The sequence below is a fragment of the Salinicoccus luteus DSM 17002 genome (assembly GCF_000712035.1).
GTDB classification, from domain to species: Bacteria; Bacillota; Bacilli; order Staphylococcales; family Salinicoccaceae; genus Salinicoccus; species Salinicoccus luteus.
This window is the reverse complement of the sequence record NZ_JONV01000008.1, coordinates 57,672-114,107: the sequence shown is the minus strand read 5'-3', so window position 1 is coordinate 114,107 and position 56,436 is coordinate 57,672. Positions and strand designations below refer to the sequence as shown.

60 protein-coding genes and 1 pseudogene (2 of these 61 running past the window's edge) are annotated in these 56,436 nt (G+C 49.3%); 24 read left to right on the top strand and 37 right to left on the bottom strand.

Annotated elements, in window-relative coordinates; translation table 11 throughout:
• Positions 1 to 552, bottom strand: partial view of an SDR family NAD(P)-dependent oxidoreductase gene (locus BO53_RS0105350; protein WP_031546283.1) — the 5' portion only. The gene continues 183 nt to the left of window position 1, outside the view; only the first 552 of its 735 coding nucleotides appear in the window; the start codon lies at positions 550 to 552; its stop codon lies beyond the left edge, outside the window.
• Between the two features lie 116 nt (positions 553 to 668).
• On the opposite strand from BO53_RS0105350, the gene BO53_RS13555 reads away from it, so the two are divergent.
• Positions 669 to 1,298: a TetR/AcrR family transcriptional regulator gene (locus BO53_RS13555; protein WP_051683020.1), complete on the top strand. Its 630-nt coding sequence runs from the start codon at positions 669 to 671 to the stop codon at positions 1,296 to 1,298.
• Positions 1,299 to 1,303: 5 nt separating this feature from the next.
• On the opposite strand, the gene arr is transcribed toward BO53_RS13555, so the two are convergent.
• The 3 genes from arr to BO53_RS13550 form a co-directional block, all read right to left on the bottom strand.
• Positions 1,304 to 1,714 (bottom strand): NAD(+)--rifampin ADP-ribosyltransferase, encoded by a 411-nt coding sequence (arr, locus tag BO53_RS0105340; RefSeq protein WP_031546278.1) that lies wholly within the window; start codon positions 1,712 to 1,714, stop codon positions 1,304 to 1,306.
• Positions 1,715 to 1,955: 241 nt separating this feature from the next.
• Positions 1,956 to 2,345: a DUF3021 family protein gene (locus tag BO53_RS0105335; protein ID WP_031546275.1), complete on the bottom strand. Its 390-nt coding sequence runs from the start codon at positions 2,343 to 2,345 to the stop codon at positions 1,956 to 1,958.
• An 11-nt stretch (positions 2,346 to 2,356) separates the two neighbouring features.
• A complete protein-coding gene (locus BO53_RS13550; protein ID WP_051683019.1) occupies positions 2,357 to 2,812 on the bottom strand; it encodes a LytTR family DNA-binding domain-containing protein in 456 nt (151 codons plus the stop codon).
• A gap of 348 nt (positions 2,813 to 3,160) precedes the next feature.
• Here BO53_RS13550 and BO53_RS0105325 point away from each other — a divergent pair, with 348 nt between their 5' ends.
• Entirely contained in the window at positions 3,161 to 4,897 is a 1,737-nt protein-coding gene (locus tag BO53_RS0105325; RefSeq protein WP_031546270.1) for a DUF2207 domain-containing protein, read from the top strand.
• A gap of 118 nt (positions 4,898 to 5,015) precedes the next feature.
• Here BO53_RS0105325 and BO53_RS0105320 read toward each other — a convergent pair whose 3' ends face one another.
• Positions 5,016 to 5,291: a hypothetical protein gene (locus BO53_RS0105320; RefSeq protein ID WP_031546267.1), complete on the bottom strand. Its 276-nt coding sequence runs from the start codon at positions 5,289 to 5,291 to the stop codon at positions 5,016 to 5,018.
• Positions 5,292 to 5,604: 313 nt separating this feature from the next.
• Here BO53_RS0105320 and BO53_RS0105315 point away from each other — a divergent pair, with 313 nt between their 5' ends.
• The 3 genes from BO53_RS0105315 to BO53_RS13865 all read left to right on the top strand — a co-directional run bounded on the left by BO53_RS0105315 (position 5,605) and on the right by BO53_RS13865 (position 8,365).
• The gene (locus tag BO53_RS0105315; RefSeq protein WP_031546264.1) at positions 5,605 to 7,278 is read left to right on the top strand and encodes an alpha-amylase family glycosyl hydrolase; all 1,674 of its coding nucleotides are present in this window, start codon (positions 5,605 to 5,607) and stop codon (positions 7,276 to 7,278) included.
• Between the two features lie 193 nt (positions 7,279 to 7,471).
• The gene (locus BO53_RS0105310) at positions 7,472 to 7,912 is read left to right on the top strand and encodes a hypothetical protein (protein WP_031546262.1); all 441 of its coding nucleotides are present in this window, start codon (positions 7,472 to 7,474) and stop codon (positions 7,910 to 7,912) included.
• A 279-nt stretch (positions 7,913 to 8,191) separates the two neighbouring features.
• Positions 8,192 to 8,365 carry a hypothetical protein gene (locus BO53_RS13865; RefSeq protein WP_156956095.1) on the top strand — a complete coding sequence of 58 codons (174 nt, stop codon included), beginning with the start codon at positions 8,192 to 8,194 and terminating at the stop codon, positions 8,363 to 8,365.
• Positions 8,366 to 8,448: 83 nt separating this feature from the next.
• On the opposite strand, the gene BO53_RS0105300 is transcribed toward BO53_RS13865, so the two are convergent.
• From BO53_RS0105300 to BO53_RS0105285, 4 genes are all read right to left on the bottom strand, one after another.
• Positions 8,449 to 9,348 carry a glycine betaine ABC transporter substrate-binding protein gene (locus BO53_RS0105300; RefSeq protein ID WP_245608198.1) on the bottom strand — a complete coding sequence of 300 codons (900 nt, stop codon included), beginning with the start codon at positions 9,346 to 9,348 and terminating at the stop codon, positions 8,449 to 8,451.
• A gap of 47 nt (positions 9,349 to 9,395) precedes the next feature.
• Positions 9,396 to 10,232, bottom strand: a complete 837-nt coding sequence (locus BO53_RS0105295; RefSeq protein WP_037341875.1) for an ABC transporter permease — start codon at positions 10,230 to 10,232, stop codon at positions 9,396 to 9,398.
• Positions 10,228 to 11,241 (bottom strand): quaternary amine ABC transporter ATP-binding protein, encoded by a 1,014-nt coding sequence (locus BO53_RS13345; RefSeq protein ID WP_245608197.1) that lies wholly within the window; start codon positions 11,239 to 11,241, stop codon positions 10,228 to 10,230. Before BO53_RS13345 ends, BO53_RS0105295 begins: the two co-directional genes overlap by 5 nt.
• A gap of 271 nt (positions 11,242 to 11,512) precedes the next feature.
• Positions 11,513 to 12,421: a glycine betaine ABC transporter substrate-binding protein gene (locus BO53_RS0105285; protein WP_211250559.1), complete on the bottom strand. Its 909-nt coding sequence runs from the start codon at positions 12,419 to 12,421 to the stop codon at positions 11,513 to 11,515.
• A 222-nt stretch (positions 12,422 to 12,643) separates the two neighbouring features.
• On the opposite strand from BO53_RS0105285, the gene BO53_RS0105280 reads away from it, so the two are divergent.
• From BO53_RS0105280 to BO53_RS13335, 6 genes are all read left to right on the top strand, one after another.
• Positions 12,644 to 12,862 carry a heavy-metal-associated domain-containing protein gene (locus BO53_RS0105280; protein WP_175288520.1) on the top strand — a complete coding sequence of 73 codons (219 nt, stop codon included), beginning with the start codon at positions 12,644 to 12,646 and terminating at the stop codon, positions 12,860 to 12,862.
• 150 nt (positions 12,863 to 13,012) lie between these two features.
• Positions 13,013 to 13,969, top strand: a complete 957-nt coding sequence (locus BO53_RS0105275) for a zinc-binding dehydrogenase (protein WP_031546248.1) — start codon at positions 13,013 to 13,015, stop codon at positions 13,967 to 13,969.
• Between the two features lie 164 nt (positions 13,970 to 14,133).
• Positions 14,134 to 14,556, top strand: coding sequence for a hypothetical protein (locus tag BO53_RS0105270; RefSeq protein ID WP_031546247.1), 423 nt, complete (start codon positions 14,134 to 14,136; stop codon positions 14,554 to 14,556).
• Between the two features lie 384 nt (positions 14,557 to 14,940).
• Entirely contained in the window at positions 14,941 to 15,450 is a 510-nt protein-coding gene (locus BO53_RS14230) for a helix-turn-helix domain-containing protein (RefSeq protein WP_483826407.1), read from the top strand.
• Between the two features lie 5 nt (positions 15,451 to 15,455).
• The gene (locus tag BO53_RS14225; protein ID WP_483826406.1) at positions 15,456 to 15,821 is read left to right on the top strand and encodes a hypothetical protein; all 366 of its coding nucleotides are present in this window, start codon (positions 15,456 to 15,458) and stop codon (positions 15,819 to 15,821) included.
• Between the two features lie 558 nt (positions 15,822 to 16,379).
• Positions 16,380 to 17,594, top strand: a complete 1,215-nt coding sequence (locus tag BO53_RS13335; protein ID WP_037341815.1) for a coiled-coil domain-containing protein — start codon at positions 16,380 to 16,382, stop codon at positions 17,592 to 17,594.
• 218 nt (positions 17,595 to 17,812) lie between these two features.
• Here the strand turns inward: BO53_RS13335 and BO53_RS0105250 are convergent, their stop codons facing one another.
• From BO53_RS0105250 to BO53_RS13860, 6 genes are all read right to left on the bottom strand, one after another.
• On the bottom strand, positions 17,813 to 19,708 hold the full coding sequence (locus BO53_RS0105250) for a heavy metal translocating P-type ATPase (protein ID WP_031546244.1): 1,896 nt from the start codon (positions 19,706 to 19,708) through the stop codon (positions 17,813 to 17,815).
• 197 nt (positions 19,709 to 19,905) lie between these two features.
• Positions 19,906 to 20,130 (bottom strand): hexameric tyrosine-coordinated heme protein, encoded by a 225-nt coding sequence (locus BO53_RS0105245; RefSeq protein ID WP_031546240.1) that lies wholly within the window; start codon positions 20,128 to 20,130, stop codon positions 19,906 to 19,908.
• Positions 20,131 to 20,349: 219 nt separating this feature from the next.
• Positions 20,350 to 20,844, bottom strand: a complete 495-nt coding sequence (locus BO53_RS0105240) for an SRPBCC family protein (RefSeq protein ID WP_031546238.1) — start codon at positions 20,842 to 20,844, stop codon at positions 20,350 to 20,352.
• A gap of 87 nt (positions 20,845 to 20,931) precedes the next feature.
• Complete coding sequence (locus BO53_RS0105235; protein WP_031546236.1) at positions 20,932 to 21,666, bottom strand: SDR family oxidoreductase; 735 nt, start codon at positions 21,664 to 21,666, stop codon at positions 20,932 to 20,934.
• Between the two features lie 174 nt (positions 21,667 to 21,840).
• Positions 21,841 to 22,179 carry a TM2 domain-containing protein gene (locus BO53_RS0105230; RefSeq protein WP_031546234.1) on the bottom strand — a complete coding sequence of 113 codons (339 nt, stop codon included), beginning with the start codon at positions 22,177 to 22,179 and terminating at the stop codon, positions 21,841 to 21,843.
• Between the two features lie 238 nt (positions 22,180 to 22,417).
• Positions 22,418 to 22,636: a hypothetical protein gene (locus BO53_RS13860; protein ID WP_156956094.1), complete on the bottom strand. Its 219-nt coding sequence runs from the start codon at positions 22,634 to 22,636 to the stop codon at positions 22,418 to 22,420.
• Positions 22,637 to 22,763: 127 nt separating this feature from the next.
• On the opposite strand from BO53_RS13860, the gene BO53_RS0105220 reads away from it, so the two are divergent.
• Positions 22,764 to 23,642, top strand: a complete 879-nt coding sequence (locus tag BO53_RS0105220) for an alpha/beta fold hydrolase (protein WP_031546232.1) — start codon at positions 22,764 to 22,766, stop codon at positions 23,640 to 23,642.
• Positions 23,643 to 23,851: 209 nt separating this feature from the next.
• Here BO53_RS0105220 and BO53_RS0105215 read toward each other — a convergent pair whose 3' ends face one another.
• On the bottom strand, positions 23,852 to 24,634 hold the full coding sequence (locus BO53_RS0105215; protein WP_031546230.1) for a CHAD domain-containing protein: 783 nt from the start codon (positions 24,632 to 24,634) through the stop codon (positions 23,852 to 23,854).
• Between the two features lie 338 nt (positions 24,635 to 24,972).
• Here BO53_RS0105215 and ggt point away from each other — a divergent pair, with 338 nt between their 5' ends.
• Positions 24,973 to 26,688 (top strand): gamma-glutamyltransferase, encoded by a 1,716-nt coding sequence (gene ggt / locus BO53_RS0105210; protein ID WP_425414479.1) that lies wholly within the window; start codon positions 24,973 to 24,975, stop codon positions 26,686 to 26,688.
• Positions 26,689 to 26,758: 70 nt separating this feature from the next.
• On the opposite strand, the gene BO53_RS0105205 is transcribed toward ggt, so the two are convergent.
• The gene (locus BO53_RS0105205; protein WP_031546226.1) at positions 26,759 to 28,348 is read right to left on the bottom strand and encodes a glutathione ABC transporter substrate-binding protein; all 1,590 of its coding nucleotides are present in this window, start codon (positions 28,346 to 28,348) and stop codon (positions 26,759 to 26,761) included.
• 87 nt (positions 28,349 to 28,435) lie between these two features.
• Positions 28,436 to 28,915, bottom strand: coding sequence for a hypothetical protein (locus BO53_RS0105200; RefSeq protein WP_031546224.1), 480 nt, complete (start codon positions 28,913 to 28,915; stop codon positions 28,436 to 28,438).
• A gap of 152 nt (positions 28,916 to 29,067) precedes the next feature.
• Here BO53_RS0105200 and BO53_RS0105195 point away from each other — a divergent pair, with 152 nt between their 5' ends.
• Positions 29,068 to 30,198, top strand: a complete 1,131-nt coding sequence (locus tag BO53_RS0105195; RefSeq protein WP_031546223.1) for an NADH-dependent flavin oxidoreductase — start codon at positions 29,068 to 29,070, stop codon at positions 30,196 to 30,198.
• A 43-nt stretch (positions 30,199 to 30,241) separates the two neighbouring features.
• Here BO53_RS0105195 and BO53_RS0105190 read toward each other — a convergent pair whose 3' ends face one another.
• The 8 genes from BO53_RS0105190 to BO53_RS0105155 all read right to left on the bottom strand — a co-directional run bounded on the left by BO53_RS0105190 (position 30,242) and on the right by BO53_RS0105155 (position 37,485).
• A complete protein-coding gene (locus tag BO53_RS0105190) occupies positions 30,242 to 30,733 on the bottom strand; it encodes a dihydrofolate reductase (protein ID WP_031546221.1) in 492 nt (163 codons plus the stop codon).
• A gap of 12 nt (positions 30,734 to 30,745) precedes the next feature.
• Complete coding sequence (locus BO53_RS0105185; protein ID WP_031546218.1) at positions 30,746 to 31,165, bottom strand: pyridoxamine 5'-phosphate oxidase family protein; 420 nt, start codon at positions 31,163 to 31,165, stop codon at positions 30,746 to 30,748.
• Between the two features lie 365 nt (positions 31,166 to 31,530).
• A complete protein-coding gene (locus BO53_RS0105180; RefSeq protein ID WP_031546216.1) occupies positions 31,531 to 32,283 on the bottom strand; it encodes a TspO/MBR family protein in 753 nt (250 codons plus the stop codon).
• A gap of 385 nt (positions 32,284 to 32,668) precedes the next feature.
• Positions 32,669 to 33,484, bottom strand: coding sequence for a carbon-nitrogen family hydrolase (locus BO53_RS0105175; protein ID WP_245608196.1), 816 nt, complete (start codon positions 33,482 to 33,484; stop codon positions 32,669 to 32,671).
• Positions 33,481 to 34,203, bottom strand: coding sequence for a hypothetical protein (locus BO53_RS0105170; protein ID WP_031546211.1), 723 nt, complete (start codon positions 34,201 to 34,203; stop codon positions 33,481 to 33,483). The genes BO53_RS0105175 and BO53_RS0105170 overlap by 4 nt, the downstream gene beginning before the upstream one ends.
• Positions 34,200 to 35,096 carry an ABC transporter ATP-binding protein gene (locus BO53_RS14030; RefSeq protein ID WP_031546208.1) on the bottom strand — a complete coding sequence of 299 codons (897 nt, stop codon included), beginning with the start codon at positions 35,094 to 35,096 and terminating at the stop codon, positions 34,200 to 34,202. The genes BO53_RS0105170 and BO53_RS14030 overlap by 4 nt, the downstream gene beginning before the upstream one ends.
• Positions 35,096 to 36,271, bottom strand: a complete 1,176-nt coding sequence (locus tag BO53_RS14025; RefSeq protein ID WP_031546206.1) for an ABC transporter permease — start codon at positions 36,269 to 36,271, stop codon at positions 35,096 to 35,098. Before BO53_RS14025 ends, BO53_RS14030 begins: the two co-directional genes overlap by 1 nt.
• Positions 36,271 to 37,485 (bottom strand): ABC transporter permease, encoded by a 1,215-nt coding sequence (locus BO53_RS0105155; protein ID WP_031546203.1) that lies wholly within the window; start codon positions 37,483 to 37,485, stop codon positions 36,271 to 36,273. Before BO53_RS0105155 ends, BO53_RS14025 begins: the two co-directional genes overlap by 1 nt.
• Positions 37,486 to 37,617: 132 nt before the next feature.
• Between BO53_RS0105155 and BO53_RS13330 the strand changes: the two genes are divergently transcribed.
• On the top strand, positions 37,618 to 38,037 hold the full coding sequence (locus BO53_RS13330) for a GNAT family N-acetyltransferase (RefSeq protein WP_031546201.1): 420 nt from the start codon (positions 37,618 to 37,620) through the stop codon (positions 38,035 to 38,037).
• 29 nt (positions 38,038 to 38,066) lie between these two features.
• Here BO53_RS13330 and BO53_RS0105145 read toward each other — a convergent pair whose 3' ends face one another.
• From BO53_RS0105145 to BO53_RS0105115, 7 genes and pseudogenes are all read right to left on the bottom strand, one after another.
• The gene (locus BO53_RS0105145; RefSeq protein ID WP_156956093.1) at positions 38,067 to 38,960 is read right to left on the bottom strand and encodes a YitT family protein; all 894 of its coding nucleotides are present in this window, start codon (positions 38,958 to 38,960) and stop codon (positions 38,067 to 38,069) included.
• 85 nt (positions 38,961 to 39,045) lie between these two features.
• Positions 39,046 to 39,939, bottom strand: a complete 894-nt coding sequence (locus BO53_RS0105140; RefSeq protein WP_031546195.1) for a diacylglycerol/lipid kinase family protein — start codon at positions 39,937 to 39,939, stop codon at positions 39,046 to 39,048.
• A 424-nt stretch (positions 39,940 to 40,363) separates the two neighbouring features.
• Positions 40,364 to 40,561: pseudogene (locus tag BO53_RS0105135) on the bottom strand (DUF378 domain-containing protein); the annotation flags it as partial.
• 117 nt (positions 40,562 to 40,678) lie between these two features.
• Positions 40,679 to 41,914: a metal-dependent hydrolase family protein gene (locus tag BO53_RS0105130; RefSeq protein ID WP_031546190.1), complete on the bottom strand. Its 1,236-nt coding sequence runs from the start codon at positions 41,912 to 41,914 to the stop codon at positions 40,679 to 40,681.
• A gap of 29 nt (positions 41,915 to 41,943) precedes the next feature.
• Positions 41,944 to 43,095: a hypothetical protein gene (locus BO53_RS0105125; protein ID WP_031546188.1), complete on the bottom strand. Its 1,152-nt coding sequence runs from the start codon at positions 43,093 to 43,095 to the stop codon at positions 41,944 to 41,946.
• Between the two features lie 147 nt (positions 43,096 to 43,242).
• The gene (locus tag BO53_RS0105120) at positions 43,243 to 44,748 is read right to left on the bottom strand and encodes a pyruvate kinase (protein ID WP_051683018.1); all 1,506 of its coding nucleotides are present in this window, start codon (positions 44,746 to 44,748) and stop codon (positions 43,243 to 43,245) included.
• Positions 44,749 to 44,867: 119 nt separating this feature from the next.
• Positions 44,868 to 45,263 carry a hypothetical protein gene (locus BO53_RS0105115; protein WP_245608195.1) on the bottom strand — a complete coding sequence of 132 codons (396 nt, stop codon included), beginning with the start codon at positions 45,261 to 45,263 and terminating at the stop codon, positions 44,868 to 44,870.
• 150 nt (positions 45,264 to 45,413) lie between these two features.
• Here BO53_RS0105115 and BO53_RS0105110 point away from each other — a divergent pair, with 150 nt between their 5' ends.
• From BO53_RS0105110 to BO53_RS0105085, 6 genes are all read left to right on the top strand, one after another.
• A complete protein-coding gene (locus BO53_RS0105110) occupies positions 45,414 to 47,486 on the top strand; it encodes a HelD family protein (RefSeq protein ID WP_031546181.1) in 2,073 nt (690 codons plus the stop codon).
• A gap of 83 nt (positions 47,487 to 47,569) precedes the next feature.
• On the top strand, positions 47,570 to 48,961 hold the full coding sequence (locus tag BO53_RS0105105; RefSeq protein ID WP_031546179.1) for an L-cystine transporter: 1,392 nt from the start codon (positions 47,570 to 47,572) through the stop codon (positions 48,959 to 48,961).
• Between the two features lie 374 nt (positions 48,962 to 49,335).
• On the top strand, positions 49,336 to 50,691 hold the full coding sequence (locus BO53_RS0105100) for an ABC transporter substrate-binding protein (protein WP_031546177.1): 1,356 nt from the start codon (positions 49,336 to 49,338) through the stop codon (positions 50,689 to 50,691).
• Positions 50,692 to 50,699: 8 nt separating this feature from the next.
• The gene (locus tag BO53_RS0105095) at positions 50,700 to 51,587 is read left to right on the top strand and encodes a carbohydrate ABC transporter permease (protein ID WP_031546175.1); all 888 of its coding nucleotides are present in this window, start codon (positions 50,700 to 50,702) and stop codon (positions 51,585 to 51,587) included.
• 4 nt (positions 51,588 to 51,591) lie between these two features.
• Positions 51,592 to 52,434 carry a carbohydrate ABC transporter permease gene (locus tag BO53_RS0105090; protein ID WP_031546173.1) on the top strand — a complete coding sequence of 281 codons (843 nt, stop codon included), beginning with the start codon at positions 51,592 to 51,594 and terminating at the stop codon, positions 52,432 to 52,434.
• A 57-nt stretch (positions 52,435 to 52,491) separates the two neighbouring features.
• On the top strand, positions 52,492 to 52,884 hold the full coding sequence (locus BO53_RS0105085) for a VOC family protein (protein WP_031546170.1): 393 nt from the start codon (positions 52,492 to 52,494) through the stop codon (positions 52,882 to 52,884).
• A 52-nt stretch (positions 52,885 to 52,936) separates the two neighbouring features.
• On the opposite strand, the gene BO53_RS13855 is transcribed toward BO53_RS0105085, so the two are convergent.
• The gene (locus BO53_RS13855; protein WP_156956092.1) at positions 52,937 to 53,086 is read right to left on the bottom strand and encodes a hypothetical protein; all 150 of its coding nucleotides are present in this window, start codon (positions 53,084 to 53,086) and stop codon (positions 52,937 to 52,939) included.
• A 316-nt stretch (positions 53,087 to 53,402) separates the two neighbouring features.
• Here BO53_RS13855 and BO53_RS0105075 point away from each other — a divergent pair, with 316 nt between their 5' ends.
• Together BO53_RS0105075 and BO53_RS0105070 are read left to right on the top strand one after the other, a co-directional pair.
• Positions 53,403 to 53,600, top strand: coding sequence for a hypothetical protein (locus tag BO53_RS0105075; protein ID WP_031546168.1), 198 nt, complete (start codon positions 53,403 to 53,405; stop codon positions 53,598 to 53,600).
• Positions 53,601 to 53,675: 75 nt separating this feature from the next.
• Positions 53,676 to 53,945, top strand: coding sequence for a hypothetical protein (locus BO53_RS0105070; RefSeq protein WP_031546165.1), 270 nt, complete (start codon positions 53,676 to 53,678; stop codon positions 53,943 to 53,945).
• Positions 53,946 to 53,954: 9 nt separating this feature from the next.
• Here BO53_RS0105070 and BO53_RS0105065 read toward each other — a convergent pair whose 3' ends face one another.
• The 3 genes from BO53_RS0105065 to BO53_RS0105055 form a co-directional block, all read right to left on the bottom strand.
• Positions 53,955 to 54,386, bottom strand: a complete 432-nt coding sequence (locus BO53_RS0105065) for a GNAT family N-acetyltransferase (RefSeq protein ID WP_084184892.1) — start codon at positions 54,384 to 54,386, stop codon at positions 53,955 to 53,957.
• Positions 54,387 to 54,463: 77 nt separating this feature from the next.
• Entirely contained in the window at positions 54,464 to 55,102 is a 639-nt protein-coding gene (locus BO53_RS0105060) for an FMN-dependent NADH-azoreductase (protein WP_031546159.1), read from the bottom strand.
• A 127-nt stretch (positions 55,103 to 55,229) separates the two neighbouring features.
• Entirely contained in the window at positions 55,230 to 56,030 is an 801-nt protein-coding gene (locus tag BO53_RS0105055) for a class I SAM-dependent methyltransferase (RefSeq protein WP_031546156.1), read from the bottom strand.
• Positions 56,031 to 56,153: 123 nt separating this feature from the next.
• Here BO53_RS0105055 and BO53_RS0105050 point away from each other — a divergent pair, with 123 nt between their 5' ends.
• A protein-coding gene (locus BO53_RS0105050) for a type 1 glutamine amidotransferase domain-containing protein (RefSeq protein WP_031546154.1) crosses the window boundary here: on the top strand, positions 56,154 to 56,436 show its start. 383 nt of this gene lie beyond the right edge of the window; only the first 283 of its 666 coding nucleotides appear in the window; its start codon is at positions 56,154 to 56,156; its stop codon lies beyond the right edge, outside the window.

Genomic DNA, 56,436 nt, shown 5'->3' with positions numbered 1-56,436 from the left:
TTCGATGACGCCGGGATGAACCGAATTGACCCGGATGCCGAGTCCTCCGAGCTGGATGGCTGCGGCTTTCGTCAGTCCCCTGACTGCGAATTTTGAGTCGGTATAGCCCGGCGCACCGCCGACGATGCCATTCATGGACGAGATGTTCACGATGGATCCACCTTCCGCCTTCTGCATGGAAGGAAGAACAGCCTTTATTCCAAGGAAGACGGAGACCTGGTTGATGTCGATGATCTTCCTGTATTCTTCTTCCGTCATTTCAAAGATCGACTTGCTCATGCTGATGCCTGCGTTATTGACCAGCACATTGACTGGTCCGAAGGCAGACTCGGCCTGAGCGACGACCGCCTTCCAGCCATCTGCGTCCGTCACATCGTGCTCGACGAATACCGCATTTCCGCCAAGTTCTTCAGCAAGCGCCTCCCCGGCTGAGGTATTGATGTCCGTAAATACCACTTTTGCACCTTCTTCGATGAACCTGCGGACGTGGGATTCCCCCATGCCCCGTGCACCACCTGTAATGATGGCGACTTTCTCTGATAATCCTCTCATGATAACCCTCCTCTAAAAATGATAGTTCAACTATCATTTTTATTATACTACTTTCTTCAGGGATGGGCTATCAATTGCACATGTATTATAATGGTTACAATACAGGAGGGAATGTCATGTCCAAACAGCAGATCAACAGGGAGAAGCGGTATCGGGCCATCATCGACTCGGCAGAACAGCTGTTCACAAAAAACAGCTGGGAGACGGTGCAGATGCAGCACATTGCTGATAAGGCAGGTATTGGTGTCGCCACACTCTTCAGGTACTATCCGAAGAAGGAGCTCATCATCATCGCAGTTGCGGAACAGCTCCTCTTACGCGAACTCAGATTCTTCCATGATATACAGACGAAAACACTGTCCGGCCTCAAAAAGATTGAGGCAATTTTTCATCAATATAACCGTCTGAAGACACCCGCAGCTATAGATGAAGCAAAGTTCATCGACAGATTCGATGCCAACATCAGTGACATCGAGGATTATGGGACTGCCGCCGCCAAATATTTTGAAATCCGCAAAGAGATCGCCGTCATCGTCAAAAATATCGTACAGGAAGGCCAAGCAGACGGTTCACTTCCACAAGGGGCATCCGTGACGGATGAGGTCATGACCATGATCAACAATTTCGGCCTGTTTGCGAGAAAGCTTGCATTGATGAGGGACATCCTGGAACTTGAGACCACCCCTGATGCGAAGCAGCAGCTGACGATCATGCATGACATGTACATGGCACGCCTCAGGGGGTAATGCCATCAGTCTTCAATGATATCCTCCCCCGCTTCACGTAGTTTCGCAAGTCCTTCATGCATCCGGTCGATCTCCTCATCCGTATGCCGCTCCCAACGGCCCAGCTCCGCCACAACCTTAAGCGGCGACTTCGAGCGGTAGGACCGGGTGGGATTCCCGGGGAAGCGTTTGTCCGTAAGGTTGGGATCATTCTCATACGGGCCGGTCGGTTCGACGATATATATCCTTTCCGCACCCTCGCCCTGTGCAAGTTCTGCGCCCCACTTGGCGGCATCCAGTGTGGCAGTGAAATAGACATGGTTCAGCCCCCTGCGCCTGAAGTTCGATTCAAACCCCGGACTCAGCATGTCTCCGAGGGCCAGCTCACCTTTTGTACCATGGAAGAACGGTCCCTCATCCAGCATTTTTTCCATCATCTTCAACACTCCCAACAATAGTATTTTAAATCTGCCAATAGTATATACCGATTTCCATTACAAGTGCAGTCTGTAATTTACTTTTTACATGATGTATAATGAAGGTGGAAGGAACGATAATAAAATCAAAACACATGTCCACTCGAATAAAAATATTTATATGCCACATATAAAGCGCATCCGGTCAAAACCGGGTGCGCTTTACACTTAAATCATGAATGTCCAAAATGCCAACTCTGAATCACTCGCTCCGGTCCAGCCTCTCATTGATCTTCTTCGAATCAAGGATTGCAAAGACATATTGAACCCCGATGATGATCATCATCAGAACAAATGTCATCAAAGCAAATCCGATCATTTCACCCGTCGACATTCCGATCCATCCATTGAAGACCGCCGCTGCTGTAAATCCGATCAGCCCGACTGCCACCTGTGCCGATACGCAAATCATTTCAGGAACATTCAATGTGTAGAGCACTGAGACTGCGCCGATCGCAGCTGAAGCGACCCACACGCTGATTACTTCTGCACTACCTTGTGATGCGTGACCGAAAGCGATATTGACGCTGTACATGAAACTTCCGATCATGAGCGCCCGCATGATAAACCTCATGAGATTTATAGTTATCATCATTTCCCCTCCTATATTCCAAGCATGTTTTTCAACTGGGGTACGTATCTCCTTGAGATGCTCACCTTCATACCATTTGCCATCCTTGCAACCAGGTTCCCGGAAAAAGAAGGCTCGACCCGCTGGATCATCTCCATGTTCAACACCGAGGATTTGGATACTTGCACGAACTTTTCTTTCGATAGTTCCCCCATCAGTGAAGAGAGGGTTTTCGAGGTTTTCAGTGCTTCCTCCTGCGTGTACAATGTCAGCTCTTTCCCATACACTTCAGCAAATATGATCTCCGATTTTTGTACCATCACATACTCCTCCGCCTGTTTCACCACTAATCTCCTCCTGTCACTGGCCAAACTGTTCAGGTGCGACAATATCCTTGCGCCGAGCGTTTGGGACCGGCATTGAATGACGATGTGATTCTCATCCAGCTCTTCATCCAACGTCAACTCGACCCTGTAGTCCTCACTCATTCCCATCTCTCCTTCTTGGTGAATGCTCATAGACCTTTTCATCTTCCACTGCTGCTTCATGTCTTAAGTATAAAAGGAAATGCCGTTCCCATGTGGATTTTTTCCATGACCGGTATCATATACTTCCCAACCGGATATTTCCGTTCTACCCCCGATTCCATAATCACCCCGCATTACACCTTTTATTTTAAATTCTTTAAGCGGCTCTGATTGGTTCACTATAAATAAGCCGGAACAGAAAATGCAATCGCGTAAACTCCATGTGATAGCATTTCATTTTTTCAGCATAAAGTGGAATAATGATAACAAGAATATTTAATTACGTTTTAACGATGAAAGGGGTAGAACATGAAATATATTATGGGGGTAATGGTTACTTTCGCAGCCGTCCTGATGCTCAGTATGGACGCTGAGGCGAACGAAATCACCAATATGCATATGGAAGTGGAGATCAATCCGGACGGTTCGGTGACGGTGACGGAGACGCGGGAGGCCGATATGACGGAGGGCACGGAAAATTATATGGTGTTCGATGATGATGATATGAACGGCGTCGAAGTCACCGATTTCTCTGTCGAAGGCTTTACGGAAGAAGAGAACTGGGATATGGATGCAGGCCTCGAAGAGAAGGCGGGCCGGTACGGTATGATCGATACCGATGACGGGACAGAGCTCGTCTGGGGGATCGGCGACTACGGTGAACAGACGTATGTCGTGAACTACACCCTGGAGAATGCGGTGCGCAATCTGAAGGATGGCCAATCCCTGTACTGGAACTTCGATACATTCACCGAGCTGCCGACGGATAATTTCATAATGGATGTGACATCGGATGTCCCGCTCAATGATGAAGACATCCGTTATTGGGGATTCGGCTTTGAAGGCGATATCGTTGCGGTCGAAGATGGCATCCGCTGGACTGCCGGGGAGACATTGACGAGCGGCAATGATGTCGTGCTGCTGATGCATTTTCCTGAAGGAACGTTCAATACGGACGCAACAGATGACGGGACACTCGAAGAGGAGGCGGCAGCGGCCATGGACGGCTCAATCTACGATGACGGCAGCCTCAGCGGCGGGACCATCACCGCAATCGTCGGTGCGTTCGGTGCTGCTATCGCAGCCATCGTCACCTTCTTCACAAAGTACTCCAGAAGACAGACGAAGGGCGGACATGTGGATTCAGCCCACCACATCAAGCGGAGGAATAAAGGGCGTGAAACCAAAAGGCCGCCTGAGATCGAGGATTACGCAGCCCTCTCCTATGTATTCAAGCATCTGCAAATGAGCTACTTTGAAGATATATTCCAGGCATACTTGATGAAGTGGATGGATGAAGGAAGGATCACGATTGAAATCGATCGGAAGGACGGCCAGAAGCTTGATGAAGGGAAGCCGCAAATCATCATACATGACTATCAGAAACTGATAAAAGGGTACTCCTACTCCTTCAAGGAAGTGAGTGAACAACTGAAGGACAATGATCTGGAAGGCAGCTATGAACCGCTGTTATGGAGGATGATGCTTGATACTGCGGATGAAGGTGTCATCGGGGAAAAGGCATTGAGGAAATGGTCGAAGCAGCATGCGAAGGAAGTCGGCACGGTCGCCGATGAAATCGTGGAGTATTCAAAGCGCTGGCTCGAGGCGCATGGCTATTTCAAGTTTGAAAAAGATAAAGTGTGGGGGATTACGGTACCGATAGAGGCGCCGACTGAAAAAGGCGAGCATCTGCTCGATCAGCTCTCCCAGTATAAAAATTATCTGAAGGAGGATTACCGCCGGATTTATGAAGATGATGACACCTACAGGACCCATATCATCTGGAGCCTGCTTGTCGGCGAAGGCGATGACGTCAGGAAGCACCTGTCCAAGCTCACTCCGAATGAGCAAATTCAGACAGCATATCCAGTGATGATCCATTACTACTTCGGTTCGCATCTGACAGCGCAAAGCTGGTCGAAGGGCCTCGGCCAGGGCGGATTCAGTTCCGTCAACTCTTCCGCCGCGTCAGGCAGCGGAGGATCGACCGGGATGGGCGGCGGCGCTGGTGCCGGCGGCGGTGGCGGTGGCGGTGCCCGCTAGATAATGAAGAAATAGAAAATGGCCCAGCTTGCTTCGCAGTGCTGGGCCTGATTTTTAGGGGCTCTACTCAGAGTGATTTCTATGAGAATGAGGTCCTATATCACGCAGCCTGGACGAATCAGCTTTTCAGGCTGTCCACATACTGCTTGCCTTCAATGAGTGAGAGGCCGAGGGCTTCCCTGGCCCGCTTGATCGCCTGGGTTTCCTTCCCCTCATTAATGAGACGACGCAGTTCATCATTGACCGGATTTTCAGGCATGTCATACTGCGCTGCAATCTGCTCCAGCATCTGCTGCGTATTCCTAATGCGTCCTTCCAGCCTGTCTATTTTGCTCATCAGTATAAACACCGTGAACAATAGAATGGCCACTACGCTCAAAAGCATGGTTTGCATATCCTTCCCTCCCCTGGGATCAATCAGGATTGAAGCTATCATAGTGAATCCCGGCACCATTTTATCACTAATACCCGACGCCTTGAATAAATTCCCTTTTTCTTTCAGGAAAGGGCTGGATTAAAACCCGGTGATTCCACGATATCATTGGTCCCCTCACTTAGGCACCGGCTCGCTTGGCCGGTCTGTCCTCCCGTCATGCTGAACATAGCCGGACACTCTTTAAGCCATTGTGCTATCAATGATTGTCCTTTGATTATATTGAATGATTTTGGGGAAGATGTAGATAAACAAAAAATTGGAAGGTGACATGATGGGCCACAGAAAATGGTGGGAAGACGCAATCATCTACCAGATCTATCCGAGAAGTTTCAGGGATACGGATGGAGACGGGATCGGAGACATCAACGGCATATTGGAAAAACTGGACTATATTGAATCACTGGGTGTGAACACGGTGTGGATCAATCCGATGATCCTGTCCAACCAGGAGGACAATGGATATGATGTCATCAGCTATACAGAAGTTGATCCCCTCTTCGGTTCGGAAGCGGACGGGGAGCGGCTGATCCGGGCACTGAAGGACAGGGGCATGAGGATCATATTCGATTTCCCCCTGAACCATACATCCGACCAGCACCCCTGGTTCCAGGAAGCATTGAAAGGTCCAAAGAACCCCTACCGCGACTATTACGTATGGACGGACGGCAAGGACAACCGGCCATATCCGAATAACTGGACGGCCGCTTTCGGCGGCTCCGCCTGGAGCAGGGAGCTCAACGGCAACCAGTACTATCTGCATCTCTTTAAGCAGTCCATGCCGGATGTAAACTGGGATCATCCGCCTTTACGGAAAGAGATGGCCGAAGTGCTGAAGTATTGGATCAAAAAAGGAATTGATGGTTTCCGGCTGGATGCGTTCATCTATATCGATGTCGACAAGGACTTTCCGGAACACCCTGAGGAGATGGGCCCGGGACAGGACCTCAATGAAAACGGCGGGAATATCCCATACTATTTAAGTAAAATGAATGAATCGATCAAAGAAGCGGGAGAGGATGTCTTCCTTGTCGGAGAGGCTACAAGCGCAGATGCCGAACTGGCACAATGGTACACGGACCCCGAGAACAACATGGTGGATAAAATCATCACGATGCAGTACTTTCCGGAAAAAGAGGATGAGAAGGATGACGCCGTGCCGGGGGACAAACAGCATGCCCCACTCGATCTGAAGGCATTCAAGGAAGTCCAGAAGGCATTCCAGGCGCAGGAAGACAAGGGCGGTCCGGTCCTATTCTGGACGAACCATGATATGCCGCGCTCCCTCCATAAATTCGCCAGCGCGGACCCGGAATTCCGGGACAATGCGGCCAAGATGATGGCTGCGCTGCTGTATCTGCAGAAGGGAATCCCCATCATCTATAACGGGGAAGAGATCGGCATGAAGAACACCGCCTTTGATGATCCGGGCAACATACCGGATGCCGGGGTGATGGACTTCTACCAGGAAGCGTCCAAGGCCGGCTGGGACCATAAGAAAATCATGCGTCATCTGAACCTCACCGCCCGGGATGTCAGCCGGGGCATCATGCAGTGGGATGACAGTGAAAAAGTCGGATTCACAGACGGACTTCCGTGGACGCTGTATAACCGTGAATCCAAATATAATGTGGAAGACCAGGAGAAGGATGAAAACAGCATCCTCCACTTCTACAGGAAACTGATCGAATTGAAGAAAACTGAGCTGTTCCAAAAAGGCGCCTATGAAATGCTCGAGACGAAGGACACCCTCTATGTCTACAGAAGGACTTTGGATGAGAAGGAAGCCCTCGTCTGCTGCAACTTTTCAGAAGAAGCGGACACAATCGAAATCGCAGAAGAATGGAAATCAGATCACATAGTCCTTGAAAATGACGGCAACAGTCTGGAAGACGGCAGATTGCACCTCTCCCCATATGGAGCCGCCGTATTTATTAAAGATGAATAGACCAAGCGAGATAGTCCCCTTTTATAGGGGGCTGTTTTTTTATTTGCATTCCCCAGAATATGATGCCCAAGTTAATTTGATGCAGAATTATTGTATGGTAGTCTATACAATATATGGATAATTGAATATTGTTCTCTTCTTATAATGTATATTGGGAGAAGAAAAAGTCTATATGAGATGGAGGCATAACACTATGGAAATTACCGTAAAACGCCGCACTTGGCTACTCGGGATACTTATGTCAGTGAGTCTGAAATTCAACGGAGAACCCGTGGCTTCCCTCTCTGGGTTTCAGGAAAAAACAATAAGCATTCCTGAGCCGGAGGGCCAGTTGGAGTATATACAACCCATGGACCGCAGTCACCAGGTTCATGTCAAGGACGGGGACATCATTACACTCAAGGAGACCCCTTTAAATAAAACTTTGAATATCCTCTTTTTCACCACCCTCCTCTACAACATATTTGCCAACAGTTACGTTTTGTATACCGGTAATTTTTTTGATCATCGGCTGTCGGGAATGCTGGCAATCGCTTCTTTCATTGTATTTATTGCAGTTGGAGTGATTTCCCTTTTCTTCAATTCCTATAGACTCGTTGTCGAGAATAAATCTGAGCTGGCACAAGCAGAATAAATTAATACATCACATTTAAGGAGCGTAAACCATGGGGCAAAAAACTATATTATTTCCTATTGATAATTTTAGCTCTCAACGCCCTGCGCTATGGAATATACTTAATAGAAGACGGAGTTGAACCCTATTCTTTAACGATGTTCATTATCAATCTCATTTCATTAATCATAATGCTATTCTATAAAAACAAACCATCATCCAATAATGATGATTTCATACGTAATAGTCCTGAATGAAAGTTGAAAATATTACCTTACCACAAAGCCCTTCTAGCTGATATTGGCGAAGGAAGCCCTCGTCTGCTACAACTTTTCAGAAGAAGCGGACACGATCGAAATCGCAGAAGAATGGAAATCAGATCACATAGTCCTTGAAAATGACGGCAACAGCCTGGAAGGTGGAAGACTGCACCTCTCCCCATATGGAGCCGCCGTGTTTATCAAAGATGAATGACCCTGATGCCCCCTCCTCTTTTGTGTTTGATATAAAACAAGGAAGCCTGGTCTTATCGACCAGGCTTCCTTGTTTTTTCTTACTTATTCACTTGCCTGCAGCCACTCATCGATTGTGTCCTGATTCTCATCAATCCAACTTTGGGCAGCATCTGATGGATCAGCACCATCTTCTATTTCTAGCATTACTTCTTCCATATCTCCAGTTTCCCAATAGAAATTATTCAAAATTTCATAGGCGCGTGGTGCATCTTCTTCTAGGCCTTCACGTGCCAGCGTGTTGATTGTTTCAGCTTCCCCGAATACACCTTCTGGGTCTTCAAGATACTTGAGGTCATATGTCTGGAACTTCCAGTGTGGCGTCCATCCAGTTACGATGATTTCTTCACCGTTGTCAATTGCTTGACCCAGTTCAGTTGCCATCGCTCCTGAAGAGGAAGTCTGGACTTCCCATCCTTCGAGGTTATCGTATGTTTCCACTGCGTCTTCTGCTGCCTGTACGACGCCGGCTCCCGGTTCGATGCCAGTGACCTGCTGCCCGGCTTCATCGGACAGGTCTGCGATGGAATCTACAGGGAAATCTTCAGGAACGACAAGGCCAATCTTTGCACCTTCAAGGTTTGGACCCAGATCGTCCAGGCTTGACTCATGCTCATCGTACAAATCTCCATGAGTCAGGGGCACCCACGCTGAAACCATTGCATCAGTATCTCCTGATGCGACGGACTGCCACATTACTGCGTTATCCAGCGGAGTGATCTCCACGTCGTATCCTTCAGTTTCGAGGACCTTTTGGATTACGTGCGTTGATGCGATTTCGGAATCCCACTCCACATAAGGGATTTCGATGGTTTCCTGTCCGAGTTCAGTGCCGCCTTCACCGTTGTCGGCTTCTTCGGTCTGCTCTTCTTCGCCGCCTCCGCCACATGCAGCAAGTACAATTGCCGTCATTGAAGCGAGGAGCAATAAATAGATTTTCTTCATGAACCATACCTCCATATAAATTTATTTTAAAAAAATTGTTACTGAAGTCATTTGGCACTTCGTGCCTGGGTGAAACGGTCAATGATGATGGCCAGGATGACGATGCTGAGCCCGGCAACGAATCCGGTTCCGACGTCTGCACGCTGAAGTGCACTCAATACATCCCTTCCAAGTCCTGGAGCCCCGATCATGGAGGCAATGACCACCATGGATAATGCGAGCATGATCGTCTGGTTTATCCCCTGCATTATGGAAGGCTGGGCAAGCGGCATTTGAACTTTCAACAGTTTTTGCATGGTCGTCGTTCCGAATGCATCACTTGCTTCAGTCAATTCAGGGTCAATCTGCCGGATGCCCAAGTTCGTCAGTCTGATTGTCGGCGGTGCAGAGAAAATGAATGAAGCGAACACGCCCGGCACCATGCCGATGCCGAAGAATGCGACTGCAGGTATCAGATAGACGAATGCAGGCATCGTCTGCATGAAATCCAGAATAGGCTTCATAACCGCTTCAAAACGATCGCTCCGGGACATCAATATGCCGAGCGGAACTCCCAGCACCACTGAAATCAGCGCACTGATCAGAACAAGCGTCAATGTACTCAGCATGTTGGACCAAAGTCCCTGATCATATATGAATAAAAGGCCGAGCGCGACAAGTATGGGTGCAGTAATCGTACGCTTCATGAAGAGGAAGGTAAGCACCATTACAGCGAGTATGAATATGACAGGAGGGATCGCCGTCAGTATGTCGATGATGAAATTCATCACGGAACTGAGTGCAATCTCGATCGGATCGAATATGAACTGGAAAGTATCCGTCAGCCAGGAAACAAAATCCGAAACCCAATCGTCCACCGGGAAATTAGGCATGAGATTCTCAATCATCAGACTCCACCCCACTTCCTTCAGCCAATACTTTGTAGACGGCACGGGAACTTAAAGTGCCGACGACCTTATCATTCTCTTTAACTGCAATGACTTCTGCACCCTCTTTAAAGTAATTGAAGGATTCAGTAAGCAGTTCATGGGATTCTATCGCATCGTCCAGGCTGTATGCAGCAGCATCGTCCGTCGTATCCATCAGATGCTTGATCCGCAATACTTTCGCATGGTTGATGTCCTTAACGAAGGACTTGACATAATCATCCGCCGGCGATGTGATAATATCCACCGGTGTACCGATCTGGGCGATTTCCCCATCCTTCATCAGAGCGATTTTGTCCCCGATGTTGAGTGCTTCATCCAGGTCGTGGGTGATGAAGATGATTGTCTTCTTCATATCCTTCTGTATATGTACGAGCTCCTGCTGCATTTCTTTCCTGATCAGGGGATCCAATGCTGAGAAAGCTTCATCCATCAAGAGGATGTCCGTGTCATTCGCAAGCGCCCGGGCAAGACCGACACGCTGCTGCATCCCCCCTGATAATTGTGCCGGATACTGATGCTCGTATCCGTCGAGACCGACCAGTGACAGGGCCGACTGTGCTTTTTCAAGACGTTCCGATTTCGGAACTTCCTTGACTTCCAGACCGAATGCCGCATTTTCCAGTACAGTCTTGAAAGGAAAGAGCGCGAAATTCTGGAAGACCATGCTGAAATTCTTTCTCCTGAATTCCCTCAATTCATCCTTGTTCATTTCCGACACATTCTCGCCTTGTACGGTAATCGTTCCTGTGGAAGGTTCTATCAAACGGTTGATCAATCTGATGAGCGTGGATTTACCACTCCCGGAGAGTCCCATTACGACGAAGACCTCCCCTTCATCGATTGAGAAATCCACTGATTTTACAGCCACCGTCGAGCCTGTTTCAGATAAAATATCCGCTTTGGATTTCCCTTGTTCCAGCAGGTTTTTTACTTTATTATCATATTTCCCAAATACTTTGGTCATATTTGATATTTCAATTACACTCAAAAGATCTCCCTGCTTTCTCTTTATTAATCTGTTTCTTGAAGCTATGTATTCCATAATTGAAAAATTATGGTTCGAAGCGACTTCAACTATATAAGCCTATCATTTACTTCATAAGGATGTCAAAGTTACTTCCAATATGAAAGTTGTAAACCTATTGTAATCATGTACTTTTTGAACCTCTCCCCCTTGGATAATTCCAATGGAAAAGCTAAAATCTCCATCAATATTGATGGAGATTGCTTCATCCCTATTCCTTCGGTTCCAGATCTTCAATGGAATCGATATCCATGTACTCAGGCACTACAAATCCGTTCTGGGCACCGACCAGATTTTCACCCAGGTCGACAAATTCACCTTCGTATTCCTCATAAAGGTGACCTTGTGTTGAAGGGAGCCATGGTGAAATCGTGGCATCTGCGCTGCCGCTTGCGATGCTTTCAAACAGTATTGCAGGGTCGACTTCCGTTATCGCAATATCGTACCCCAGGTCGATGAATACTTGTTCGATGACCGCTGCTGCAGCCTTTTCTGATTCCCAGGGCATTGATGCGAGCTCGATTTCCTTGCCATCCACTTCCTCGACGCCTTCAGTCCACTCCTCTACCATATCCTGGTTATCCTCCAGCCATGAAGCCGCTGCAGTTTCAAAGTCCGATTCTTCTGCGTCAAACATGACCTGTTCCAGATCTTCAATTTCCCAGTTGAAGTTATCAAGCAGCTGATATGCATTCGGCATGTCCTCCTCAAGACCGAGGCGCGTGAGCGTATGTACTGATTCCACTTCCCCCATTTCGGCCTTCGGATCATCCAGCATCTTCAGGTCGTACTGGATGAATTTATGGTGCGGTGTCCATCCTGTCACAACAATCGGATCCTCGTTTTCGATGGCATCCTGAAGCTCCGCCATCATCCCGGCAGTCGAGCTTTCCTGAAGTTCCCATCCTTCCAGATTATCGTATGACTCCAATGTGTTATAGGCTGACTCCGTTATCCCTGCTCCCGGCTCAATCCCAGTAATGGTGTACTCCATTTCTTCACTGTAATTTCCACTTTCCCCATTCCCTGCCGACTCATCCTCAGCTCCATCATTGCCGCATGCAGCAAGGAAGACAATCGACGAAATGCCGACCGTCATCAGGCTCTTCAATAATTTCACAAATCACAACACCTTTCCTGAAATAATAAAATTTTATTAAAAATTGACATTAGTAAAGGTTAACATAGACGGAGGATAATTCAAGATGGCCTGGAAAGCCAATATTATTAAGTCTTCCATAATATCTTCGCCATAATTGACGTGCGTCAATTTTTATTTCCCTCTTTTGCCTCATAATAGTAAGTGAGATAGGAAGACACTACTAAGGAGAGGAAGAACATTATGAAGACGAATCTTAAGACGGAAACATTCACCTGCCCAAGCTGCATCAAGAAGATTGAAGGCACATTGAACAAGAGTGATGGTGTGGACACAGCGAAGGTGCTGTTCAACTCCAGCAAAGTCAAAGTGGAACACGACGAGAACAAAATCAGTCCTGATGAAATCAGGGGACTCATCGAAAAGCTCGGCTACGAAGTCGAAAGCGTCAAATCAAGCTAATAATCCATATCAACTAAGTGAATGGGAGTGTAGAAACTCCCTTTTCCTTTTTGGCTCGATGTGCATTCTGGTTTAGGAAGAAGAAGCAAGGGAAAATTATAAGTAGTAGAGTCCTTCATCAGGACAGATCATAAAAAAGGAGTGTTCTAAATGAAAGGTTGGCAATTCACAAAAACGCATGAACCGTTGGAATTGGTCGAAAAGGAAAACCCGAAAGCTGAGAAAGACCATGTAGTCATCAAAACAGGGGCTGTAGGCCTCTGCCACTCTGATGTGGGAACGATGGAAGATGAGGGCTGGATGGCTCTAATGAACGCCCCGGTCATCATGGGGCACGAGAACGCAGGGACCATCATCGAAGTTGGTGAAGGTGTCACGGATTTCAAGGAAGGCGACCGTGTAGCCATTTGTCCGACCGGCCCATCAGGTCTGGCCCCCGGTTACGCATATGACGGTGGCTTCGGTACCCATATCCATGCCCCTGCTTCAGACCTGGTGCCGGTCCCTGATGAATTATCCATCAAAGAAGCGGCTTCAGCCACAGATGCCGGAATGACTTCTTACCATGCACTCTTCAACAGAGGCAAGGCGGAAAAGGGTATGAAAATTGCACTGATCGGTATCGGGGGACTTAGCCAATTTGCCCTGCAGGCAGCTGTCGCTAAAGGCATCGAAGACATCTATGCAGTCGACACTTCTGAAAAGGCACAGGAACTGGCCAAGAAAATCGGCGCCAAAGAAGTGGTTTCCGATATCTCAGAACTGGCCGATAAGGAACTCGACCTTGTAGTGGATTATGCCGGATTTGACGTCACCACTTCCAAAGCTTTGGAGACGGTAAGACCCGGTGGTACAGTCATACTCGTCGGCATGGGTAAACTCCAGACGACGATCAATGTAACAGACTTCATCGTGAACAGGAAACAACTGCTGTCATCAGTTGGCGGAGACAAGGAAGATATCGCAGCCATCTATGAACTGATGGCAACAGGCGGTCTCTCCCCTAAACTCTCTGAAATCACCTTCGATGAAATTCCTGAAGGAATCAATAGACTTCACCACGGTGAAGTTCAAGGGCGCCTGGTCGCCGTATACGATGAATCTTAATCACATGCTTGAAACCGGACAGGTCGTCCGGTTTCTTTTTTATATACTTCTTTTGATTGAAGTCTCCTAAAAAACAGCAAAAATACGCTTTCGCGATTCTTCCACTGTTGATTTAAAGCTTAATTTTTGTGTGGTAACCTGTACGGTAAAGGAGTGGATACCTTATGGAGATTACCGTAAAGAGAAGGACTGGGATACTCGGTGCCCTCACACCCATCCCTCTGGAGTTTAATGGAGATATGATAACTTCGCTTTCTGGTTTTCAAGAGAAAGTCGTATCAATCCCGGTGTCAGAAGGAACTTTGAAATATGTGGAGTCGCTGAATCGAAGTGGCCAGGTTCGTGTGAGACAAGGGGATGTCATTACGATAAGGAGGACCACTTTGAGCAAGGTGACACATTTGCTTTTTGTCATCACACTCCTTTATTTCCTTTCAGCCAATATTTATATCCTCGTCACTGGTGCACCATATGACCATGAATGGGCAGGGCTACTGGGGTTGTTGCTGGCCATTGCCTTCATTGTTGTTGGAATCACTTCTCTCTCCTTCAATACTTATAGGCTGGTTGTCGAGAAAAGATCATAGCCGGTAAATGCATAGAAAAGTACTGTCTCATCAGTAAGGCGACTAAATCATGAATAAGAACCTATACTATTTCTTATTAATCATTTTAAGCCTCAGTATCTTACGTTAGGGAACGCACTCTATAGAAAATGACCCCAACTTTCATTCTTCAATATGGTTCAGTGCAGATCGGCTTTCACTGTCTACAATGCTTTTTATGAGTTCAAAATCTCAATAGTAAGGAATTTACAGATAAGAGTCTTTCATGAAAACTTGAAAAGCTTACACCCATCGAAACTGTTTTACCTAATTTTCACAAATAATTAATTTATGATATAGACAGCAAGATTTATCAAAAAATACACTTCTCAACTTGTTATGATTAATACATAGAGGAGTGACATGATGGTAAACAATCTACTCATACAAGAATTAATAAAGTTTATCGAAGATAATCTTGATATGGAGCTCTCACAATCCGTTCTGGAAGAAAAATCAGGGTACTCCAAATATCATCTGCACAGGATTTTTAAATCTGAAGTAGGGATGTCACCATCGAAATACATCAGAAACAGGAGAATGGCTACCTCATCTGTGCTATTACTTTACACAGAAGTTGATATTCTTGATATTGCTTTGGGCTTTCAGTTTAATTCACAGGAAGCATTTAGTCGTGCGTTTAAAAACGTATATAGTCTATCACCTGGAAAGTACAGGAAACTAATGTCCAAAATGATTATTAAAAAAGGAGCGTCAGAGATGGAAAAAGAAAGTAATATAAAGGGATGGATGCTAAGTGGGACGCATCCACATAATTACGAAATGGGATCGATAAGAAAGTATTCCACCAAGGTCAATCAGCTGGCTATTTACAATCCAAAACTGCTGCAAATGAAAATGAATTCGCAACGATGATGCAAATGTTTAAAGCTGACCAGTTTAAAGGAAAAAGACTGAAACTATCAAGCTTCATCAAAGCCGAAAACGTAGAAAACTACTGTGGAATGTGGATGCGTGTTGATGATTCTTTAGGAGATGTACTTCAATTCGATAATATGAGCGACAGACCCATTACTTCTACAACTGATTGGAACTACTATTCGATAGTACTGGATGTTCCTGAAAGCAGTGGCTCCGTTTCTTTTGGAATTTTACTAGCGGGAAAAGGAAAAGTCTGGGCAGATGAGTTTCAATTTTCCATCGTTGATGTCTCTACCCCAACTACGAATATGGATTTAAGTCATACAATATTAGAAGAACCGACTAATTTATCTTTTGAAGATTAGGAGGCAAAAAGTTGTTAAAAAAATTTATGGTATTGACTCTATCCATCATGAACACACTTACGATCTTATTAGGGTTAGGCCCTGTGTTTGGAGAAGATGAAAACAAATAGCTTGGATTATTGTAGAACTATGTGAATTTAACAAATCAATTCTGTTAAGAAAATTGAAATCGAAAAACTCGGCTACGAAGTTGAAAGCGTCAAATTAAGCTAGAAACTCACGTCAGAGACCGGACAGGATGTCCGGTTTTTTTGTTTACCACTAACTTAAGACCAATTTTTGATTCATATAAATAAGATAGACTCTATCACACATATATACATTAAATAGCCCTAGACATTTGTTATGCATAATTCATAGACTTTCATAGTATAATTTCTGTTTAACTTCGGTCTAGGGGCTCTGCAGTTGAGAAGACCAAGGAAAGTATCAATTACTTCTAAATTAACCCAGTATAATTATTTTAAAATTAATCCCAATATTTTCTAAAATTAGAGTATACTATATGTAACTATACACACAATATGAAAGTAGGTTATGTTATTGAAGAGACTTTTGATGCTAGTGATGATCTCCCTGTTCCTCGTTGCGTGTGGAAATGAAGAAGTAACCACGGAAGATGTGGGCGATGCTAATGCCAGTGAAACTTCTGAAGAAACAGCAAAACTTAAAGAAGAAAACGAAGAGCTAAAACGTAAAAAATTAGAAAAGGAAAATGAAGAGTTACGTAAAGAACTTGAAGAACAGAAAGAATCGGAGGGTGAAGAAAACGATAAGGAAGATAGATCAAACTCCTCCAAAGATGCACAAGAATCTGAAACCGCTTCAAAAGATTCAGATGACAATCCTTCGTTAAGTGAAAATAGAGCAGCCCTTGATTTCGATATCAACTCCTCCGAGGTGAAATCCCAGCTAATCGGAACCACTACTGGTAATGCGGATGGGACGTTTGCACAAGATGCAATTATCCCAGGAATGTCACAAACAGAAGTGGAAGAAAAATATGGCCCTTACGATTTTACACTCTATACTAGCGGGGCTTCTCCTGCATTCTATGGAAACTTGGCAGTAGTATATGAACACCTTGTTCCATTCGGGCCAGGTAATGATGGGTCAGATAATACGATTGATCCAGACTATAATTATGTAGATTCTGTTTACTATTATGCAGGCATCCCAGAAGAGGACCTGTATAAAGCATTAGGGGAACCAGAAGGTTACGATGATGGGTCTAAGACACATAATGGGCTTCCGTACTACAATTATGAAGGAGAGGGCGAGGATGGCCGATATTATATTACAGGAGCTACTACTATTGGTACGCCCAACGGTAAAGTAATCGGTACAGTTAAACGCAGTCTATTTGATGAAAATCCTCATGCTGAAGATGAGGAATCTGAAGAAATTAGTGCTGATGACTTTATAACATATGAAACCCTCATCAATGAGTATCTATATCGACTGGCCGCCTACTACAATTACACTTTAAATGATGAGGAAGATGATATTTTCTATTACCTTAGAGAAGGAACCCCGGCTTATGATAAAATCACCTCAAATAAATCAAGTGGAGATTATAAAGACCATACGACCTATGAGGTAACTTTAAATGATGTCAATGATTTGGGAGATGGCACAGTAGAATTAGACGTATCTAGAGTTTACTCACATGCCAATTCAAACGGCAAAAGAGTTTCAAATGTCAATTACATTATGAATAAGGAAACCTTTGCAATCATTGACTACGCACAAGTAAGTGACACTAGCTATTAAGTGCATATACAGGAGCAAGACCAGCCCTGTTGAAATCAGTGGATTCATCGAAAAACTCGGCTACGAAGTCGAAAGCATCAAATCAAGCTAGGAATGAATACTAGAAACTGGACCTGCCGTCCGGTTTCTTTTTATTCCACCAACTTATCCTTTTCAACTATAAAACGCAGGAGAACACTGCCCCGGAATTCTGGGACAGTGCTCTTAATCCATCAATTCTAACTGTAGCGTTCCTGCAATTTCTTTTCCTTCGGTAGGCGTTCCTTGATCTTTCTGAGCCGCATTGCGTTCAGGATGACGAGCAGGATGCTCACTTCATGGATCAGCATGCCGCTGGCGAGATGGATATAGCCGTACAGTACGCCACCAAGCAGGAGGCCAACAGTGAGCAGTGCAATGGCTGTGTTCTGCAGCATGACCCTGTAGGTCATTTTGGATATTGTGAACCCGTGTGCCAGCTGTTCCATCCTGGAGCCCATGAGCACGACGTCCGCAGTTTCCATTGCGATGTCCGTGCCGCCATGTCCCATGGCGATTCCTACGTCTGCGAATGCAAGTGCAGGCGCATCGTTGATGCCGTCGCCGACCATCATCACCTTACGGCCGCGCTCCTTCTCATCTTCGATATACTTCATCTTGTCGTCAGGCATGAGTTCTGCGTGGAAGCCGTCCAGTCCAAGGATGTCGCTGACCTTCTTCGCCGAGTGGTAGTTGTCCCCCGTCAGCATGACGAGTGAACCGACGCCCTTGTCCCTGAGTGTCTGGATGGCAGTGAAGGCATCCTGCCTGATCTTGTCCATGATGGAGACGATGCCGACGATCCGGTTGTCCCGAGCGACGAATATTGCGGTGTTGCCTGCCTTCTGCCGGCCGATATATTTTGCTTCAGTATCCTTATTGAGCTCAATATTATAGTCTTCCATCAGCTTTTTGTTGCCGATGATATATTCCGCACCTTCGAATATGCCGCTTACGCCTTTACCCTTGATGGCTTCCGCGTCTTCGACAGTGCTCTTTTCGACAGGGATGGATTTCGATTTCGCTTCCTTGACGATGGTCTGCCCAAGGTGATGCTCACTGACCATCTCAACATTTGCGACCTGTCTCAGGAAGGACTCTTCTTCCGTCCCATCGAAAATTATGATGTCCGTGACAGTCGGCCTGCCTTCCGTCAGTGTGCCGGTCTTATCAAAGATAACCGTATCTACTTTCGCGAAATTGTCGATGACTTCCCCGCCCTTGATGAGGGCGCCGTTCTTCGCGCCGTTGCCGATGCCTGCAACATAGGCGACCGGTGCACCGATGATGAGTGCGCCCGGGCACGCGATGACGAGGAACGTGATGGCGAGGTGCAGGTTCCGTGTAAGGAAATAGACGACGATTGCGAGTACGACGATGGCTGGCGTATAGTATTGTGCGAATGTGTTGAGGAACTTCTCTGTGCCACTCTTCTTTTCCTGCGCCTCTTCGACCAGTTCTATGATTTTGGAGAAGGTCGTATCCTCTCCGACTTTCGTTGCTGTCAGTTCAATGTATCCACTGTCCAGCACACTGCCGCTGAAGACCTCCGCGTCTTCTGCCTTGAACCGCAGGTTGGATTCTCCTGTAATGGCTGCTTCGTTGATGTGGGCCTGTCCGCTCAGAATTGTGCCATCGACCGGCACTTTGCCGCCCGGCCGCACGATGACATGGTCGCCCGCTTCCACTTCGTCCACATCGAGTTCCATCTCTTCGCCATTCCGTATGACTATTGCCGTTGCCGGTGCCATGTCCACGAGGGACTGGATGGAGCTCCGCGTCTTGTTCAGTGTCCGCTTCTCGAGGTACGCCCCGAACAGGAACAGGAATGTGACGATTGCCGCCTCCGTATATTCCTGGATGAACATCGCCCCGATGACTGCGATGGTGATGAGGAGTTCGATGCTGAAGCTCTTCATTGTGAGTGCCATCCATGCCTTGTTGATGATCGGGCCGATTGCTGCGATTGTTGCGACGATGAAAGTAATATTTGTGATTTCACTGTAGCCGAGTATTCCGGCCACTATGCCGATTGAAATCAATGCGCCTGAAATGTACATCAATTGGTTTAAATGCCTGTTGAACCACTTGCTCATAAGTGCCACCTCTTCCTTTATTTTTAAATCCGTGCTTCCTGTTACTTATAATTATAGAGGCAGCACGTGAAATAAAAATTGACGGCCATCAAGTATCTGGGATAAGTGGAGGGGCATTCAAAATAACCTTGGATATGTCAGCATCGCTTGAAAAACGCATAATGAAAACCCTCCTTAAAACAAGGAGGGCGGATGCGCTACTTCCAATAGTCGTTTGCCGCTGCAACTGTCTGATAGTGGATGGCGATCACCTGGGAGGCCAACGTCAGGCTGTCTGCATTTTCTGCATAGATGCTTCTCAGCTTCTTCCTAACCTCTGCATCCGGCTGTGTCAGTGCAACCCCTTTGCGTGCCAACTTGATTGCCAACTCATATCCTTCCTGCGGTGTATCCGTCTTCAAACTGGGCAGCCACTCTTCCATAAGACTGATTCCTCCTTAATATGATGTATGACTCCCTTTGATTATAAAATAAAAATGGTGTAAATGTAATGTATTGTTTTAAAAATACCTTATACTGGAACTGTTCCACCTCTACCCGGAGGGGCTCCGATATGTCCACATATGTATTCAAAAAAGAAAACAGCCATTATATAGAACGGCTGTTTCCTGAGGGTAGATTCTACTCAAGAGTTCATTTCTCTACCCTTCTTCTCCATTCCCTGCCTGCTCCAATGCTTCTGCGACTTTGTCCTCCGCCGCCTTGAAGTCATGATCCTCCGATGGCTGCGGCTCTCCAGTTTCGGCAATATGCTTGATGTTTTCAACCTGGAACTGCCACCCTGTGAAATCCTGAGCCACGGGTCCGAACGCATAAGGCAGTTTCTCTTCGAATACAAGCTCTGTATAATAGCCGGAAGACTTCAGCTGCATATCCACTTCCCCGATATCCCATGTGAACCTGAGCCGCTCCGGTGCTTCATGGAGCAATACATCCATCTCTTCATACTCTCCATCCCCCAGATCGAACAGCAGCTGGTGGTTGTTTCCATCCTGTCTGAAGGACAGCTGTGGGAACCACTGCCTAATGCCCTCTGTCGTTCCGATGTAGTTGAACACCTGCTCTCTCGTCGCATCGATTTCCGTCCGTATCGTCTGATAAGCGTTGTCCGCATCCTTGTGATAGAAGATTTCCATTTTAGACCTACTTTCGAATGGTATAATTACACATAACCTATACCCTATAGAATGGAAGTTAAAGAAATAACCATCATTTGGGCGTCACTACCGTCTGAAGCCGCCTTCGCTGTTGATCACCTGTCCGGTAATCCATGCACCTTCCCTGCTGTGGAGGAACAGGAGGAGATTGGCGACATCAGAAGGCGTGCCCCACCGCTTGGCGTTGAAGCGACTTTCAATCTCCCTGTAGAGTTTTGGATCTTCAATATAGCCTGTATCCGTCGGACCTGGGTTCACGGCGTTGACACGGACATCCATCCTGCCCAGGATGTGGGAAACCTGCACCGCCAGATTGGCGACTGCCGCCTTCGATACGGCATAGGGGATTTCATCCGTCATTGGACCCAGCTCCTGGCCAGAGGTGAACAGGGTGATGCATCCCTCAGTGTCTTCAAAGTGCTTCCGGAACGCCTGGATCAGCAGCATGCTCGAAGTGACATTCGTCATCAGGTGGTTGTTGATCTCGTCGAAGGTCCAATCCTCCAATTTGCACTCTGTACTGTATGCATGACAGAGTATCATATGGCTGACTGTTCCGTGCTTCCCAAGTTCAGCAAGCAGTTTTTCCACCCCCTCCTTCGTCGAGAGGTCGGAATCCTTCAGCTTTGTGATTTTTTCCATTGACCCCTTTTTGCCTGCATCATCATAGCCGATCGCTTCGTCGTATTTGGTGGATCCGTGCGCGTAGACCTCGTAACCGGACTCCGCAAACTTCCGGGCCAATTCGCTTCCGATGCCGCCCGGCCTGCTGACGCCGGTGATCAATATTCTTTTATACATAGATGTTTCCTCCTTATCTGTTAAATATGTCATCATTTAAACAGCACTAAATAAGTAATAGTTATAGTAGATCCTATAGAGCCACTATAAGTTATATCATGCGAAATACAAATCGTTCTCTCAATTGAATAAAAAATAAAGCCTGACTAATCTCTCCAGATAGTCAGACTTTGCTCATTCTCTTGCCAATCCCAAATTAGCAATGATCTCCCTTTCTTGCATCTCATTTATAGCATCCACTCGCCCGCTGATGAAAAGGGCATCAACCAATACCCAAATCCCTGTTACAAATAGGGACAAACCAAGTGTTAACAATCCGCCGATTATAGTTGCTGCCGCCAGAGCTATGCCGTAACCGATATCCCCCATATAAAATCTATGACCTCCAAAGCCGCCCAAGAAGAACCATAAAATAAATGCTATACCCTTACTTTTTTGTGTTTTATCCATCTCACTACTGAGTATAGTGAGATCCTTCGTACTCATTTCTCTCTTTATATGTAAATTTGACATACCGTTTACCTCCTTATAATAAATTAGCCACTTTTACAAAGTATACCATATATGTATATTGTAAAATATATTTATTTGTCTGGATATTGTAGAAATCAGTTTGGCCTTCATTCATGAGGGATTTTAGTTATACCTTTGCTTTATAAACAATCCATAAAAGAGCTCTCTATGAAAAGGAGTACTTGTAAAAGAGGTCACTTTCATAGGGGGCTTATAATTTCTATTTACTTTTTACTAATCATTCTCTTTTGGCCATTTTTAATTCATGTCTCATGTCCGGAGTCGGGGGTGAGCCGACTTTGGAGAACATTACGAGTGCGAGTAATGAGAACAGGAACCCTAGTATCAGTTCGTACAGTTCGAAAGAAATGATGACACCACAACTTATGGAGAAATACAATGCCGAAATCGAGAAGATGGCAAAGCCTGTACGATTTATGAAGGGAAAGCCTAACATGATGCTTTTCTCTTAAAATTTTACAAACGATACCTTCTGTTTTAACATTATAATGTAATTATATACTGTATCGTAGCCGCTTTATGACAGCCGCAAGTCATGTTGAGAATCGGAAAGAAGGGGCTTTATGAAAACAAGACATGTTGATATTTATAGTTCCGGTGGCCATTCCATTGAATATTCAATTGCGGGTGCCAATCAGGAGCATGTACTTCTGCTCCACGGCGGACATTCCAACTGCCATGAAACTTTTTCCTTTGACGCCCTCGTGGAAAAGGGATTTACTGTCGTCCTGCCATCGAGGCCGGGATATGGAAAGACTTCCAAAGAGATCGGCGGTTCTCTGGCTGAAGCAAGTGCGCATTATATCGACCTTCTGAATCATCTTAGGATTGAAAAGGTGCATGTCATCGCCGTGTCCGCCGGCGGTCCATCCGGCATCCACCTCGCAGCGAAATATCCCGATAGAGTAAAAACACTCATCCTCCAGAGTGCCGTCACCAAAGAGTGGTTGGCAACTGACGATGCTCTATACAGGATATCCAGAATAATATTCCGTCCCCATGTTGAAAAGGCCACCTGGAAGTTGCTGTCGACATTCAACAATATCTTCCCCACCTTCGTCTATAGGCGGATGTTCCCTTCTTTCAGTACACTTTCGTATAAAGCAGCCACCGCTAAAATGGCTGAGGGGGATATAGAAGCCGTCCGAGAGATGAATGCCAGACAGACTTCCGGAGAAGGATTCCTGCTCGACCTGTCACAGACGGGGCAGATCACCGAGCAGTACTTGCAGAATATCTCCTGCCCCACTCTGATCATCCATAGTAGGAATGACGCTTCTGTCCCAACTGATCATCCAATTCATGCTCATGAAAATATACCGGACAGCCGGCTGATTATGACAGAGTCATGGGGGCATCTGATTTGGCTCGGCAAACATGCAGAAGAAATCGATGAAGCTGTTGTGAAGTTCCTGGAGCATCCGTCGGGAGGATGGGAATGATCATCAGCTGGAGCGCCGGCATCAATCGATAGTGCCACTAGCAGCGGCCAGCTTTTCAAGAATATTCTTGGATATGCTGGCCGTTGCACTGTCATCTGTTCTTCCCGGCTTTCTTTGGGCAGCCATAATGTCCATGCCCTGCACGAAGTGTATACCTATTTATCCAACCTTTCACTTCTTTAGGATTACAGAAAATGAATGGATATGTCCTATTTTTCCATAAACTTCTGCTCCTCGATCCGGCTCATGTACTGGAAGGTCATCTCGAGATCCTCATCCTCCACTTTTTCTGCCAGCTGATCAAGCAGATGCTGGTTGATCCGGGCGTCGGTCACTTCTCCGAACTCATCCTGGATCTTCTTGGCCTGTTTCATGATCTTCTTGTGCTTCTTTGAAGTCAGGCCACCGAAGTAGCGGGCGGCATATCTGAGTTTCTTCGCACGCTTACGGATGTCATGCACCGCTTCATAATCGGTCATGTCGACATTCTCATAGTCCTCGGCAAGCTTCTGGCTACGCTTCTTCAGCCGTTTGCCGATATACGCATCCCAGTCGCCGTCGATTTCGAAATAAAGTTCATGAATGGCAGAATCGGCGCTGTCAATCGCCGCCTCCGCAGTGCGGATGTTCGTCTTGTTGAATGTCCGGCGCATCTCCCTGGCGCGTTCCTGATGGAGGTATTTGAACATATCCCTGTAATGGTCGCTCAACTCCGGCTGACGCAGTGCAATGTCACTGCATAGTTTAATCAATACATCCAATTCCCTCAAAGGTCCGTATATTTGTGCGAGATCCTTCAGTTCGTGATTGAGCTTGCGATACTCCTCCTCACTGAAAGTATGCTTCAGGAAATTCAGCAGGCTCCGTACTTTTCTCGAGCTCACCCGCAGGGAATGTGCCGTCTTCGGATTATATGGATTGTTCCCGTAATCCGTATAGGATTTCTTCAGTTTTTCTGTACGCTCGTGCAGTACATTTTGCAATGCTTCCATTCTCCTCACTCCCTTTCTTTTTCTATACCCTCCCTCTTCCTGCAAATACCTTTATTTTTATGATCTGAATACTGCTTCCCTGTCACCCTGCCATAATGCATCGTTGACGCACATGGAAAATATTGCTACGATTGACTTAATAGTTGTAATATTACAAATTCAAATACTGTATGTACCACTCCCCGCCCAAACATAGCAGGACTGATCCGCCAATCCCGACTACATAATATGGACTGCATATCGATTCATGGATATCCGGACCATATTAATAAAATTTAAGGGGTGGAGTGATGAAGCAGTTTCTTGTACGTTCCAGTTTGATGTTCGGCGTGTTGCTGATGATTGTCGCGACACTATCCCAAGGCGTCCTCGCAGCAGACTATGAAGCGGATTATGGTACCGATAATAACGTTGCAGAAGCAAATGGCGGCATGGTGGTTTCAGCGCACCCGCTCGCTTCCAAAGTGGGTCTGGATATTCTTGAGTCGGATGGCAACGCCATCGACGCAGCAATCGCGATGCAGTTTACATTGAATGTCGTGGAGCCGATGATGTCCGGCATGGGCGGCGGTGGCTTCATGGTCGTCCATGACGGGGCGACGGGTGAAACGACCATCGTAAACAGCCGGGAACGGGCACCGGCCGGTGCCACACCGGATATGTTCCTCGGTGATGACGGAGAGCCGATTCCTTTTGAGGAGCGTGTCATGCAGGGGACTTCCGTGGGGGTTCCGGGCACACTGAAAGGCCTGGATACCGCGCACCAGATGTGGGGCAGCATGGCGATGCCGCAGCTGGTCGAGCCGGCAACCCATCTCGCAAGTGAGGGCTTCCCGATCGATGATGTCCTTGCATTCTCCATTGAGGACAGCCAGGAGAAACTGATGGAGAGTGCAGCGAGTGAAGTATTCTTCACTGACGGCGAGCCGCTTGCCGAAGGGGACACCCTCATGCAGGAGGATCTTGCCCATACACTGCAGCTGATCAGCGACAATGGCATCGACTATTTCTACAACAGTGAGATTGCCGAGGCGCTGGCGAATACCGTCCAGGAGTTCGGCGGTTCGATGGAGAAGGATGATCTGATGCAGTATGATGTGACGGTCGACGAGCCGGTCTGGGGAGAGTTTAAAGGCTATGACATCGCCACGATGCCGCCACCGAGCTCCGGCGGCGTATTCCTCCTTCAGATGCTCGGCATACTGGATGGTTTCGAACTTTCCCAATATGACATAAAGTCCTGGGAGAAATACCACCTGATGGCGGAGACGATGCACCTGTCCTATGCGGACCGTGGTGAGTATGCAGGGGACCCTGAATTCGTCGAAGTACCGATTGAAGGACTTCTCCACCCGGATTACCTCGAAGAGAGACGGAACCTGATCAGTCTCGATTCGGTCATCGAAGAACCGGAACCGGGCAATCCGTTCGACTACCAGGGCGGCATGGCGGACTATGATTCCGTCGACCAGCCGGGGGATAAAGTCGACGGACAGACGACACACTTCAGTGTCGCCGACCAGTACGGCAATGTCGTTTCCTATACGACCACGATCGAGCAGGTATTCGGCTCAGGCATCATGGTGCCTGAATATGGATTCATGCTGAACAATGAACTGACGGACTTCGATGCAGAACCGGGCGGTGCCAATGAAGTCCAGCCGAACAAGCGTCCGCTGAGCAGTATGACGCCGACCATCGTCTTCGATGACGGCAAACCGATGTTGACCGTCGGATCACCGGGCGGACAGACGATCATCACTTCCGTCCTGCAGACCATCATCAACAACTTCGAATATGAAATGGAACTGCAGGCGGCGGTCGAAGAACCACGCATCTTCACGAACGGCATGGAGAACTACACCTATGAGGAAGGTGTGCCGAGTGATGTCATCGACCGGCTGAACGGCATGGGCCACAACTTCGGTGACGCACCCGAGTCTCTCGGCAACGTCAACAGTATCCTGATCGACCAGGAGAACGGCACCTTCAGAGGGGTCGCCGACAGCAGCCGCAACGGGGCCGCCTTCGGCCTGGAGCCTGTAGGGCAGTAGGATTATTGCGAAATGATTTCAGGCAGACCAAAAAGCGCATTACCCGTCGGTGGGTAATGCGCTTTTCATTTTATTTCTGTACGTCTTTCAGGAAATGGAAGCTTGCAGGATGCTGTCCATATCCTTCAATATCCGCCCCGAGCCCTGTGAGCAGGGACGGGTGATAGATCGGAATGATCGGTGATTCGTCGAGGATGATCTGCTGGGCCTCTTCATAGAGCGCCAGGCGGCTTTCCTCATCCGTTTCCGAACGGGCTTCATCAAGCAGTGCATCGACTTCCGCGTTTTGATAGCGGGAACGGTTGCCCGATGTGCCGATATTTGAGGAATGGAACAGTGCATAGAGGCCATAGTCCGCATCCAGCGTCACCGTACCCCAGCCGCCGATGAACATGTCATGGTCCCCGCCGCCGACATAGTCGAGGAAGGCCCCGGATTCGAGCTGGTAGATTTCAAGCTCTATGTTCAGGTCCGCCAGCTCCTCCTGTATGAATGCTGCCATATCTGCAGCCGTCCGGTCCATGACCGTAATCTCGGCAGTGAAGCCGTCGGCATACCCGCTCTCTTCGAGCAGGGCTTTTGCCGCTTCCTTGTCATTCTCAACGGTGTCCAGATCTTCGCTGTGTCCAAACACGGCCGGCGCAAGCGGTGTATCCGCCACTTTCGCCCGGCCCACCAGCATCTCGTCGATGATCGACTGCTTGTCGATGGCCATGGCGACTGCCTGCCTTACGGCCGGATCATCGAATGGTGCCTTCTCCGTATTGAATCCGACATACTCCATCCGGACACTTTCCGTTTCGTTCATTTTTGTATCATCCGACTCATCGATCTGTGCATAGTCGTTCGGGTCGACCGGATAGATCAGGTCGGCCGTGTCCGTCATGAGTTCCGCGATGCGGGTCGCATCTTCAGGGACTGCCTTGAAGGTGAAGGATGACGATTTGGCCGGCTCTCCCCAGTAGTCTTCATTGCGCGCGAGTGTCACGTAGTCGCCCTCTGAAATCTCCTCGAATTTGAACGGCCCTGTGCCGACCGGGTTGCGGTTGACCTCGGTCAGGATCTCTCCACCCTCTTCATACTGTGCGTAGTCCGCTTCGATGACAGACGGGCTGATCATGCCGCCCGCCGGATGTGCCAAGTGCGACGGCAGGGCAGCAAACGGGTGGATGGTCTTGATATGTACTGTGTTTTCGTCCACCACTTCAACAGAATCTATCAGTTCAAAGAGGAATGCCACCGGTGCGCCCACTTCCTCATCCCTTACGCGGTCGAGATTCGTCTTGACCGCTTCAGCATTGAACGGGGTGCCATCATGGAATTCGACGCCTTCCTTCAGTTTGAACTCCCACGTCACATCATCAATCTGCTCGTAGGATTCCGCAAGAGCGGGCTCGATATCAAGCTCCGGTGTGAATCGGACCAGACCTTCATATATGTTCACGTTCACGTGGTTCGACGGCTGGTCATTCGCCGCATGCGGGTCCATGGAATTCGGGGTCGCGAGCAGGCTCATGGTGATGTCTCCGGATGTTTCCACATCATCTGCATTCGCCTCACCGTCTCCTTCCGTCTCCTCTTCTCCATCACTGTCATCTGTACATGCAGCCAGCACAAGTACGAACAGTACCGACAACATCAAAAACAAATACTTCTTCATCTCTCTGCCTCCATTCATTTACCACCATTATACATAGTTATACACTCGGAATGAAGGTTAAAGTTTACTTGTCTGATAGGATTTTAATCAGTAGATGAAGTGCACAACCGTGAGGATGAACATTGAAATGCCGAGGCGTATATGGAGTTTCCGGATTCTGATCCTTGGATCGACCAGCAGGCGGTACCAGCCCGAGAGGACGAGAACGAACAAATTGATGGATGCGAGGAAACCGGTCAGTATCTTCATGTTGCCAAGATCAAATCCATATAGAGCAACCACCGCCCAGGCATGCAGCAGTATGATCAGAAACGCCCCCGTCCCCACCCACCGGTGGTATGGCCGGATCCGCTTGGACATTGTGGCGAGCCTGATCTTCGTCTGCCTGTTTTCGATGTTCCGGATTGTGGAGAAGACCGCGTTGCGGGTCCAGTTGAAGATGAAGAACAGGAAGCCCGTGAAACCGAGCAGGATATGGATGTAGGATGTATGGACCGCCACACCCGAAGCGACATTCCATATCGCCCAGACGAGCAGCAGCCCATTCAATAGAAACCAGATGCTCATGTATTCTCCTCCATCATTTTTTCTCTCCATACTCTACCATATTTCCTCCCCGTAACCATCCTGCCGAAACAGGAAAATTGAAAAGATGGAAAGTGGATTGGTATAGTATATCCTGTTGCATCAATCAAGAAATATCAGGAGGCTTCAACACAATGAACGAAAAGTATGCACCCCTGTTCGAGACCGTTCCATTGCCGAACGGCGTCGAGCTCAGGAATAGATTTGTATTGGCACCACTGACACACGTTTCATCGAACGATGACGGCACCGCATCAAACGCGGAAATCGACTATATCGGCAAACGTTCCAGAGGCATGGGGCTGGCCCTCACTGCCGCTTCCAACGTGACGGACCTCGGCAAGGCCTTCCCCGGCCAGCCGTCCATCGCCCATGATTCGGATATCGAAGGTCTGAAGAAGGTTGCCCAGGCCATGAAGGCGGACGGTGCGAAAGCCGTCGTCCAGATCCACCATGGCGGCGTACAGGCACTACCTGAGCTGACGCCGGGTGGCGACTCTGCCGGACCGAGCCCGATCACCATGCAGAGCTTTGGCGAAGCGGAACCGCATGAGGCACGTGAGATCACCGAAGCGGAGATCGAGGAGACGATCAAGGCATTCGGCGAGGCGACACGGCGCGCGGCAGAGGCAGGGTTCGATGGTGTCGAAATCCATGGCGCGAACCACTACATCATCCATCAGTTCGTCTCTCCCTACTTCAATAAGCGGATGGACAAATGGGGAGAAGACCGCTATCTGTTCGCGATGGAAGTCGTGGACGAGGTGGTCAAGGCAGCCAGGAAACATGCGGACGACGACTTCATCATCGGCTACCGCTTCTCCCCTGAGGAGCCACAGTCCCCGGGGATAGACATGGAAATCACCGAAACGCTGATCGGCAAGCTGGTCGAGAAGCCGCTCGACTACCTCCACGTCTCGCTGTTCGATATACATTCGGAGACACGCGACGGCAAGTATGCAGGCATCGAACGTGTCGAACTGCTGCACAAGTGGATCGGTGGCCGCATGCCGCTGATCGGCATCGGCTCCATCTTCACACCGGACCAGGCACTTGAAGCCGTTGAAGCGGGCAATGTCGACATGATCGCCATCGGCCGTGCCGCCCTGCTCGACCATGAATTCGTCAAGAAGACGGAAGCTGGCAGGGAAGATGAAATCATCAATGTGTTCGACCCCGAAAGAGAAGATAAGCACGAACTGCCGGAGCCGCTGTGGCAGCAGTTCTATAAAGGATTCTATCCCGTACCGCGCACGGACCAGTAGAAAGAAGTCCCCGTATCCATGATACGGGGACTTTCTATATGCATCACTTGCGCCGCCATACTTCATAGGTATGCGGATATTTATTCTTCCCATCGACAGGCCCGTCCCATGATTCTACACGTTCGAACGGGCTGTAGTCGAAATCTGCCGGAAAATACGTATCTCCTTCGAAAGTGTCATGGATGACGGTGCGATAAAGTACATCGACCTCATCCTCAAACATCTTGAACAGTGTACCACCGCCGATGATGTAGAGATCCTCCCCGTTCTCCTCTTCAAGCGCCAGTATCTCCTCTTTGGAATGTACGACGATGGCGCCCGGTGCCTCGTAGTCCGCCTGCAGTGTGAGGACGATGTTGCGTCGGCCCGGTAGCGGCCGGTTGGGGATGGTCTCATATGTCTTTCGGCCTGTGACGATATCCCCCTGCATCGTCACATCCTTGAAGAATTTGATGTCGGCCGGGAGCCGCCATGGCAGCGCCTTATCCCTGCCGATCAGTTTGTTTTCGTCTTCCGCCCATACGTAGGCAAGCATCCTACCCTCTCCTTATAGTGACAATTTCACTTCTTCATACTTATCATCATTCATAATCTTTATATCCGTCGGTGTGATCTTCAGCACTTTGAGATGTGGATTGTCCTTGGAATCGAAGAATTCCGCATCGGCATCTTCCCACACCCAGTCGATCGTCTCCTGGTCATTGATGCGTTCGACATCGCCATATACTTCAACGAAGGCGTGACTTGGGGAGTCATGGAACCCAAGCAATACATGCGCTTTCGGGTTACCCCCGAGTTCATCATATTTCGGCGACTGGTCATTCGTCTTCGCATACAGCGTCAACCCATCATTATAGAACCACATGTAACGAGCATTCGGTTCATTATTCTGTGCTGTCGAGAGGACACCGATCTTCGATTCATCCAATATTTCAGTAATGCGTTCTATCGCCTTCGATTGTTCCATCGTATCACCTGTCCTTATTGTTGATTTATATATATCCATATCCTGAATCACGGCGTTTGAACCATCGAAGTTCGATTTCCTGGATCAAAGAATCATTTCGCAAGGTCCGCTTTGGCCGGATTTTTTGGCTTTTCGCGCTTCTTTGCCATTTCCATTCTGTCATTATAGCCCCATACATAAGTGAGGCCGAAGGCTACGAAAAGGGTGATTGCTGTGACGAGGATGGCGTACCAGAAATTCGCGGTGATGCCGTTGTCCGGATCTATGAACGATGGCAGTCTGCAATAGGATGATTGTTCATACCCCTCTTTCTAACACAGAACCCCTGATGCTGTCGGCATCAGGGGCGTATTCATTGCTTATTCCTATCGATTTTCTGCAGGTCCCCCCGATCCGCTGCGCACCTTCATGAAGATGACGATGATTGCGGTGATCAGCAGTATGATGGATCCGATGAGGAGGACGATATCCAGGCTGCCATACTCACCGGCATTTTTCGTGTATATGCCGAAGTATGGCCAGATGATGATAAGGGGATACAGCCAGTCTCTGAAGTAGATTCCGATGGCAACACCAATCAATGTCGCCACAGCCAGTATGAGGAGCGTCCATCCAAGCTCACCCATTCCAAAGAGGCCGTCAAGGTTGTACTTCTCCGTCAAATTGAAGATATTGACGATGGTCGCCACCGTCACCCATGCGAAGTAGATGGAAAACGGCAGCCGATCGAACCAGTGGTAGCCGGTTTCCGTCAATGTGGTATACATTTCCGCCAGCGTATACAACAGAGCGATGATCACAATGACGGAGGCGAATATCCACTGCTGCGTGAAGACGATGATCCACAGGGCATTCAGCATGAAATTGACGATCGGCCAGAACTTCAGGCGGGAGGCCACGGATTCCTCCCATGTCTTCGCAAAGAATGCCTTGATTATCCAGATGAACAGCAGAATATAGATCAGTCCCCAGATGGAGAATGCAAATCCTGCCGGCTGGATGATCGTTTCATTGTTGTTGGCCACCCCGCCCACATTGGTGGTGGTCAAATAGTTTACGAATATCATGACGATGAATGCGACAAGGTACCCGGTCGCCCACTTCTTCTGTCTGGACATATGACTTCACTCTCTCTATAAGTAATAGTGTCCTTATCTATTCTCTCTATAGCGGCCAATGAAACATTCTACTTCTGCACACCTTCTTAAGCTCAGTTGCAGGACGTTCAGCATCTTCACTGTAATCGGTGCGCTTGTTGCATAGACGACCCCACCGACAAGCATGGTAACCGTAACATCGCCCCCCGTGGTCACTGCCCATAAAAATGAAAGCACCATGCCAATAAAATCGGGAATATAGGTCCCAGCCCATATGTCCGAACACTTTCATCGCGAACTTCCATACCCAGCATGAAGAGCAGAGGGAAAATGATTACATCAGGTATTTTCAGCCTGTATGCCACGAGAGCTCGAACGAATAGAGTATTCAGCGGGAGCCCGCTGACTACAGGAAATGATACATCTCCCTTTTCCGGCTATCAAATATCGGTACTGCCTTACGGATCCGTGCCACTTCATTTCCATCCAATTGACCGGTTACGGCCGCATCTCCGTGATCCGCAGCCTCATCGACGACTTTGCCGAAGGGATCGATGATCATGGAACGGCCGGCGAACTCCTGATCACCAATCTCCCCGTATGTGTTCGATGCGATGAGGTAGCACTGGTTCTCGATTGCCCGTGCTTTGATGAGCACTTCCCAATGAGCCTTGCGCGCCATCGGCCATTCGGCGACGGTGAAGATGGAAGTCGCACCCTTCAACGCCAGGTCCCGGAAGAGTTCCGGGAAGCGGAGATCGTAGCAGATGACGAGGCCGCAAGTATTGCCATCGAGCGTAAATGTCTCGACCTTGTCCTTCCCGCCCGTCAGATATTCCGGTTCGTTCAACATCGGAACCAGATGCATCTTGGAGTACTCATATACGAGTGCTCCACTCCGGTCGACGACAAATGCAGTGTTGTACACCTCATCCGGATCATCCTTGATGTTGGCGACGGAACCTGCGACGATGTTCACATCATATTCCTGTGCAAGTTCGGAAACTACATACTGCGCAGGCTCGAGGTCCTGGCAGGCGTGCTTTTGGATATTTTCAAGGTCATATCCCGATGTCCACATCTCAGGGAGCACAACGACGTCGGTCCCCTTGAGTTCTGCCCGGTCAAACTGCTCCCTGACCCTGGCAATGTTCTCTTCGACATCTCCGAATGCCACCTGATACTGCAATGCTTTTATATTGATATCCACCACTCCCATCATTCTATTTTCTTCAGCTGTACAGGATATTCCGCAACGATGGTATCCCCTGCTTTCATTTCAGTAGGAACGCCCTTCACGTCTTCCATATCTTCATCAAGCCCCAGCATCATTGGGGACGGATTCCAATAGATGCGTGGGAGACCGTCATCACCCATGATCGGGAGGCTTTCCGACAGCAGCTCATATTCTCCGGCTGGCACATGGGTGCCGACCGTGTGTGTACCGGCCGGAATTTCGATATATTCTTCCCCATCCATTTCCATCATATCATTTCCCACTGGCGTAATCGCCAGCTGGCCGTCCCTGGATGCAAACGTCAGCGTATAACCACGCGCGAGATCGACCTGTGCCACCGGTGTCCGCACACCGACTGGGATTTCAAGCAGCCGCACGCCCTGATCATCCTCTATGACAAGGGCCCCTGCCTCATCCTGCAGCAGGACATCATACCTGCCTGGAGGAACATCGGTTCCGACATCATATGTACCTGCTTCAAGCTGCATCTCCTCACCGGTATCATCCTGGATGCCGGCCATCTCCGTGCTCTTGGTGAATGGGAAGCGTTCCGGAAGATCTTCCGTCATCAGTATATTGTTTTCTTCATAGGCTGTGACGGCCGCCCCATCCGCTTCAAACGCTTCACCATCATATTTCTCCGGCATGAGGCCTCCATGGCTGCATCCAGCCATGAGGACCACCGCAAACAGCCACCATCTCATGACTCCATCCCCTTATAGATCCTCAAGTAATGTTCATATGTTCCGAGCGGTCCGATTGTGGCCGATTCCGCCCCATTTTCAAGAAGCTTCTCCAACAAGGCGGCCTTCCGCTCCCCCGAAAGCTCGGCTGCCGGTATACAGATCCGGCTACCGTTCAGATGGATGGTCCCCTCGGGCCATGGTTTCATAGCCTGGAGGACTGCATCCGGCACTGTGGCCTTGATGTATTTTTCCGTTTCCTTCCTGCGGTCGTACGTGTAGGCAAGACGCCGGCCATTCAGAAAGAATATCTGATCGGCGTAGTCATCAAGGTTATCCAGAAGATGACTCGCAACAATGATGATCTTGCCCTCCGCCTTCACCTCCTGGAGGATGCGGCTCACGAGCTCTACATTGATCGGATCGAGACCGTTCATTATTTCATCCATGAACATGATCTTCGTGTCTGCGGCAATCATCATTGCAAAGCAGAGCCGCTGTCGCATGCCGAGGGAATAGGAGCTGACCTTGTTGCGGACATACCCCTCCATATTCAGCCGCTGGATGATGCCGTCTATGTCCCGCTCCTCCCTGTTCCAGATATCCCTATACATCTGGATATGTTCGTAGCCGGAAAAGTTTTCGTAGAGCTCCGCCTGGTCCGGAAAGAATGTGATCTGCTCATGGAGCGCCCTGACGTCCTTCGCAGTATTCCTGAAGTTTCTGCCGTCAATCCTTATTTCACCCTGATTGATCGGGATGAAACGGATGATCGCATTGAAGAGCGTGGTCTTTCCGGTACCATTCGGCGCGACGAGGCCGATGATTGTGCCGTCCGGAATGCTGAAACTGATATCTTCAAGGACGGTGTGGCTGCCATAGCTGATGGTCAGATCCTTAATTTCAAGTGTCATCAGTGCCTCCTCCTTTCTAGTTTTCCTGAACGTGTCGGAATGAGTCTGAATATGAAGTGGAATGCGAGCTCGACCAGCATATAAAGCACTAGAAGACTGATGAGGAGCTTCGGCACATCCACCCTGCCCGCTCCAGCCCATTCCCCTTCCAGAACCGGAAGTATCTGCAGATAGAGGAACGGGTTCCAACTGCCGAGCGGCGGGATGATCGTGAAGATATAGGGAATGAAGAATATACCGATCACGAGCGTGATTGTAAGATAAGTGTTCCTGAACATCCAGCTGAAACCAGTAGAGACCTTCAGTATGATGTAGCTCGCAGCCATGGTGAGTGCCACCACGAGCACAGTGTATTCCATTATGCTGATGTACTCCAGTTGGCTGCCGCTGTAGAGCGGCACAGGATAGAGGAGCGTCCCGGTGTCCACCGATGCGCGGTTGATGATGTAGGAGACCACAAGACCGATGAGGATGGCAATCCATATCAGCACCCAGCTGATGATCGACCGCATCCGCCATTGTGACTTCCATGTCAGCGGAATCCCCTGCGTGATGCTCCAGTTGTATTCCTGATCCCTGCTGAACCGATCCGCACCGAAGACTGCAGCGACGATATAGATGAAGACGCCGGCGAGTATATTGATGAGACTGTAGAGCACAAGACTCGGCGACATCGGATTCCAGTCGATCGCCACATCATTTTCCTTGAGGTAATTCAGGAATTTCAACCTGTTCTCAATCTCCCCCTCATCGGGTATGAAGCTCAGCAGCAGTTCCTGTGATTCGAAATCGTCCGCTTCATGGAAATGAAGCTGGTTCTCCGACATCTCTATCCCCTGATCGACGTAGTCGCTGACGATCTCCTCAAGCCCTTCCACCGTGTTCCCCTCCTTTTCGGAGAGGATGAAGCGCTGCATGCCGAGGATCTGCTGCTGACGGGCAAGTCGGTCGTAAATGTCCTGGCCGGCCTCAGTCTCGAAGTGCGCCTCAGGAATCGCATGGAAGAGGCGCTGCGTCTCGTGATACTCTTCCCTGGCCTCCTCCACAGGAAGCTTTATTGTACGATCCTGATAGAGGGTCGAGTATGTGGCGAGGAACAGCAGCAGTGCCACAAGCAGTATCCGCACCTTCCAGTCCCGGAGGACTTTAAGCACTTCCCATTTGAACAGCCGCATCACCGCACCTCCCTTTCGAACTTCTGACGATGCATCCACCCTGCCGCAAGAGCCGTGAGCATCTCAAGCACCAGTATCGATGCCCCGATCATGACCACGGCGCCGGTGAAACTGTAGGCATCGGTCATGGCGAGGAAGTTCCGTTCCCCGCTCAGCACGAGACCCGTCTCAAAATAGTTGTGCAGGAAATATTCCCCTCCGATGCCGAAGATGGCCTCCTCTCCCGTGCCGCTGTAGATCCGGTTGAAGCCGAGGATCACAAAACCGATGAGCATGACGAGGATATCGTGCCGGAAGGCAAGGGACAGCAGTGCATTCAAACGGACGAAAAAGTAGATCAGCAGCATGATGAGGATGAGCGACATGCCGATGAAGGTGCCGATTGTCTGAGTGGTGAAGTTCGAGTTCTCCCCACGATAGCCCTCATCGTATTTATAGGCACCCACTTCAAGCCCCGGCGAACCGAACCCGTACATTATCCCGGCAGCCAGGAAATACACCGCAAGCAGTACGGAGAAGATGGTCGCGAGTATTATGGCAAGGGAGACCGACTGATGTAATATGTAACGGCGCCATCCCATCGGCTGACCTGCTTTGAGTGTTCTGTGCCGCCGGTCATCGACGAGGATCTCACTCGCCACGAACACCGTGATCAGCAGCATGATGAGCGGTCCGTAATTGGCGAAGAAGCTATACAGCTGCTGGAAGGCCGTCTTCCTGTCGTACATATGGAGCGTAATCCCCTCATGATCGGCAATGCTCCGCATCTCCTGGAAGAGGCGTGTCTGATGATAGCCCATCATCTGGAGGTCGCCCTCGTACTTATCATTCAATTCCTCCCATACGGCGTCCATGGCGAAATCCGGCAGCCCTCCCGCGGTCATCTTGGCCAGCATGGCGACATCACCATTTTCAATAGCGCTGTGATGGCCGAAATAATCTTCATACTGCTGCTTCGCAGTACTGTATGTATCGATGCCGGTCATGCTGTTCACTGCAATGTCCCCCGACTCGAGCCGGGATTCCTTCATCCCGTAGGCCGCCGTCATCTCCAGGCGCAAAGTTTCCCTGTCGATCGTCATCGGGTGCTCCTGGCCCGGCATATAGAAGAAGAGGTGGACGAATATGGCGACGAAGGAGAGAATGAGCACAAGCCGGTTCTTTCGATTCCGCCATGTGCGTTTGAATGTCTCCCTGAATACTGATGCAAACATGGCAACCCATCCCAGTTCATTTAAAATATTTTAATATTCTGTAAAAATAATCCTTTCTTTATGATATATTTTCAATAGACATTGCGCAAGGGTAAATCAGCCGCTATGATTAAATGAAAAAGGGGTAAAGCCATGATTGAACTTTCTGCAGGCAGGGACATCGGCTACGATGATATTGAGCAGCTCTACAGGAGCAAGGGGCATACAGCCTATGACAAACGGATGGGTGCACTCTTCGAGGCCGTGATGGCTTCCGACTATCTCGTCACGGCCTGGGATTCTGGACAGCTCATCGGTCTGATCCGGTCCTCCGGGGACTTGATGTTCACCCAGTATGTCGCGGACTTCGTCATCCACCCGGACCACCAGTCCAAAGGGGTCGCCTCAAAACTGATGGACGCCTATCTGGAGGCGGCTGATGATGTGGAGAAGGTCTATCTGATGATGCAGGGGCCGATCAGTGCCTTCACGAGGAATTGGCTGATACATAAAGGATTTGAAACGAGGGGGAGCGACCCTTCGGCCATCTACCTGAAAATGAAGAGGAAATGAAGAAGACCCCGCCTTGGCGGGGTCTTCTTCTATATGAAATAGTTGCCGAGCACGCTGTTCACATCGTGCACCACGACGAATGCGTCCTCATCATACCGTTTGATGAGGCGCTTGAGCCGTGTCAGCTGGTTCTTGTTGATGACGACATACAGGATGTCCTTGTCCTCCTGTGTATAGAAGCCGCGGCCATTCATGATCGTGACACCGCGTCTGATTTCGCTGTTGATCATCTTGCCGAGCCGCTCGGGATGGTCGGAGATGATGGTGATGGCCTTCTTCGGGTTCATACCTTCAATGATGAAGTCCATGACCTTTGTTGCGATGTATAGGGCGATGACCGTCAGCAGCACCTGTTCGAGCGTCATGACGGTCAGGCCGATGGTGATGACGACCAGGTCGAAGAACAGGAGCGCGTAGGATACGTTGATGTCCATATATTTATTGACCAGCCGGGCAAGGATCGTCGTACCTGCCGTCGTTGCGCCGATCCGGATGATCAGACCGATGCCGAGCCCGACGAACATGCCGCCGAATACCGTGTTGACCAGTATTTCATCCGACTGTACGTGCCAGGACTCCGTCACCCATAGGAAGAATGACGTCAGGAATACGACGACGATCGTATAATACATCGAACGCCTGCTCAAATACTTGAAGCCGACGGCGAGCAGGATGGAGTTCAGCACCAGGTTCGACAGGGCGGGAGAAATATCAAATGCATAATAGAGGATGATTGCGAGCCCGGTGACGCCGCCCTCCCCGAGATTGCCGGCAATCATGAACGAATTGACCCCAATGGCAAAAATAAAAGACCCGATGATTACCGTAGCAATATTGATCAGGGTCTGTTGCGTGATCCTGGGATCGAATGAAATTCTTCTTTTTTCAAAATCGATGCGTTTGAGCCTTTCTCTGATCTTCACAATCATCCTCCTCCTCAATGTTTTTATCCACCGGTATATGATATACGATTAAGGGAAATATTTCAACATCCCGGGCGGGATCATGTCACTCTGCATGACTTTCAGGTACATTGATGCGGATGCAGGCGGGGACCACCTCGATTTCCATGGCTTTGAAGGACTCGGCATCCCCATCGATATCCATCACTTCCAGCCTGTCGGTATCGAGGAACAGCTTTTGGGTACGCATGTAATGGACATTCCTGTGTGCGGTGATTCTGCCCCGGAATGCCGCGATGATGATTTCAATGATCTCCTTCGGCGTGGAGGGCTGGATGTTGATGATATGGAGCTGATGGTCATCCACCCTCGCCTGGGGCAGCAGCCGGTCGAAGCTGCCGACAGAGGAAGTGTTGGCAACAATCGTCAATATCGAATCGCTCATCACCTTCTCTTCTGCCGTGTCGATGGTCACGCGGTAGTTCTTCATGGTGAAGAGCGCCCGCAGGCCCGCATAGAGATAGGCGAAAAGGCCGAACCTGTTCTTGACGCTCGAGCCGACTTTTGTGAACGACTCCATGAAATCACCCAGTGCAATCAGATAGGCGGCATGCCGGCCGTTGAACCTGATGACGTCCGCCTGGATGGGCTGCTGGGGCTTAGAGAGGTTTTGGATCGCTTCATTCATATCGAGGGGCAGGCCGAGGGCCCGTGTATAGTCGTTGACCGTACCGGCCGGAAGGATGGACAGGGAGGCGTCCGAGCTGCATTCGACCATTCCATCGATGATTTCACCGATGGTCCCATCCCCTCCTGATGATACGATGAGATCGGCATATTGTGATGCCTCCATGGCGAGCGCCTTCGCATCCGATCCATCCGTATATAATATTTCGACATCATAGCCCTGGCCCTGAAGGGCACGCAGCACTCCATACTCGATCGGCGGCTTTTTCTTCTTTCCTGATTTTCTGTTGATGATTACCGCTGCTTTCTTCATACATTTCCCCTATCTCCATCTGGTTTCTCCAATCATATCGGATTGAAACGGCACTGTCGATGCTTGGATTTATTATGCATATAAAAAGGACACCCAGCATCAGCTGGATGTCCTCGTCCTGCATTCATTTCATTCAACGTTTATGGAGATAGGAAAAATACTGTCCTTTCGATTACAGGCGGTCGGTGTCATCGGTCCTTCTGTTGCGGACGTCACCTTCGTCTGTCGTATTCGTCAGATCGTCGGGATCGTTCGTTGCAGTACGTGTGTCTCCGGCAGTTGTCCTCGTGCCCGCTGTGTCACCGGCATCAACCGGCCTATTGGAAGGCTTGTCGTCGGCCATGGCACGGGGTTCAGCATCATTATCAGGTGCTGCTGCATGGTTTGCAGCATCCCTGTCAGCCGCTGCCGTATGACGTGCACCATCGTCCGTAATCAGACCGAAGAATTTCAGGCAGTACAGCGCAGACAGACCTACCAGAATGTAGACGATCTTGGAGAGGATGGCGTCCTGACCGCCGAATATGGAAGCGACCAGATCGAATTCGAAAAGCCCGACAAGCAGCCAGTTAAGGCCACCAACTATGAGTAGTACAAGTGCAATGATATCCAATGCTTTCATGTGCGCTTTCTCCTTTCTCATCGTTTGTTAGATTGTTCCCCCTATAGGGATATCTAAACATTGCCGGGCGTTGTATTTTGAAGTAAATGGAAACAGCCCCGGTACCCGGGGCTGCTCTCATTCTCCTATGATGTTCTTGTAGACTACGCCTTCTTTTGCCACAACTTTGATGTTGTCATTATCCTTCAATGCACCGATGTTCTCCAATGGATTCTCCTTCGAGAAGATGAAGTCGGCGACATAGCCCTCCTTGACGAGGCCGATGTCGGTATACCCCATGCATTCCGCAGCCGTCTTCGTCGAAGCGGTGATGGCATCAATCGGCGTCATCCCGCATTCGACCATCAGTTCAAGCTCCCTCAAGTTCGTACCATGCTTGAAGACGCCTGCATCCGTACCCATGGCGATCTTGACACCGGCTTTATATGCCCGTGTGAAGCTCTCCTTGTGGATTTCGATGACCTCCTCGGATTTCTCGACGGCAGTCTTCGCCATCCCGAGCTCCTCGGCGAATTCGAGCACGGATACCGGGGCAAGCAGTGTAGGCACGAGGTATGTACCCTGGTCCTTCATCATGCCGCAAACTTCATCATCGAGGAAAATGCCATGCTCGATGGAATGGATGCCTGCTTCCACACACTGTCTGACCCCTTCCAGGCCTTGGGCATGGGCCATGACTTTGACGCCGTTTCTGAACTTCGCCTCCTCCACGATCACCTTCAGTTCCTCGAGCGAGAACTGGGTGAACTTCGGATGGTCGGTCGGGCTCGATACACCGCCTGTGGCGTGCACCTTGATGATGTCGGCGCCTGCCCGCAGCATCTCACGCGTCTTCTTGCGCACTTCCTCCACGCCGTCACAGATACCGTGCGGCATGCCCGGATGTGGCTGCATGAGGTCCGTCACGACGCCTGAATAGTTGAAACCGTCGCCGTGTCCCCCTGTGATCGTCAGTGCATTGACACTGATCTGCATGCGCGGCCCCTTGACCAGCCCATCCTCTATCGCCTTCTTGAGTCCGAGGTCGCTGCCGAGTGCGTCCCGTACCGTCGTCACTCCTGCATTCAGCGTGCGGTTCAAGTATTCCATCGCTGCATAGAAGTTATAGGAGAACGGCGTGACGAGCCGCTGTTCCAACGGTTTGAATTCCGTCATCATATGCACGTGTGCATCGATCATGCCCGGGAGCATGTACTGTCCCGCACCATCCAGCACTTCTGCACCCTCTGCTGCCGATTCCTCGGCATCGATGGCCTTGAATCGGCCGTCCTCCACAAGTACATTCGTATTCTTGACCAGTTCCGAACCGGTACCATCTATCAGATTGACATTTTTGATGAAAAGCTTTTCCATTTCTACACTCCCATTTCTTTTGTTTTAATTTAGATCAGGCTCATGACGAAGCTCGCGATGAATACGGAAGCGACCGTTACAGTGACGAATCCGCCGATCAGCATCGGTGTCACCAGCTCCTGGAAGAGCCTGTTCTGATCTTCGAGGTTGTTCGTTTCACTCCGGGCCACCTCTTCACAGATCAGGTAGTCCCCGGGGAATCCGATCAGCGCCGTCAATGCGACGGGCACACCCTTGTAGGGATGCCAGCCGACCAGCTTGGATGCGATGAAGCCACCCGTGATGATGCCGAATATGCCGAGGGCAAGAATCAATGCCACAGCCGGAATATTGCTCACCACATCCTGCGGTGTGATACCGCCCATCGTGCCGATGATGACGAAGATGAGCGCGACCATCATGAAGCTGAATGAGTTCGCGGACTCAAGGGCGCTCTTCGGCAGGAGATTGAGGTTCAAAGCCAGTATGCCGAACAGCAGACAGAACAGCGTATAGTGGATGCCCGTGACATCTCCGAGGATGACCCCGAGCATGCCGAGTACAAAGATGACGAACAGTTTGATCGTATTGTTCTTCATCAGGCTGAAGCGGGAAATGCCCCGTTCCTCCTCAAAGCCGATGCTGTCGTCTGCAGCTGTCCGGTTCTCCGCCATGAAGGCCTGGCCATACCGCTTCATGAATGCGGTCGCAAGCGGCATGCCGATGACGCCCTGGAAGGCCTGCACAAGCACAGGAACCACGACCAGGCTCGTGAGCCCGAGGTTCGTCAGCGTTTCATTGGTGATCAGAAGTGCCACGACACCGCCTGAAATCGGACCGACGCCGCTCGCGGCCGTGGTGAAGTCGAATACAAGCGTCACGACGACGAGCACCAGTGTGAGCGCCCCTGCGAGGCCGGACAGGGCGATGATGACCGCCCGCCACTGCTTTTTAAGGATTGAGAATCGCATGAGCGTCCCCATATGTACAATAAGGGGGCCGATCAGTATCGCCCCGAGTGCCGGAAGCGTGGAAAGTTCGAGAATATTTTCCGGGAAAATCCCCGTCCATGTAAGTATCAAAAAGCCGAGCATCGCTGTCATCAGCATCGGGATCCGGGCACGTGTATAGACCGAAATCAGTTCCCCGAGTGCAATCAGTGCAAACAGCATGACCGTGGCAACAATGGGTTCCTGCAACATATGTATCACTCCTAATCGTCTACGATGTAGGTAGTATACGCCTTCCCCAGGATAAAATAAAGTAATTTTCAGAAATAATCAATCATTCTGACAAATAAATCGTTTCCACGAAAAAAGAGACAGCCTCCTGTCTCTTCCCGGTCTTACTTATTCCCTGCTGTCGAACGTATGATTGGCAATGCCGAGTGCCCGGAGCATCGCCGTCTTCTTGTAATGGTGATCCTCGAACTTCTCCAGTATTTCCGAGACCACCTGCACACCATCGGCAATATATTCCCCCTTGTTCAGCATGATGCATTCAGCGCGCGAGCCGGCCACCACATCCGAGATTTCGGAGCGCGTCGGTATGCCCGTCTTCACAAGCGATTCCACCACTTGCGTCGCCCATACGACAGGCACATGGGCGGCTTCGCATATCCAGAGCAGCTCTTCCTGAATTTCGCTCAGCCGTTCGTAGCCGATTTCGACCGCAAGGTCACCGCGTGCCAGCATGACTCCGAACGGCCTTGCCCCTGCTGCACGCTGTATGATGTCAGGCAGGTTCCTGATGCCTTCCGGCGTTTCTATCTTTGCGATGCTCGGTATATTCTTCCTGTCGTCAGGCAGCCGCTCTGCCAATGCTTCTTCTATGAGGTCGATGTCTCCGGTATCCTTGATGAAGGAAAATGCGATGGCATCGGCATGACGGGTGGCGAAATCGAGATCCTTAAGATCCTTTTTCGTCAGGACAGGCAGTTTGAAGTTGAGGTCGGGCAGATTGATGCCCTTTTCCGTCTTCACCTTTACACCGCCCTCCTTCACCGTCCGTTCCACTTCACATATGATGCCGCCGTCCGTCTTCTCCACAGCCTCGGCTTCGATATGCCCGTCATCGATCTTGATCTTCTGCCCCGGCTCCATCTTTTCGATCACTTCCGGTACGGAAGTATTGAGCGCAATTTCAATATTCTTTGGCAGCGTCATCGATTCCGCATCCGACAGCAGGAAGCGTTCCCCCACTCCGAGCTTTGGATTGCGCATCGACGTCAACAGGTGTTTCGTACGTATTTTGGGGCCGCTGATATCCATCAGTATACGGCAGTCGAGTCCGGTCTCCTCCTCCGCTTTCCTGATGTTCTTGATCATGCCCGCCCATGTGTCCGCATCATCATGGGCACAGTTTATCCGGGCCATGTTCATGCCGGATTCAATGAGGGTCCTGACCAGTCCATAGTCGCTCCCGGCGGCGGATGGCATCGTTACAAGGATGCGTGTATCCCTGGCGTTGCGCGGTGGACCGAAAATATCATCAGAATTCCGCCTGAGGGCCAGGTTGCGGTCCAAAAAGGAGTCGGAGGAGCGGTAGTCGACATCCCCCACATCTTCATCCGCGATGTAGCCGAGTGTACGTGTGACCGCGTTCAGTGTCCCGAGTACATCCGCCTCCAGGCGCCCAAGTGACGAAACACCCCAGGGAATCAGTTTTTCCTGCAGTTCCCTCATGTCCTTCCTGCGGAATGCCATATAGTAGGCCAGATTCCTGGCACTGTCCCTGTATCCTTCACGTATCGGTATCCTGTCCCATTCGTCAAACAGCCAGCGCCCCTCCTGCTCTACAGAATCCCTGATTTCCATGACTTCCTCAAGCAGCGGGAGTGCTTTCTTCCTGTCCATTCCAATCACCTCTTTCCGATAATCATGAGTATTTCTTCCCTATACCCGTTTGAGTGCAATCTATTATTGTATAATAAAAAAGCCGCTTCAGACCATGACGGTCGGAAGCGGCCGGAATTTCAGAACCCAAGCCTGAACATCAGATGCAGGGCCTGAAGATAGCCGATATGGAAAATCATCCAGAGCGCAAAGCCGATATAGCCATTCAGCTCCAGATTCTGCACGGAGAGGCTGGAGAGCACGAAATAGAGCAGCGTCACAACCACCCATACCGTCACCAGCCCCGGCATATAGAGATGCGGCTTATCCACGTACAGCCATTTCAGTATGATGGCCAGAATGACAGAGATCATCAGATGGAAAACAATCTCCAGAAACAGGCCCGGACTCCGGTCGAAAATGAAGTCCACGTTCAAAAGCAAGGTCATGATTTCTATGCCTGCGCTGGATTCCACATACGCAGACACAAGAAGAAGCAGCACCCCGGAAATGAAACCGGTGATCAAACCTGACACTAATATTTTCCTCATGATCGCTGTCCTTTAACCAGTATAATATTCGCTCGATTTTACACATCAAGTATATCATATGACCCAGATGAATTTAAGACTGTTAATTATTTCAAAATACCTATATGCTAAATGTCGAACCAAAGGAGGATCCCTATGAAAATTCTATCATTTGAAGAAGAAGCCCGGCACCTGACCTTCATCGTCGATTTTCTCAAAATATTCAATGCCGACCTTGAAACGAGGCAGAGCCGAACGGCACAGGGCATACTGGAAACGCGGTATGACATCAATGAGAATATCTCCAATGTCGTCGATTTTGCCGACGGCAACGTCATGGAGTTCGTCCAGATGCTGCCGGAAATCAGAAGAACCGAAATGAACTACAACTATATAGAAATGATGCGCGAACGCACAGAGCGCATGATACCAAAGCCCTACTTCGGCAAGATCACCGTCGACGGGGAGCCGATCTACATCGGCACCGGCACAATAAAGAACCGGGACAACGACATACTGATCTACGACTGGCGCACCCCGGTTGCGAGCCTGTTCTATGAAAACACGACAGGCGACCTGTCATACCGCATCCCGGACGGCAGCAGGATAGATGCGACGGTCGAACAGAGGCGCCAGTTCATCATCGAGGACAGCCGCCTCCTCAACATGTTCGACAGCGACGTATATATCGGCGATGAAATACTCCAGCGCATGATCACCGACTCCTCCCAGTCCAAGCTGAAGAACATCGTCTCCACCATCCAGCAGGAGCAGAATGACGTCATCCGTCTTCCCCTGTCGCAGGATACGCTGGTCTATGGACCACCGGGCAGCGGAAAGACTTCCCTTGCCATGCAGCGGATTGCGTTTCTGCTGTACCAGCACAAGGAGACCCTGAACCCTGAGAACATACTGCTCATTTCACCGAATGAAGTGTTCAACGACTATCTGTCGGACGTGCTGCCCGAGCTTGGCGAAAACCATGTGCGCAACACGACGTTCTTCCGCCTCATCTCGCACTTCCCCTACTTCAAGGGAAGGAACTTCGAGCATGTCTATGACAACATCAAACGCCTGAGGCAGAACGACGAAGGGCACGACATCTATGAATTCAAAAACTCCCTCGAGTACTTCAAATCCCTTCATGGCTTCATGAAGCACCTTGAGACCGACGGCATGGAGTTCAGGACCCTGCAGGGCGAAAATGGACTGTTCGCGAGCAAGGAGCATCTGGTCCACATCTTCTACAATGAACTCGGCGGCCACCCCATAAGCAGGCGGCTCTCAAAGATGCAGGAAAGGCTGCTCAGCCAGTATACCGAGGAAGTCAAAAGACTGACGAATGAAAGATACAGGGAACTGCGCGACAGCAACAAGTACATCGGCGAGGCGCATGAACTCAAGAAAGAGGCACATGACTTTGCCAAGAAGCAGCTGAAGACCGTGCACCGCCAGGTCTCCCTGTTCCGCTTCGTCCACTTTGAAAAGCTGTATGTAAAATCGATATATGATAGGAAGTTCCGCAACCGGACGGTGCGCTCCATCAAGGAGAATGACTTCAAGTATGAAGACATCGCCCCCCTGCTCTACTTGTACATCCACCTCCTCGGCAGACACGACAGGCAGATCCAGCATGTACTGATCGATGAGGTCCAGGACTATTCGAACATCCAATACTATGTCATGCGCCATTACTACAGGAAGGCGACATTCACGAGCCTGGGCGACCCGAACCAGCAGATCCACCCCGGCAGGAAGGATACACTGGTCGCCAGAAACCATGTCCAGAAAAAGCTCGAGCGCTCCTACCGGTCCACCAACCAGATCAATGCATTCCTGAACAGCATCATCCCGGGCTCCATACAGTCCGCCTCCGTCGACGGGGATGAGGTGCAGAAACTGCACACCGATGATGAGATCGGCTATGTACGGGAAATACTCCGTTCGGGAGCATACCCGCAGGTCGCCCTCATCACCCCTTCAAGAGACGCAGCCGACCACTATTATGCACAGCTGAAGGATGAGTTCCCGCACATGAAGAACCTCGGAGAGACCGATACACTCTACAACCAGTCGTTCATCATCCTGCCCTACTACCTCTCAAAAGGGTTCGAATACAATACGGTGATCCTGACGGATGCCCAGTCCTACAGCGACTCGAAGCATATACTGTATGTACTGGCCTCCCGGGCAACAAGGCATCTCCACCTGCTCAACCCGACTGAATAGTACGAATATATTAATCCTACTTGAAAAGTAGGATTATTTTTTTTATAATGAGGCTACTTGTTTAAAAAAGGAGCTGTCATTAAATGGATGCATTACTTGTCGTCATAAATATTACTGCCTTCCTGCTGCTCATCGGTGCCCTGGTGTTCCTCAAGCGGCGGAATGTAAAATTTTCCCACCGTGTGATGATCGGCCTCATCTTCGGCCTGTTCTTCGGTGCCGGACTGCAGCTGATCTATGGTGTGGACGGTACGGTCATAACAAATACGATGGACTGGGTTTCCATCGTCGGCAGCGGATTCGTCCGGCTGCTGCAGATGATCGTCATGCCGCTCGTCTTCATTTCCATCCTCGGTGCTTTCGCAAAGATGGATGTAAAGGAGAAGTTTCTGAAATCGGGCATCAAAATCATCGCACTGCTGCTCGGTACCACCGCGATTGCTGCCGTCATCGGCATTTCTGCCGCCCTTATCTTCAACCTTGATGCTTCAAGCCTCAACCTGGGCGAAGCTGAAAATGAACGGGCACTCTCACTCGAGAGCACCGCTTCTGAAATCGAAGACCAGACGCTTCCCCAGCAGCTCGTATCACTGCTGCCGGCCAATCCTTTCCTTGATTTCACAGGGGACCGGGCCACTTCCACCATCGCAGTCGTCCTCTTCGCCATCTTCATGGGATTCAGCTTCGTCCGCCTCATGCAGCGCAATCCCGAGAGTGGCGAGCGGATCAGAACAGGCATCATCGCCCTGAATGACTGGGTCATGCAGCTTGTCAAAATCATTCTGGCCCTGACCCCTTACGGGATCCTGGCGATCATGGCCTCTACTGTAGCCACTTCAAACTTCCAGGCCATATACGATCTTGGACTGTTCGTCGTCGCTTCATATGCTGCACTGCTGACGATGTACCTCGTCCACCTGCTGCTGATCGGGCTGACAGGCCTGAATCCGCTCCAGTACTTCAAGAAGACAGCGGAGGCACTGCTGTTTGCCTTCACTTCCCGTTCGAGTGCCGGCACACTGCCGCTCAACATACAGACGCAGCGGACGAGACTCGGCGTACCGGCAAGCATCGCCAACTTCTCGGGAAGCTTTGGACTGTCCATCGGGCAGAACGGATGTGCCGGCATCTACCCGGCAATGCTCGGTATCATGATTGCACCGGCGGCCGGTGTTGAAATCAACGCGCAGTTCATCATTACGCTGATTGCCGTGACGGTCATCGCCTCCCTCGGCATCGCGGGTGTCGGTGGCGGTGCAACATTCGCAGCAATCATCGTCCTGTCAACGATGAACCTGCCGATTGCCCTCGCCGCCGTCCTCATCTCCATCGAACCCCTGATTGATATGGGAAGGACAGCCGTCAACGTCAGTGGTTCGATGACGGCCGGAACGATAACCGCAAAGACGAACCGATCATTGGACAAAGATGTCTATGATGAAAAACGCTACGATGAACTCACAGCAGAAGCATAGTTTTTACCGGCACTTGGAGTGCCGGTTTTTTAATGAAATTTTTTAAAAATAATTTCATTTTTAACTGCTTCTCTATTGGTATTACACTACACTTCTCCCCATTCAATCAGTAGTATCAGCGCTTCTCTGATATATGAATTAACGGAAAACGACCGATTTTAATCCGCATAAAATCAACAATAAATTCTTCTCCCCCGATTTTTTCAAAAACGCCCCATCCACTGCCACTTCCCCTTTTCAATGCATTCTGCATGGAACACTTAAAAATAAATTACCCTTTATCCCGAGTTTTTCATAGCATTTCACTTCTTCTTTGCTATAATGAAAACATAATTAAATATTCACACATTAACAATCGGGATGGAGGTTAAATTATGAAAAAATATCTATTTCTTATTTTAGCGGCAGTTCTTGTACTGAGTGCCTGCGGCGGTTTCCAGATTGGAGATTCCGAAGGCTCAAACGCTTCAGAAGAAGACAGTGCATCAGGCGAGACGGAAGGCAGTGATGCTGAAGGCTCGAACGGTGAAAAGGTTACGCTTGATTTCTGGTCATTCTGGGGCTCTGAACAGAGGCGTCCGGTGATCGACAAGATCATCGAGGACTTCAACAGCTCGCAGGATGAAATCGAAGTACAGCATACCTATGTCCCTTGGGGGGACATCTGGACCAAGAACCTTGCAGCCATTGCTGCCGGCGACCCGCCGGATGTCATCATCAATGACATCAACACGGTGAAGCTGAGGGCACAGGAGGGGCAGATGGAGCCGATCACGGAATTTGTCGACTCCGATGTCGAGAACCGCTTCTACGACCAGATGACGGAAGCGACGATGTATGAGGATGAGATGTATGCCCTGCCGTTCAACACGGATACACAGATCCTTTTCTATAATAAGGATCTGTTCGAAGAGGCCGGCCTGGATCCGGAAGATCCGCCATCCACGTGGGCAGAGCTTGAAGAGTACGCTGCACAGCTTGATGTCGAGGAAGGCGGCAGCTACGAACGTATCGGCTTCTATCCGCTGATCGGGGCAGGTTCTGATGTATGGATGATGAATGCCCTCGGTGAGAACTACATCAGCCCGGAGGGTGATGTGAAAATCGATACGGAACCCGTCCATGATACATTCAACTGGATTCTTGAACAGAAGAACAAATACGGGGAGAATACGATTACTTCAATCAACTCCCAGTTCGAAAACGCTCAGCAGGACCCATTCATGGCCGGCAACATCGGCATGATGGTACAGAACGCCAACTACTACGTCCAGCTCAGGGATTTTGGACAGGATATCAACTTCGGTGTTGCACCTCTGCCTGAAAAAGAAGAAGGAAACGGCCATACTTCATGGGGCGGCGGCTTCGTTGCCGAAATACCAAAAGGCGCCAAGGACCCTGAAGCCTCCTATAAGTTCATCGAGTTCCTGACGAACCATGATTCACAGCTCTACTGGGCGGAAAACAACTTCGACCTCGTCGCCCATCAGGAGGCTGGAAACTCTGCTGCAGAGAGTGAAGAGTTCAGTGAAGCAGGACGGGAAGTATATTCCCTCATGGTGGAGAATATGGACAACACACTGCTTACACCCCAGCCGCTTGTAGCTCCGGATTTCGCAAGCACGGTGAACCCGACATTCGAATCCATCATCAGTGAGAGTACAACTGTCGAAGCGGGACTGGAAAAGGCACAATCAGACCTTGAACGCATAGTTGAAAATAATAGATAGGTGATTCGATGTATAAAAAGAAAGAGAACCTCTACGGCTATATTTTCATACTGCCGTGGATCATCGGTTTTTTGGGGCTGACACTCGGCCCCTTGCTTTTTTCTCTTGTGGGCAGTTTTACAAACTATAATGTGACGTCACAGATGGACTTTGTCGGATTCGCGAACTATAAGGAGATGTTCATGTACGACGACCTTTTCTGGACATCGCTCTACAACACCTTGTACTTCGTCGCCTTCTCCGTCCCTCTGACGACGATTGCGGCGATACTGATATCGACACTGATGAACCAGGACATTCCGGGGATGCGCATATTCCGCACCATCTATTACCTGCCGGCGATCCTCTCCGGTGTCGGGGTCTATCTTTTGTGGATGCAGCTGCTCGATCCGTCGACGGGACTGATCAACCAGTTCCTCGCCCTCTTCGGCATCGATGGTCCGAACTGGCTGTTCGACGCCGAATGGGCCAAGCCTTCCCTCATCATGATGAAGCTGTGGAGTGCCGGCGGCAGCATGCTGCTGTATCTTGCTGCGATGCAGGGGGTCTCCAAAACACTCTATGAAGCGGCGATTATGGACGGGGCTACACGCGTGCAGATGTTCTTCAGGATCACCCTGCCCATGGTGACACCGATCATCTTCTTCGATATCGTGACCAGCACGATCGGGTCCTTCCAGATTTTCCAGGAAGCCTATGTAATGAGTGCGGACAATGCAGGGGCACCGGAAAACTCGCTGCTGTTCTACAACCTCTACATGTGGATCAAGGCTTTCAATGTATTTGATATGGGCTATGCGATGGCCATGTCGTGGATACTGTTCATCATCGTACTGATTCTGACCATCATCAACTTCAAATTTGCCAGACGGTGGGTCCATTATGAGGGGGATTGATTGAATGTATAATTCCAATAGAATGAAGTTCTGGCGGGCCTTCAATCTCGTTCTTCTGATTGTCGGCAGCCTATTCATGATTGCGCCCCTGTTCTGGATGATATCGATAGCACTCAAATCGATGGAGGAGATATACCGCGGGGAATTTACGTTCATCCCACAGGATATCCAGTTCTCCAATTTCGTTGAGATATTCGAAATCGCGCCGTTCTTCACCTACTTCATCAATACATCCGTCATTACGGTGCTTGTCGTACTGGCGAACGTATTTGTGAATGCATTCATTGCATACGGATTCGCGAAGATCAACTTCAAGGGCAGGGAGGTCCTCTTCATCTTCGTCCTCTCGACGATGATGCTGCCGGGGTTCATTACACTGATTCCACAGTACGTCATCTTTGCGGAACTCGGTCTTGTGAACACCTACTACCCGCTGGTGCTGCCCTCATTCTTCGGCAGTGCATTCAACATCTTCCTGCTGCGCCAATTCTTCAAGGGTGTGCCAAGCAGCATGATCGAGGCGGCCAGGATGGAAGGCGCAAACCACTTCCAGATATTCTTCAAGATTGCACTTCCGATGATCAAACCGGCACTGTTCACAGTGGCGATATTCTCTTTCAACGGCGTGTGGAACGACTTCCTCGGACCGTTGCTGTATCTGAATGATGAGTCCCTCTATACGCTCCAGCTGGGCCTCCAGGTATTCAAGGAGCAGTCGAGTACCCAATGGAACTACCTGATGGCCGGTTCACTGCTTGTGCTCATGCCCGTCATCATCCTGTTCTTCTTCTTCCAGAAGTACTTCATACAGGGATCGAACATACTCGGTCAGACGGACGAAAAATAGGACGCCCTCCTGGGCGCCCTATTTTTTTGTTATACTGGGGGAAAAAGGAGCGGAACTATGAAATCCATCACCCCGTTTTTGACATTTGAAGGCCGTGCCGAAGAAGCCATGAAGTATTATGAGGAGACATTCAAGGACGCGGAGATCCGTCTGATCCAGAGGTACGATTCGACGGACGCGAACCTCGAGGGCAAGGTGATGCAGGGGGCCATAAGGATACAGGACCAGCTGATCATGATGATGGACAGCCAGGTCCCGCATGAGTTCACCTTCACGCCGAGCATGTCCTTCTTTATTGAATGCGAAACCGCCCAGGAGATAGAACTCTACTACAGGAAACTGAAAAAGCAGGGGGCCATCCATATGCCCCTCGACGAATATGGGTTCTCCAGACAGTTCGCCTGGCTTCAGGACCAGTTCGGTGTGGCATGGCAGCTCAACCTGTCATAGCAAAAAGCCCCCCTGGTGACGTGTACGTCACCAGGGGGGCTTTTTTCATATCTTATGCAGTTCTTCTGCCGAAGATCCGTGCCAAAATGGACTTTCCACCGCTTTCCTCTTTCTTCTTCTCTGAGAGGTAAGTGTAGCTGTCAGCAATCTTCTTATATTCTTCCATACGCAGGTCTGCTGAAATCCGATCAGTTGAAAACATCCAATTCCTCCTGTCAATCTGTAATTTTATTTTCAAGCCTTTTAACAGATAGCATTTATCTCAAATCAAATATAACACTGCATAAAGGCTTCATCAAATATAATGTGATTAAATTATCAAAGTAAATCTATTATAAATTTTTAAAAAATTATATTAAATATATATTCATATGTAATTAAATTTCTTACCACATCAACAATTAAGATAATTCATGCTCTGCCATGCATCTTTATTCCAATGGTTCCGCTTTCCTGTTTGTTTTATGTATACTTGGGGTATTTTCCTAATACAACGTATGAAAGGAAGGCGGACGAAAATGAAAAAGTGGATGATTTCCATGGGAATGATCATGATGCTCATTCTTGGCGCTTGTGCGCCGGAAGGCACCGGGGATACAGATGCTCCAGTGGACGAGGATGAAGATACAGCCAATCCGGAGCAGGATGATGGGGACCGTGACGAGGCTGCTGAAGACCTGGATGAAGATTTCCAGGATGATGAAGAGGATGACTAGCCATCCCACTTTCAGTCACCATGCTGTATAATTGATATACCGTCCCTAAGACTCAAAACGAAAGGGAGTATATCCATGTGGTGGATAATCATGATTGTGCTGATTGGTGTTGCAGGTGGCTTCGGCAGCGACTACTTGAAGCATAAGCGTAAAATGGAACAGATCCGGCTTGACGTCCTCGATAAGGAACTTGAACTGGAGCGGATTAGACAGGAGAATTTCCTGCTTGAAAACCACTCCATGAGGGAGGAGCTTGAACGGATCCGCATTGAAAACCGGCAGCTCTATGAAAAGGATACTGACCGTCGATGGCTTATTGAAGAGACGAAGAGAAAAGAGGAATGAGCATGATGCTCATTCCTCTTTGTATTCCATATCGATATGCGGAATGCCGTCTTCAAGATGAATCTCGGAAGTCGTCCTGAATCCGAACGACTGGTAGAATTTCTCCAGATGTGCCTGGCCATGCAGATAGATCCGCCCACCGTCAAAATGCATTTTTATATAATCCATGGCCTGCCTCATAAGCACCTGTCCCGTTCCATTGCCACGATGGTCCGCCCGGACGATGACCCGGCCGATTGATACCGGATCCCCCGGCACGATTCGCGAATAGGCGATGATGCCCGTATCATCTGTTCTATAGATATGCATGCATTCCGGGTCCAGACCATCGATTTCCTGATAGGCGCATGCCTGTTCCACCACGAATACGGAAACTCTGAGCCTGTATATCTCTTCAAGCGTATGGACATCCAATTCTTCAAATGATTTAATGTGCCACATCAAATCCCCTCCCATCCGAATCTATTCAAATCATATCATAAAAAAACCGATGCCGGAGCATCGGTTTCCTTAACTTCCTATGCGAATTGGGCGTTGAGTTCCCGTGCACATTCACGCACGCTCTCAAGACCTTCTTCAATGATTCTTGCTGCTTCCTGAGGCATTGCATTATGCCCTTCGATGATGACTTCATCGATGATTTCCATGCCGAATACGCCGCCGATGACATTTTTCATGTAGTTATGGGACATATCCATACCCTGCATTTCAGGAGCACTGTACATGCCGCCACGCGCGTTGAGAAGGATGACCTTCTTGTCAGTCATGAGTTGGGCCATTGATCCGTCTGCATTGTATTTGAATGTAAAGCCTGCTGAGTATACATAGTCGATAAATGTCTGAAGGCGTGCCGGGATTGCGAGATTCCACAGTGGGAATGCAAATACGATGACGTCAGCCGCTTCGAATGCGTCCATCGCCTTCTGTTTTGCATCCATGAGACGCTGTTCGTCCGCATCCAATGCTTCATCATTCTGCATCTTGCCGAGTGCAGTGAACAGTTCATGACCGATATACGGCATATCTTCCTCGAATATGTCGTATACATTGATGTTCATGTTTTTATTGCCCTCCACGGACTCCATGAATGCATCATACATTTTTGTAGAGATGCCGTCCGGACGGTTGTTTGCTTTTACTACGAGTACATTTTTCATTTATGATCCTCCAATAAGATAATGTCTGTGTTATCACATAATCAATATAATAACAAAAAGTAAGTGGCTTGGGAACATAAATGCTCACAAATCACAAATTATCTTCAATTGAAGGGGAATTCCCCAATCAGAGCTGCAGATTGTTCTTGTTCTGCAGAATTGCCACGCTCAGAATATGGGGGATCTTATGCCTGCCGTCGGGGAAATTATCCTCAAGGTAGCTGCTGATGCGGTTCAGTGTGTTTTTCCGCTGCTTCTCCTTGAAGGCGGCAAGCCAGGAGACGGAGGACAGCCGCCCCGCCCACTCTTCATTTGTAAATTTGACTTCGTAGTCCACCTTATAGAGATCCATCAGATCGAACTTGGCATACTTCCATTCGTCGAACCATTCCACGGGGAAGCTGTTGATCATCTGGGTGGCCATGTCCTTTGTGCCCGCCGGTCTGATCTGCTTGTCCGTCGAATAGGACTGGATGATCTTCATGGATTCCTTGACGATCTTCGAAGCGGAGGTAAAACCGGAATCCATGATGACCAGATGGCCGCCGGGTTTCAGGATGCGCCGCACTTCATCTATCGTCTTCTCCCGGTCGAACCAGTGCCATGCCCGCATCACCACGACGATATCATAGCTGTTTGAAGGCAGACCTGTATCTTCCGCGTATTTCTGTACAAAATTAATCCTCTGATCATCGCCGATATGTGTCCTTCCCACTTCAATCAATTCAGCCGAAGGTTCCACAGCATCGACGATGGCTCCCCTGTCGCTCAGCATCTTGCTGAGCAGTCCAGGTCCCGCCCCGAGATCAGCCACTTTGCTGCCTGCGATTGCCACACCACGCTTCTCCAATCCCTTGATCAGGCTGTCAGGGATGTCATCCCTGTACTTCAGATAATTTTCAGCGACATTGCCAAAGTTTACATTCATTTCTTTCCCTCCATGAGCTGGATGTATTTGATACATTGATCAATTTGCTTATCAAGATTCTTAAAAAAAGATTAATTCCAATCCACTCCGGGTAAAGCACAAGAAAGGAGAGTGGATATAAATATGACTAGATCCGTACTACTTATAGTAACCAACCACGGTACAATCAACAACGATGAAAACAAACCCACTGGGCTATGGCTGGGTGAGGCTGCAGAACCGTATCATGTCTTCCAGAGTGCAGGTTTCAAGGTTGACATCGCATCCCCGAAAGGCGGTTCCGTCCCACTGGATCCAAACTCTTTGAACGGCGAGCAGGACGAAGGGAACAATGAGGTCATCAGATTGCTCCAGAACACCAAACGCGTGAAAGATATGGTATATGAAGGATACGATGCCGTCTTCT

Coding starts and splice junctions, on each gene's coding strand:
- BO53_RS0105190 (WP_031546221.1), bottom strand. CDS start 30,733: ATGCTTGCCTACGTATGGGCGGAAGACGAAAACAAACTGATCGGCAGG.
- BO53_RS0105100 (WP_031546177.1), top strand. CDS start 49,336: ATGAAAAAATATCTATTTCTTATTTTAGCGGCAGTTCTTGTACTGAGT.
- BO53_RS13555 (WP_051683020.1), top strand. CDS start 669: ATGTCCAAACAGCAGATCAACAGGGAGAAGCGGTATCGGGCCATCATC.
- BO53_RS0105325 (WP_031546270.1), top strand. CDS start 3,161: ATGAAATATATTATGGGGGTAATGGTTACTTTCGCAGCCGTCCTGATG.
- BO53_RS14025 (WP_031546206.1), bottom strand. CDS start 36,271: ATGCGGCTGTTCAAATGGGAAGTGCTTAAAGTCCTCCGGGACTGGAAG.
- BO53_RS0105180 (WP_031546216.1), bottom strand. CDS start 32,283: ATGTCCAGACAGAAGAAGTGGGCGACCGGGTACCTTGTCGCATTCATC.
- BO53_RS0105220 (WP_031546232.1), top strand. CDS start 22,764: ATGAAAACAAGACATGTTGATATTTATAGTTCCGGTGGCCATTCCATT.
- BO53_RS0105060 (WP_031546159.1), bottom strand. CDS start 55,102: ATGAAAAATGTACTCGTAGTAAAAGCAAACAACCGTCCGGACGGCATC.
- BO53_RS0105250 (WP_031546244.1), bottom strand. CDS start 19,708: ATGAGCAAGTGGTTCAACAGGCATTTAAACCAATTGATGTACATTTCA.
- BO53_RS14030 (WP_031546208.1), bottom strand. CDS start 35,096: ATGACACTTGAAATTAAGGATCTGACCATCAGCTATGGCAGCCACACC.
- BO53_RS13860 (WP_156956094.1), bottom strand. CDS start 22,636: ATGTTAGGCTTTCCCTTCATAAATCGTACAGGCTTTGCCATCTTCTCG.
- BO53_RS13330 (WP_031546201.1), top strand. CDS start 37,618: ATGATTGAACTTTCTGCAGGCAGGGACATCGGCTACGATGATATTGAG.
- BO53_RS0105310 (WP_031546262.1), top strand. CDS start 7,472: ATGGAAATTACCGTAAAACGCCGCACTTGGCTACTCGGGATACTTATG.
- BO53_RS0105270 (WP_031546247.1), top strand. CDS start 14,134: ATGGAGATTACCGTAAAGAGAAGGACTGGGATACTCGGTGCCCTCACA.
- BO53_RS13855 (WP_156956092.1), bottom strand. CDS start 53,086: ATGTTTTCAACTGATCGGATTTCAGCAGACCTGCGTATGGAAGAATAT.
- BO53_RS0105200 (WP_031546224.1), bottom strand. CDS start 28,915: ATGAGCATCTGGTTTCTATTGAATGGGCTGCTGCTCGTCTGGGCGATA.
- BO53_RS0105105 (WP_031546179.1), top strand. CDS start 47,570: ATGGATGCATTACTTGTCGTCATAAATATTACTGCCTTCCTGCTGCTC.
- BO53_RS0105130 (WP_031546190.1), bottom strand. CDS start 41,914: ATGGAAAAGCTTTTCATCAAAAATGTCAATCTGATAGATGGTACCGGT.
- BO53_RS0105245 (WP_031546240.1), bottom strand. CDS start 20,130: ATGGAAGAGTGGCTGCCCAGTTTGAAGACGGATACACCGCAGGAAGGA.
- BO53_RS0105240 (WP_031546238.1), bottom strand. CDS start 20,844: ATGGAAATCTTCTATCACAAGGATGCGGACAACGCTTATCAGACGATA.
- BO53_RS0105300 (WP_245608198.1), bottom strand. CDS start 9,348: ATGAAGAAAATCTATTTATTGCTCCTCGCTTCAATGACGGCAATTGTA.
- BO53_RS0105175 (WP_245608196.1), bottom strand. CDS start 33,484: ATGATGGGAGTGGTGGATATCAATATAAAAGCATTGCAGTATCAGGTG.
- BO53_RS0105070 (WP_031546165.1), top strand. CDS start 53,676: ATGTGGTGGATAATCATGATTGTGCTGATTGGTGTTGCAGGTGGCTTC.
- BO53_RS0105075 (WP_031546168.1), top strand. CDS start 53,403: ATGAAAAAGTGGATGATTTCCATGGGAATGATCATGATGCTCATTCTT.
- BO53_RS0105065 (WP_084184892.1), bottom strand. CDS start 54,386: ATGTGGCACATTAAATCATTTGAAGAATTGGATGTCCATACGCTTGAA.
- BO53_RS0105280 (WP_175288520.1), top strand. CDS start 12,644: ATGAAGACGAATCTTAAGACGGAAACATTCACCTGCCCAAGCTGCATC.
- BO53_RS0105140 (WP_031546195.1), bottom strand. CDS start 39,939: ATGAAGAAAGCAGCGGTAATCATCAACAGAAAATCAGGAAAGAAGAAA.
- BO53_RS0105095 (WP_031546175.1), top strand. CDS start 50,700: ATGTATAAAAAGAAAGAGAACCTCTACGGCTATATTTTCATACTGCCG.
- BO53_RS0105185 (WP_031546218.1), bottom strand. CDS start 31,165: ATGGAACAATCGAAGGCGATAGAACGCATTACTGAAATATTGGATGAA.
- BO53_RS13335 (WP_037341815.1), top strand. CDS start 16,380: ATGCTAGTGATGATCTCCCTGTTCCTCGTTGCGTGTGGAAATGAAGAA.
- BO53_RS0105195 (WP_031546223.1), top strand. CDS start 29,068: ATGAACGAAAAGTATGCACCCCTGTTCGAGACCGTTCCATTGCCGAAC.
- BO53_RS0105205 (WP_031546226.1), bottom strand. CDS start 28,348: ATGAAGAAGTATTTGTTTTTGATGTTGTCGGTACTGTTCGTACTTGTG.
- BO53_RS14230 (WP_483826407.1), top strand. CDS start 14,941: ATGGTAAACAATCTACTCATACAAGAATTAATAAAGTTTATCGAAGAT.
- BO53_RS0105055 (WP_031546156.1), bottom strand. CDS start 56,030: ATGAATGTAAACTTTGGCAATGTCGCTGAAAATTATCTGAAGTACAGG.
- BO53_RS0105315 (WP_031546264.1), top strand. CDS start 5,605: ATGGGCCACAGAAAATGGTGGGAAGACGCAATCATCTACCAGATCTAT.
- BO53_RS0105320 (WP_031546267.1), bottom strand. CDS start 5,291: ATGCAAACCATGCTTTTGAGCGTAGTGGCCATTCTATTGTTCACGGTG.
- ggt (WP_425414479.1), top strand. CDS start 24,973: ATGATTGTCGCGACACTATCCCAAGGCGTCCTCGCAGCAGACTATGAA.
- BO53_RS0105125 (WP_031546188.1), bottom strand. CDS start 43,095: ATGTTGCAGGAACCCATTGTTGCCACGGTCATGCTGTTTGCACTGATT.
- BO53_RS0105335 (WP_031546275.1), bottom strand. CDS start 2,345: ATGATAACTATAAATCTCATGAGGTTTATCATGCGGGCGCTCATGATC.
- BO53_RS0105275 (WP_031546248.1), top strand. CDS start 13,013: ATGAAAGGTTGGCAATTCACAAAAACGCATGAACCGTTGGAATTGGTC.
- BO53_RS0105235 (WP_031546236.1), bottom strand. CDS start 21,666: ATGTATAAAAGAATATTGATCACCGGCGTCAGCAGGCCGGGCGGCATC.
- BO53_RS0105120 (WP_051683018.1), bottom strand. CDS start 44,748: ATGGACAGGAAGAAAGCACTCCCGCTGCTTGAGGAAGTCATGGAAATC.
- arr (WP_031546278.1), bottom strand. CDS start 1,714: ATGATGGAAAAAATGCTGGATGAGGGACCGTTCTTCCATGGTACAAAA.
- BO53_RS0105110 (WP_031546181.1), top strand. CDS start 45,414: ATGAAAATTCTATCATTTGAAGAAGAAGCCCGGCACCTGACCTTCATC.
- BO53_RS14225 (WP_483826406.1), top strand. CDS start 15,456: ATGTTTAAAGCTGACCAGTTTAAAGGAAAAAGACTGAAACTATCAAGC.
- BO53_RS0105230 (WP_031546234.1), bottom strand. CDS start 22,179: ATGTCAAATTTACATATAAAGAGAGAAATGAGTACGAAGGATCTCACT.
- BO53_RS0105085 (WP_031546170.1), top strand. CDS start 52,492: ATGAAATCCATCACCCCGTTTTTGACATTTGAAGGCCGTGCCGAAGAA.
- BO53_RS0105170 (WP_031546211.1), bottom strand. CDS start 34,203: ATGAGATGGTGGCTGTTTGCGGTGGTCCTCATGGCTGGATGCAGCCAT.
- BO53_RS13550 (WP_051683019.1), bottom strand. CDS start 2,812: ATGAGTGAGGACTACAGGGTCGAGTTGACGTTGGATGAAGAGCTGGAT.
- BO53_RS13345 (WP_245608197.1), bottom strand. CDS start 11,241: ATGACCAAAGTATTTGGGAAATATGATAATAAAGTAAAAAACCTGCTG.
- BO53_RS0105215 (WP_031546230.1), bottom strand. CDS start 24,634: ATGGAAGCATTGCAAAATGTACTGCACGAGCGTACAGAAAAACTGAAG.
- BO53_RS0105155 (WP_031546203.1), bottom strand. CDS start 37,485: ATGTTTGCATCAGTATTCAGGGAGACATTCAAACGCACATGGCGGAAT.
- BO53_RS0105090 (WP_031546173.1), top strand. CDS start 51,592: ATGTATAATTCCAATAGAATGAAGTTCTGGCGGGCCTTCAATCTCGTT.